At 63.4% G+C, this 56,585-nt stretch carries 53 protein-coding genes, 1 tRNA gene and 1 pseudogene (1 of these 55 running past the window's edge); 22 read left to right on the top strand and 33 right to left on the bottom strand.

Features of this window, described 5'->3' with window-relative positions:
• The 5 genes from corA to glnA all read right to left on the bottom strand — a co-directional run.
• Window positions 1-951, bottom strand: partial view of a magnesium/cobalt transporter CorA gene (corA, locus tag E4O92_RS04645; RefSeq protein WP_135188592.1) — the 5' portion only. It extends 15 nt beyond the left edge of the window; only the first 951 of its 966 coding nucleotides appear in the window; it begins with the start codon at window positions 949-951; its stop codon lies off the left edge, out of view.
• A 62-nt stretch (window positions 952-1,013) separates the two neighbouring features.
• The gene (gene ntrC, locus E4O92_RS04640; RefSeq protein WP_135188580.1) at window positions 1,014-2,477 is read right to left on the bottom strand and encodes a nitrogen regulation protein NR(I); all 1,464 of its coding nucleotides are present in this window, start codon (window positions 2,475-2,477) and stop codon (window positions 1,014-1,016) included.
• A gap of 54 nt (window positions 2,478-2,531) precedes the next feature.
• Window positions 2,532-3,623, bottom strand: a complete 1,092-nt coding sequence (gene glnL / locus E4O92_RS04635) for a nitrogen regulation protein NR(II) (RefSeq protein WP_135188579.1) — start codon at window positions 3,621-3,623, stop codon at window positions 2,532-2,534.
• Window positions 3,620-4,126 (bottom strand): DUF4124 domain-containing protein, encoded by a 507-nt coding sequence (locus E4O92_RS04630; RefSeq protein WP_135188578.1) that lies wholly within the window; start codon window positions 4,124-4,126, stop codon window positions 3,620-3,622. Before E4O92_RS04630 ends, glnL begins: the two co-directional genes overlap by 4 nt.
• Window positions 4,127-4,286: 160 nt before the next feature.
• Complete coding sequence (glnA, locus tag E4O92_RS04625) at window positions 4,287-5,702, bottom strand: type I glutamate--ammonia ligase (protein WP_135188577.1); 1,416 nt, start codon at window positions 5,700-5,702, stop codon at window positions 4,287-4,289.
• A gap of 313 nt (window positions 5,703-6,015) precedes the next feature.
• Between glnA and E4O92_RS04620 the strand changes: the two genes are divergently transcribed.
• Window positions 6,016-6,474 (top strand): rhodanese-like domain-containing protein, encoded by a 459-nt coding sequence (locus tag E4O92_RS04620; RefSeq protein ID WP_135188576.1) that lies wholly within the window; start codon window positions 6,016-6,018, stop codon window positions 6,472-6,474.
• Window positions 6,475-6,754: 280 nt separating this feature from the next.
• Here E4O92_RS04620 and E4O92_RS04615 read toward each other — a convergent pair whose 3' ends face one another.
• A complete protein-coding gene (locus E4O92_RS04615; protein WP_135188575.1) occupies window positions 6,755-8,713 on the bottom strand; it encodes a CocE/NonD family hydrolase in 1,959 nt (652 codons plus the stop codon).
• A gap of 348 nt (window positions 8,714-9,061) precedes the next feature.
• Here E4O92_RS04615 and E4O92_RS04610 point away from each other — a divergent pair, with 348 nt between their 5' ends.
• From E4O92_RS04610 to E4O92_RS04600, 3 genes are read left to right on the top strand one after another with little or no spacing between them, the layout of a single operon-like run.
• A complete protein-coding gene (locus E4O92_RS04610; protein ID WP_135188574.1) occupies window positions 9,062-9,553 on the top strand; it encodes an Hcp family type VI secretion system effector in 492 nt (163 codons plus the stop codon).
• Window positions 9,554-9,585: 32 nt separating this feature from the next.
• Window positions 9,586-10,023 (top strand): hypothetical protein, encoded by a 438-nt coding sequence (locus E4O92_RS04605; RefSeq protein WP_135188573.1) that lies wholly within the window; start codon window positions 9,586-9,588, stop codon window positions 10,021-10,023.
• A complete protein-coding gene (locus E4O92_RS04600) occupies window positions 10,020-10,559 on the top strand; it encodes a hypothetical protein (RefSeq protein ID WP_135188572.1) in 540 nt (179 codons plus the stop codon). Before E4O92_RS04605 ends, E4O92_RS04600 begins: the two co-directional genes overlap by 4 nt.
• Window positions 10,560-11,107: 548 nt before the next feature.
• Here the strand turns inward: E4O92_RS04600 and E4O92_RS04595 are convergent.
• From E4O92_RS04595 to E4O92_RS04565, 7 genes are all read right to left on the bottom strand, one after another.
• Complete coding sequence (locus tag E4O92_RS04595; RefSeq protein WP_229483058.1) at window positions 11,108-12,454, bottom strand: TAXI family TRAP transporter solute-binding subunit; 1,347 nt, start codon at window positions 12,452-12,454, stop codon at window positions 11,108-11,110.
• Between the two features lie 43 nt (window positions 12,455-12,497).
• Window positions 12,498-15,740, bottom strand: a complete 3,243-nt coding sequence (locus E4O92_RS04590) for a transglycosylase domain-containing protein (protein WP_370659991.1) — start codon at window positions 15,738-15,740, stop codon at window positions 12,498-12,500.
• 260 nt (window positions 15,741-16,000) lie between these two features.
• The gene (locus E4O92_RS04585) at window positions 16,001-16,786 is read right to left on the bottom strand and encodes a competence/damage-inducible protein A (protein WP_135188571.1); all 786 of its coding nucleotides are present in this window, start codon (window positions 16,784-16,786) and stop codon (window positions 16,001-16,003) included.
• 54 nt (window positions 16,787-16,840) lie between these two features.
• Window positions 16,841-17,662: an EI24 domain-containing protein gene (locus E4O92_RS04580; protein WP_135188570.1), complete on the bottom strand. Its 822-nt coding sequence runs from the start codon at window positions 17,660-17,662 to the stop codon at window positions 16,841-16,843.
• A complete protein-coding gene (locus tag E4O92_RS04575) occupies window positions 17,662-18,654 on the bottom strand; it encodes a sterol desaturase family protein (protein WP_135188569.1) in 993 nt (330 codons plus the stop codon). The genes E4O92_RS04580 and E4O92_RS04575 overlap by 1 nt, the downstream gene beginning before the upstream one ends.
• Window positions 18,651-19,439, bottom strand: coding sequence for a polysaccharide deacetylase family protein (locus E4O92_RS04570; RefSeq protein ID WP_135188568.1), 789 nt, complete (start codon window positions 19,437-19,439; stop codon window positions 18,651-18,653). The genes E4O92_RS04575 and E4O92_RS04570 overlap by 4 nt, the downstream gene beginning before the upstream one ends.
• A gap of 2 nt (window positions 19,440-19,441) precedes the next feature.
• Window positions 19,442-20,410, bottom strand: coding sequence for a YVTN family beta-propeller repeat protein (locus E4O92_RS04565; RefSeq protein WP_135188567.1), 969 nt, complete (start codon window positions 20,408-20,410; stop codon window positions 19,442-19,444).
• A gap of 174 nt (window positions 20,411-20,584) precedes the next feature.
• Here E4O92_RS04565 and E4O92_RS04560 point away from each other — a divergent pair, with 174 nt between their 5' ends.
• From E4O92_RS04560 to E4O92_RS04550, 3 genes are all read left to right on the top strand, one after another.
• On the top strand, window positions 20,585-20,941 hold the full coding sequence (locus E4O92_RS04560; RefSeq protein ID WP_135188566.1) for an FKBP-type peptidyl-prolyl cis-trans isomerase: 357 nt from the start codon (window positions 20,585-20,587) through the stop codon (window positions 20,939-20,941).
• Between the two features lie 2 nt (window positions 20,942-20,943).
• Window positions 20,944-21,147, top strand: coding sequence for a hypothetical protein (locus E4O92_RS04555; protein ID WP_135188565.1), 204 nt, complete (start codon window positions 20,944-20,946; stop codon window positions 21,145-21,147).
• A gap of 272 nt (window positions 21,148-21,419) precedes the next feature.
• Window positions 21,420-21,674: an acyl-CoA-binding protein gene (locus E4O92_RS04550; protein WP_135188564.1), complete on the top strand. Its 255-nt coding sequence runs from the start codon at window positions 21,420-21,422 to the stop codon at window positions 21,672-21,674.
• Between the two features lies 1 nt (window position 21,675).
• Here E4O92_RS04550 and E4O92_RS04545 read toward each other — a convergent pair whose 3' ends face one another.
• On the bottom strand, window positions 21,676-21,954 hold the full coding sequence (locus E4O92_RS04545) for a polyhydroxyalkanoic acid system family protein (protein ID WP_135188563.1): 279 nt from the start codon (window positions 21,952-21,954) through the stop codon (window positions 21,676-21,678).
• A 179-nt stretch (window positions 21,955-22,133) separates the two neighbouring features.
• Here E4O92_RS04545 and E4O92_RS04540 point away from each other — a divergent pair, with 179 nt between their 5' ends.
• The 7 genes from E4O92_RS04540 to nth all read left to right on the top strand — a co-directional run bounded on the left by E4O92_RS04540 (window position 22,134) and on the right by nth (window position 28,766).
• Window positions 22,134-23,591: a gluzincin family metallopeptidase gene (locus E4O92_RS04540; RefSeq protein ID WP_135188562.1), complete on the top strand. Its 1,458-nt coding sequence runs from the start codon at window positions 22,134-22,136 to the stop codon at window positions 23,589-23,591.
• 143 nt (window positions 23,592-23,734) lie between these two features.
• The gene (locus E4O92_RS04535; RefSeq protein WP_135188561.1) at window positions 23,735-24,016 is read left to right on the top strand and encodes a protealysin inhibitor emfourin; all 282 of its coding nucleotides are present in this window, start codon (window positions 23,735-23,737) and stop codon (window positions 24,014-24,016) included.
• A 187-nt stretch (window positions 24,017-24,203) separates the two neighbouring features.
• Window positions 24,204-24,527 (top strand): ferredoxin FdxA, encoded by a 324-nt coding sequence (fdxA, locus tag E4O92_RS04530; RefSeq protein WP_135188560.1) that lies wholly within the window; start codon window positions 24,204-24,206, stop codon window positions 24,525-24,527.
• A 126-nt stretch (window positions 24,528-24,653) separates the two neighbouring features.
• A complete protein-coding gene (locus E4O92_RS04525; RefSeq protein WP_135188559.1) occupies window positions 24,654-25,745 on the top strand; it encodes an NAD(P)/FAD-dependent oxidoreductase in 1,092 nt (363 codons plus the stop codon).
• A gap of 234 nt (window positions 25,746-25,979) precedes the next feature.
• Complete coding sequence (locus tag E4O92_RS04520) at window positions 25,980-27,215, top strand: polyhydroxyalkanoate depolymerase (protein ID WP_135188558.1); 1,236 nt, start codon at window positions 25,980-25,982, stop codon at window positions 27,213-27,215.
• A 215-nt stretch (window positions 27,216-27,430) separates the two neighbouring features.
• Entirely contained in the window at window positions 27,431-28,117 is a 687-nt protein-coding gene (gene rsxB, locus E4O92_RS04515) for an electron transport complex subunit RsxB (RefSeq protein ID WP_135188557.1), read from the top strand.
• A gap of 1 nt (window position 28,118) precedes the next feature.
• The gene (nth, locus tag E4O92_RS04510; protein WP_135188556.1) at window positions 28,119-28,766 is read left to right on the top strand and encodes an endonuclease III; all 648 of its coding nucleotides are present in this window, start codon (window positions 28,119-28,121) and stop codon (window positions 28,764-28,766) included.
• An 18-nt stretch (window positions 28,767-28,784) separates the two neighbouring features.
• On the opposite strand, the gene E4O92_RS04505 is transcribed toward nth, so the two are convergent.
• The 8 genes from E4O92_RS04505 to rplU all read right to left on the bottom strand — a co-directional run bounded on the left by E4O92_RS04505 (window position 28,785) and on the right by rplU (window position 33,457).
• Window positions 28,785-29,006 (bottom strand): hypothetical protein, encoded by a 222-nt coding sequence (locus tag E4O92_RS04505; RefSeq protein ID WP_135188555.1) that lies wholly within the window; start codon window positions 29,004-29,006, stop codon window positions 28,785-28,787.
• 325 nt (window positions 29,007-29,331) lie between these two features.
• Window positions 29,332-29,574, bottom strand: a complete 243-nt coding sequence (locus E4O92_RS04500) for a hypothetical protein (protein ID WP_135188554.1) — start codon at window positions 29,572-29,574, stop codon at window positions 29,332-29,334.
• A gap of 112 nt (window positions 29,575-29,686) precedes the next feature.
• Window positions 29,687-30,064 (bottom strand): nuclear transport factor 2 family protein, encoded by a 378-nt coding sequence (locus E4O92_RS04495; protein WP_135188553.1) that lies wholly within the window; start codon window positions 30,062-30,064, stop codon window positions 29,687-29,689.
• 27 nt (window positions 30,065-30,091) lie between these two features.
• Complete coding sequence (gene proB, locus E4O92_RS04490; protein ID WP_135188552.1) at window positions 30,092-31,210, bottom strand: glutamate 5-kinase; 1,119 nt, start codon at window positions 31,208-31,210, stop codon at window positions 30,092-30,094.
• On the bottom strand, window positions 31,207-31,614 hold the full coding sequence (locus E4O92_RS04485) for a hypothetical protein (protein WP_135188551.1): 408 nt from the start codon (window positions 31,612-31,614) through the stop codon (window positions 31,207-31,209). Before E4O92_RS04485 ends, proB begins: the two co-directional genes overlap by 4 nt.
• A gap of 4 nt (window positions 31,615-31,618) precedes the next feature.
• Window positions 31,619-32,731 (bottom strand): Obg family GTPase CgtA, encoded by a 1,113-nt coding sequence (cgtA, locus tag E4O92_RS04480; RefSeq protein WP_135188550.1) that lies wholly within the window; start codon window positions 32,729-32,731, stop codon window positions 31,619-31,621.
• Window positions 32,732-32,834: 103 nt separating this feature from the next.
• Window positions 32,835-33,107 (bottom strand): 50S ribosomal protein L27, encoded by a 273-nt coding sequence (gene rpmA, locus E4O92_RS04475; RefSeq protein WP_135188549.1) that lies wholly within the window; start codon window positions 33,105-33,107, stop codon window positions 32,835-32,837.
• Window positions 33,108-33,145: 38 nt separating this feature from the next.
• Window positions 33,146-33,457, bottom strand: a complete 312-nt coding sequence (gene rplU, locus E4O92_RS04470; protein ID WP_135188548.1) for a 50S ribosomal protein L21 — start codon at window positions 33,455-33,457, stop codon at window positions 33,146-33,148.
• A 275-nt stretch (window positions 33,458-33,732) separates the two neighbouring features.
• On the opposite strand from rplU, the gene ispB reads away from it, so the two are divergent.
• Window positions 33,733-34,722 carry an octaprenyl diphosphate synthase gene (gene ispB, locus E4O92_RS04465; RefSeq protein ID WP_135188547.1) on the top strand — a complete coding sequence of 330 codons (990 nt, stop codon included), beginning with the start codon at window positions 33,733-33,735 and terminating at the stop codon, window positions 34,720-34,722.
• A 60-nt stretch (window positions 34,723-34,782) separates the two neighbouring features.
• A tRNA-Pro gene (locus tag E4O92_RS04460) sits at window positions 34,783-34,859 on the top strand.
• Between the two features lie 58 nt (window positions 34,860-34,917).
• Here the strand turns inward: E4O92_RS04460 and E4O92_RS04455 are convergent.
• A complete protein-coding gene (locus E4O92_RS04455; RefSeq protein ID WP_135188546.1) occupies window positions 34,918-36,108 on the bottom strand; it encodes an acyltransferase family protein in 1,191 nt (396 codons plus the stop codon).
• A gap of 186 nt (window positions 36,109-36,294) precedes the next feature.
• Window positions 36,295-37,041, bottom strand: coding sequence for an SDR family oxidoreductase (locus tag E4O92_RS04450; protein ID WP_135188545.1), 747 nt, complete (start codon window positions 37,039-37,041; stop codon window positions 36,295-36,297).
• A 418-nt stretch (window positions 37,042-37,459) separates the two neighbouring features.
• Here E4O92_RS04450 and E4O92_RS04445 point away from each other — a divergent pair, with 418 nt between their 5' ends.
• Window positions 37,460-37,708, top strand: coding sequence for a hypothetical protein (locus tag E4O92_RS04445; protein WP_135188544.1), 249 nt, complete (start codon window positions 37,460-37,462; stop codon window positions 37,706-37,708).
• Window positions 37,709-37,900: 192 nt separating this feature from the next.
• Here the strand turns inward: E4O92_RS04445 and E4O92_RS04440 are convergent.
• Window positions 37,901-38,191 (bottom strand): annotated as a pseudogene (locus E4O92_RS04440) (substrate-binding domain-containing protein); the annotation flags it as partial.
• A gap of 43 nt (window positions 38,192-38,234) precedes the next feature.
• Window positions 38,235-39,764, bottom strand: a complete 1,530-nt coding sequence (locus tag E4O92_RS04435; RefSeq protein ID WP_167759691.1) for an OmpA family protein — start codon at window positions 39,762-39,764, stop codon at window positions 38,235-38,237.
• A 124-nt stretch (window positions 39,765-39,888) separates the two neighbouring features.
• On the opposite strand from E4O92_RS04435, the gene E4O92_RS04430 reads away from it, so the two are divergent.
• Window positions 39,889-42,243: a S9 family peptidase gene (locus E4O92_RS04430; protein ID WP_135188541.1), complete on the top strand. Its 2,355-nt coding sequence runs from the start codon at window positions 39,889-39,891 to the stop codon at window positions 42,241-42,243.
• 260 nt (window positions 42,244-42,503) lie between these two features.
• Window positions 42,504-43,439 (top strand): LysR substrate-binding domain-containing protein, encoded by a 936-nt coding sequence (locus E4O92_RS04425; protein ID WP_135188540.1) that lies wholly within the window; start codon window positions 42,504-42,506, stop codon window positions 43,437-43,439.
• Between the two features lie 171 nt (window positions 43,440-43,610).
• Here the strand turns inward: E4O92_RS04425 and E4O92_RS04420 are convergent, their stop codons facing one another.
• The 7 genes from E4O92_RS04420 to aptA all read right to left on the bottom strand — a co-directional run bounded on the left by E4O92_RS04420 (window position 43,611) and on the right by aptA (window position 53,691).
• Complete coding sequence (locus E4O92_RS04420; protein WP_135188539.1) at window positions 43,611-44,867, bottom strand: Zn-dependent hydrolase; 1,257 nt, start codon at window positions 44,865-44,867, stop codon at window positions 43,611-43,613.
• 115 nt (window positions 44,868-44,982) lie between these two features.
• Window positions 44,983-46,374 (bottom strand): dihydropyrimidinase, encoded by a 1,392-nt coding sequence (hydA, locus tag E4O92_RS04415; RefSeq protein WP_135188538.1) that lies wholly within the window; start codon window positions 46,372-46,374, stop codon window positions 44,983-44,985.
• A gap of 22 nt (window positions 46,375-46,396) precedes the next feature.
• Window positions 46,397-47,887, bottom strand: coding sequence for an NCS1 family nucleobase:cation symporter-1 (locus tag E4O92_RS04410; RefSeq protein ID WP_135188537.1), 1,491 nt, complete (start codon window positions 47,885-47,887; stop codon window positions 46,397-46,399).
• A 189-nt stretch (window positions 47,888-48,076) separates the two neighbouring features.
• A complete protein-coding gene (preA, locus tag E4O92_RS04405) occupies window positions 48,077-49,354 on the bottom strand; it encodes an NAD-dependent dihydropyrimidine dehydrogenase subunit PreA (protein ID WP_135188536.1) in 1,278 nt (425 codons plus the stop codon).
• Window positions 49,342-50,718, bottom strand: coding sequence for an NAD(P)-dependent oxidoreductase (locus E4O92_RS04400; RefSeq protein ID WP_135188535.1), 1,377 nt, complete (start codon window positions 50,716-50,718; stop codon window positions 49,342-49,344). Before E4O92_RS04400 ends, preA begins: the two co-directional genes overlap by 13 nt.
• A gap of 124 nt (window positions 50,719-50,842) precedes the next feature.
• Entirely contained in the window at window positions 50,843-52,348 is a 1,506-nt protein-coding gene (locus E4O92_RS04395; protein WP_135188534.1) for a CoA-acylating methylmalonate-semialdehyde dehydrogenase, read from the bottom strand.
• Window positions 52,349-52,359: 11 nt separating this feature from the next.
• On the bottom strand, window positions 52,360-53,691 hold the full coding sequence (gene aptA / locus E4O92_RS04390) for an omega-aminotransferase AptA (protein WP_135188533.1): 1,332 nt from the start codon (window positions 53,689-53,691) through the stop codon (window positions 52,360-52,362).
• A gap of 174 nt (window positions 53,692-53,865) precedes the next feature.
• Here aptA and E4O92_RS04385 point away from each other — a divergent pair, with 174 nt between their 5' ends.
• From E4O92_RS04385 to E4O92_RS04375, 3 genes are read left to right on the top strand one after another with little or no spacing between them, the layout of a single operon-like run.
• Complete coding sequence (locus tag E4O92_RS04385) at window positions 53,866-55,320, top strand: aminotransferase-like domain-containing protein (RefSeq protein WP_135188532.1); 1,455 nt, start codon at window positions 53,866-53,868, stop codon at window positions 55,318-55,320.
• A gap of 7 nt (window positions 55,321-55,327) precedes the next feature.
• Window positions 55,328-55,987 (top strand): TetR/AcrR family transcriptional regulator, encoded by a 660-nt coding sequence (locus E4O92_RS04380; RefSeq protein WP_135188531.1) that lies wholly within the window; start codon window positions 55,328-55,330, stop codon window positions 55,985-55,987.
• The gene (locus E4O92_RS04375) at window positions 55,975-56,535 is read left to right on the top strand and encodes a GNAT family N-acetyltransferase (RefSeq protein WP_135188530.1); all 561 of its coding nucleotides are present in this window, start codon (window positions 55,975-55,977) and stop codon (window positions 56,533-56,535) included. Before E4O92_RS04380 ends, E4O92_RS04375 begins: the two co-directional genes overlap by 13 nt.
• The last annotated feature ends 50 nt before the right edge of the window (window positions 56,536-56,585 follow it).

Raw genomic sequence — 56,585 nt, 5'->3', positions numbered from 1 at the left:
CTTCTTGAACCGGCGGTACAGGTAATAGCAGACCAGCACCATCAACCCGACCGCGGCCGGGTAGCCATATTTCCACTCCAGTTCCGGCATCCCCTTGAAGTTCATGCCCCACAGGCCGGCAAAGGCCGTGAACACGGCGAAGATGGCGGCCCAGGCGGCCAGGCGCTTGTTCACCTCGCTCTCGTCGATGGCGACCATCGACAGGTTCACCTGGATTGCGGTGTTGATGGTGTCGCGGATGGCGTCCAGCCGTCCCGCGATGCGGTGCAGGTGATCGTGCACGTCGCGGAAGTAGTCCTGGGTCTCGCGTGCAATGGGCGGCGTGCGCCCGCCATGCAGCCGGCCCACCGCCTCCAACAGCGGCATGACCGCGTGGCGCAGCGTCAGCGACTTGCGCTTCAGGTCATACAGCCGCTCGACGTTCTCGCGCTGGGCGCCTTGCGTGAACATGGTCTCCTCGATCTCCTCCAGCGCGGACTCGAGGAAGTCGACCACCGGGAAGTAGCGGTCAACCACTGCGTCCATCAGCGCGTACAGCACAAAGGCCGAGCCTTTCCTGAGCAAGTGCGGCTCGCGCTCGGCGCGCGCACGCACGCCCAGGAAGCCCTGCGCCGCGTCGCGCCGCACCGACAGCACGTAATTGGGGCCGACGAACACGGCCACCTCGCCGGTGCACAAGGCATCGCCCTTCAGTTCAACCGTGTGCATCACGGCGAACAGCGAATCGCCGTATTCCTCGATCTTGGGACGCTGGTGGCCGCGCGCCGCATCCTCCACGGCCAGTTCGTGCAGGCCGAATTCCTGCTGCATCTGGCTGATCTCCGCGGCGCTGGCGTCGCGCAGCGCGACCCAGACGAAGCAGCTTGGCAGCTTGAGATAGTCGCTGATGTTCTCGACGGGGATGTCGGCTAGTTTTCTGCCTTCTTGGTAGGCGACGCAGTTGATCAGCATCTTGATATAGCTCACTCAGGGGCAATGCCAGAGCTTACTATATCGCGCCGCCGAGGGTCACTCTAATCGTCCTTGGCGCCGTCGATGCCCAGCTCCGCGATCTTGCGCGTGATCGTATTGCGCCCGATGCCCAGCCGGACCGCGGCGTCGTTCTTGCGCCCGTGCGTGTGCTTGAGCGCGGTGCGGATCAGCACCGACTCGAACTGCCGGCCCAGCACGTCCATCACCTCGGCCTGCCCGGCAGCGAGCATGCTGGCGGCCTGCTGTTCCAGAAGGCCGGTCCAGCCGTCCGGCGGGGCCAATGCCGTACCCTGCGGCGGTGCCACCGCCGTGTGCGCGACAGCACCCTCACCCGCCGGCGCATCCAGCGGCGCGCCTTGCGTCAGGTCGTGCGGCAGGTCCTTGACCTCGACCGTCTGGCCCGGCGCCATCACCGTGATCCAGTTGCACAGGTTTTCCAGCTGCCGCACGTTGCCCGGCAATTCCAATTCGCTCAGAAAGCGCATCGCCGCCTCGGACAGGCGCTTGGGCTCCACGCCCAGCTGCTGCGCGCTTTGCAGCAGGAAGTGTCGCGCCAGGACGGGAATGTCCTCGCGCCGCTCACGCAGCGGCGGCAGGCGCAGGCGGATCACGTTGAGCCGGTGGTACAGGTCCTCGCGAAACAGCTCGTCGCGCACGCGCTGCTCGAGGTTCTGGTGGGTGGCCGCGATCACGCGCACGTTGGCCTTGACCGGCTGGTGGCCGCCGACACGATAAAAGTGCCCGTCCGAGAGCACGCGCAAGAGCCGCGTCTGCAAATCGAACGGCATGTCGCCGATCTCGTCCAGGAACAGCGTGCCGCCCTCGGCCTGCTCGAAGCGGCCGCGCCGCATCGCCTGGGCGCCGGTGAAGGCGCCGCGCTCGTGACCAAACAGTTCCGATTCGAGCAGGTCCTTCGGGATCGCCGCCGTATTGAGCGCGATGAAAGGCTGCCCGGCCCGCGGGCTGTGCTTGTGCAGCGCGCGCGCCACCAGCTCTTTGCCGGAGCCCGATTCGCCGGTGATCAGGACCGTCACGTTCGACTGCGACAGGCGGCCGATCGCGCGGAACACCTCCTGCATCGCCGGCGCATGGCCGAGGATCTCGGGCGCCTCGCCCGGCGGCGCCTGCTCGCTCGCCTCGCGCAGGCTCTCTTCCAGCGCGCGCCGGATCAGCGCCACCGCCTTGTCGATGTCGAACGGCTTGGCCAGGTAGTCGAACGCGCCGCCCTGGAACGAGGCCACCGCAGAATCCAGGTCGGAGAAGGCGGTGATGATGATGACCGGCAGCCCCGGATGGCGCTCCTTGGCGGCCGCCAGCAGGTCCAGCCCCGATTCGCCCGGCATGCGGATATCGGACACCAGCACCTGCGGCGTCTGTGTCGCCAGCAGGTCAAGCGCCTCGCGCGCATTGGAAAAACTGCGCGTTTCCAGGCCCTCGCGCGCCAGGGCCTTTTCCAGCACCCAGCGGATCGATGCATCGTCGTCGACTATCCAGATCGGTTTCATGTTTGTGTTCGTGCTGTACAAGACGTTAAGGTGGACCGTATCCTGCTCCCGCCCCTAGGGCAGTGGCAGCAGGATGCGGAAGTCCGTCAGTCCAGGCTGGCTTTCGCACTCGATCACCCCCAGGTGCTGCTGCACGAAGGTCTGCGCCAGCGTCAGCCCGAGGCCGCTGCCGCCTTCCCTTCCCGACACCAGCGGATAGAAGATGCGGTCACGAATCTCAGGTGCGATGCCCGGTCCATTGTCGATGATATGCAAGTCCAGTGCCAGCCCATAGCGGACCTTGGCCAGCGTGACCTGGCGCGCCACCCGGGTGCGCAGCACGATCTCGGCATCGCCCTGTCCGATCCTCCCGGCCAGCGCCTGCGCCGCGTTGTGCACGATGTTGAGCACCGCCTGGATCAGTTGCTCCTTGTCGCCCCTGAATTCGGGCAACGAAGCGTCGTAGTCGCGGCGGATCGCAAGCCCGTGCGGGAACTCGGCCAGCACCAGGCTGCGCACCCGCTCGCATACTTCGTGGATGTTGACGTCGCCCACGATGTGCGGCCGGCGGTGCGGCGCCAGCAGGCGGTCAACCAGGGTCTGCAGCCGGTCGGCTTCCTTGATGACGACCTGGGTGTACTCCGACAGCGCCCCCAGGTCGCGCGCCGCCAGTTCCAGTTCGAGCAGTTGGGCCGCGCCGCGAATGCCGCCCAGCGGATTCTTGATCTCGTGCGCCAGGTTGCGGATCAGCTCCTTGTTGGCCTGGCTGTGGTCGAGGATGCGCTCCTCGCGGTCGAGCTTCAACTGCTGCACGTTCTCGCGCAGCTCCAGCAGCACTTCGGCTTCCAGCGTGGCGCTGACCGTCAGGTGCACGTGCAGCGGTTCGCGCCCGGGACGCAGCAGGGTCAGGTCCTGGCGCAGGTCGGCCCACTTGTGGGCCAGCGCCTGGCGGCACAGCGCCGCCAGTTCCTCGCCATTGGCAAACAGCTCGGTCAGCTTCTGGCGTGACAGCGACTTGAGCGAGGCGTCGAGCAGGTTCTCGGCGGCCGGGTTCGCATAGCGCACCCGCGCGTCGGCATCCACCAGCAGCACGCTTGATGCGAGCAGGTCCAGGCCCGCCAGGCGGGCCTCTGCCGCGGGCGCGGCGGGAAGAGGCAAAGGGTTCATCGCGTGTTGGCGAGCTCGCGTTTCAAGGCTTCGACATTGCGTTCGCTGCGGCTGATGTCGTCGCGCATGCGCGCCACGCGCTCCTGGTACTTGGCATAGTTGCGCTCATTGCCCTGGCGTTCCGGCTCGCCGTTGTTGAAGTCGCGCCGCAGGTCGGCCAGCTTCTTTTCCTCGTTACGCAGCTCCTCGTTGAGGATATCGCGACGATCGTCGTCGCGCGCGCGCTGCTGCGCGCTGTCCACGCGCGGAAAGCCGGCCGGGCTGACCACGCTCGCCGCGCTGCCCTGGCGCATCGGCGGCGCCGGCCTGCTGCGCGTCGGCGGCGGCGCGGTGATCGCGCCAGGCAGGTCGATCACCTTGCAGCCACGCTTGTTGGTGTCGGTGTACTCGACCCGGCCCTGGTCGTCGACGCACTTGTACACCGCCGTCTGCGCCCATGCGGCCAAGGCCGGGCAGGCCAGGAGCAGCGCCAGCGCGCAGCGTCCCAGTACACTGGTTGTCATTCGCATCAGTTCGGCTGCGCGGCGGTCCGCGCATGAATATTGATCTGGCCGACTATACCGCAATCCATATACAAACGCGGGGAAAGGCTAGGCCTTTCCCCGCGTTTTTGATCAAAGCGTCAAGGCAAATGATGCATTGCCGCAACGCGATGGCCGCCGATCAGCCCGAGTAGTACATGTCGAATTCGACCGGGTGCGTGGTCATGCGCATGCGCTGGACTTCCTGCATCTTCAGTTCGATGTAGGCGTCGATCATGCTGTCGCTGAACACGCCGCCGCGGGTCAGGAACTCGCGGTCCTTGTTCAGGGCATCGAGCGCTTCTTCCAGCGACGAGCAGACGGTCGGGATCAGCGCGTCCTCTTCCGGCGGCAGGTGGTACAGGTCCTTGGTGGCCGGCTCGCCCGGGTGGATCTTGTTCTGGATGCCGTCCAGGCCCGCCATCAACAGCGCCGCGAAGCACAGGTAGACGTTGGCCAGCGGGTCCGGGAAGCGGGTCTCGATGCGGCGGCCCTTCGGGTTGGCCACGTGCGGGATGCGGATCGAGGCCGAGCGGTTGCGCGCCGAATAGGCCAGCTTGACCGGCGCTTCATAGCCCGGCACCAGGCGCTTGTACGAGTTGGTGCCCGGGTTGGTGATCGCGTTCAGGGCGCGCGCGTGCTTGATGATGCCGCCGATGTAGTACAGCGCGGTTTCCGACAGGCCGGCATAGCCGTCGCCTGCGAACAGGTTCTTGCCATCCTTCCAGATCGACTGGTGCACGTGCATGCCCGAGCCGTTGTCGCCCACCACCGGCTTGGGCATGAAGGTCGCGGTCTTGCCGTAGCTGTGGGCGACGTTCCAGATCACGTACTTCATGGTCTGGGTCCAGTCGGCGCGCTCGACCAGGGTCGAGAACTTGGTGCCCAGCTCGTTCTGGCCGGCGCCGGCCACCTCGTGGTGGTGCACCTCGACCGGAATGCCCATCGACTCGAGGATCAGCGACATTTCCGAGCGCATGTCCTGGAAGCTGTCGACCGGCGGGACCGGGAAGTAGCCGCCCTTGACGGCCGGACGGTGGCCGCTGTTGCCGCCTTCGATTTCCTTGTCGGTGGCCCACGACGACTCGTCCGAGTCGATCTTCACGAAGCAGCCCGACATGTCGATCTTCCAGCGGACCGAGTCGAAGATGAAGAATTCAGGTTCCGGGCCGAAGTAGGCGGTGTCGCCGATGCCCGACGATTTCAGGTAAGCCTCGGCGCGCTTGGCGATCGAGCGCGGGTCGCGGTCGTAGCCCTTGCCGTCCGTCGGTTCGATCACGTCGCACTGCATGAACAGCGTGGTCTCTTCCATGAACGGGTCGACGTTGGCGGTCGACGGATCAGGCAACAGGATCATGTCCGACGCTTCGATGCCCTTCCAGCCGGCCATCGACGAACCGTCGAAGGCGTGGCCGGACTCGAATTTGTCCAGGTCGAAGTGGGACACGGGGACGGTCACGTGCTGCTCCTTGCCGCGGGTGTCCGCGAAGCGCAGGTCCACGAACTTGACTTCGTGTTCCTTAACCATGTCCATTACGTCTGCGGCAGTCTTTGCCATTCGTATCTCCTAAATGAAAAAGGGGTGTCGACCTTTGTGCTATGCCAAGCGGGCGACCATCACACAGGGAATATAGCAGAATCCGTGCCAGCCCTCGACCATGAGCAAATATGCATTCAATCTTTGGAAACCGGTGAGTTTACCCATAAAATTGGCGGGTCTGGCGGCCAATTCAAGCATGCGCGGCTGGCGCACTTCGCACCGCGGCGGTGCGCTCTTCGCAAATGCACCATTTCAGTGCATCCGCTTGCCAGGACGCACCATCACGGTGAACTCAGACCTGTGCATTCAATTCAATAATAGGGGAACTACCATGAGTACAAGCGAGCAAATCCTTGCCGCCGCCCGCACCCGCGCCGCCGGCGAGCCCTATGCTGGCGCCGTGACGCCGGCCGAAGCCTACGCGCTGCTGCAGGCCGACCCGAAGGTCAAGCTGGTTGACGTGCGCACCAATGCCGAACGCGACTGGGTCGGGCGGGTACATATCCCGGAGGGCCAGCACAAGGCGGTGCAGTGGGTGATGTATCCAGGCGGCGCGCCCAACCCGGAATTCGCGCACGAGCTGCAGGGCGTGACGGACAAGGACGACGTGGTGCTGTTCCTGTGCCGCTCGGGCGTGCGCTCGCGCCACGGCGCGCGCGTGGCGACGGAACTGGGCTACAGGAACGCGTTTGACATCCTCGAAGGTTTCGAGGGCGACAAGGACGCGCAGGGACATCGCAAGACGGTGGGCGGCTGGTGCAAGGCCGGCCTGCCGTGGATCGGGGCGTGAGGCAGTACCGGACACCAGCGAACCGTTGCGTACGTGCGTGTGCAATTCGTAGGGTGCGCACCTGTGCGCACGCGGTTCGCGAACGTCGCGTAGTGGCGCTGCAGCCGCAAGTCAGCATGCGATGAAAGGTGCGTAGGGTGGGCAGGTTCTCCTGCCCACGCGTTCAGCGATAAATGGCCATACCCGAACAGGTTCCATGTTCGTTGAACGCGTGGGCGTTCGTTCGGCTGGCCACTGGCCAGCCTCACCCCGCCCACCCTACAAAACCAAGCTCAACCTCTTAGTGCCCTGGCATCACCAGCACCTGCAACCCCGACGGCGTATCACCCCCCAAGTAGACGCGCTGCGTCGCCTTCTTGAAGTCCTCCGGCCTGGCCTTCGGGATCGAGACGAAGGTCTGCGGGTTCAGGTCGACCAGCGGGAACCACGAGCTCTGCACCTGCACCATGATGCGGTGGCCGCGGCGGAAGGTGTGGTTGACGTCGCCGAGCTGATATGAGACCTGCTCCACCTTCCCCGGCGTGAACGGCTCCGGCTTCTCGAAGCTGTTGCGGAACTTGCCGCGCAGCGGATTGCCGCGCACCAGCTGCTGGTAGCCGCCCAGCGTCAGCGTGGGCGGCGGCACGTCCTTGCCGCGCCTTTCCTTTTCCTCCGCCTCCGGGTACTCCTGCGGGTAGACGTCGATCAGCTTGACCACCCAGTCGGCGTCGGTGCCGGTGGTCGAAACGAACAGCCGGGGCGTCACCGGCCCGGCCACCGTCACGTCTTCCTCCAGCACGTCGCTCTGGTACACCAGCACGTCCGGCCGGGTGGCGGCAAAGCGCTGGTCCGACACCATGTACTCCTGCGGCACGTCGGTCGACGGGTAGCCGATGTAGGGCACCGGCTTCTTCGGATCGGACACGTATTCGTCAAAGCCGGCGCCGGCCGCGTTCTGCTGCCAGCTTAGCTTGCCGTTCGGGCCGAAGTACAGCGTGCGCGACTTGGCCTGCTGCGGCGGCCAGGCCGCGTACTGGCGCCACACGTTGGTCCCGGTCTCGAACGCGGTGACCTCGGCGATTGCCTTGGCCGGCTTGACGCCCTTGAGGTGCTGCTCGAAGAACGGGAACTGGATCTGCGTGCGGAAGTATGCCGAGGTCTCGCTGTCGAAACGTACATGGCCCAGGCTCTTGCCTTCGCCGCGCGCCCAGCCTCCGTGCACCCACGGGCCCATCACCAGCCCGTTGAAGGTGGCCGGGTTGTACTTCTTGATCGCGTGGTAGGTCGTGAACGGCCCTTGCGGATCCTCGGCGTCGAACCAGCCGCCCACGGTCAGCACGGCCGCCTTCACGTTCTTCAAATGCGGCGCGAGATTACGCGACTGCCAGAACTCGTCGTAGGTGTCGTGCTCGATCGTCGGCGCCAGCAGCGCGCGCTGCTTGTCGGTCAGGGTCGCGAGGATGTTCGACAGGGTCAGGTGCTTCAGGAAGAAGTCGTAGCCGTCGGCCATTCCGTAATCGAAGCCGGACCATGTCTTGGGCAGCGGTGTCGGGTTGTCCTCCACTGTGAAGGCAGAATAGAAGCCGAAGTTCGCGGCCAGCAAAAAGGCGCCGCCGTGGTAGGAGTCGTCGCCCATGAACAGGTCGGCGATCGGCGCCTGCGGCGAGGCGGCCTTAATCGCCGGGTGCGAATCGATGATGCTGGCCGAGGTGTAGAAGCCCGGGTAGCTGATGCCGTAGATGCCGACCTTGCCGTTGTTGTTGGCCACGTTCTTGAGCAGCCATTCGACGGTGTCGTACATGTCCTGGCTCTCCTGCCCTTCGCCGGCCGCGCGGTTGGCGTTCAGGTGCGGCGTCATCTCCTGCCACTTCCCTTCCGACATGTACCGGCCGCGCACGTCCTGCTTCACGAAGATGTAGCCTGCGTCCTCGAATTCTTTGGACGGGCCGATCGCTTCCGGGAACCAGTCGACGCCGTAGTGCAGTTCGCCCTTGGCGCGGGTACCCACGCTGTACGGGGTGCGCTGCATCAGGAAGGGGTAAGGCTTCGAGCCGTCCTTCGGCACGTAGACGGTGGTGAACAGGCGCACGCCGTCGCGCATCGGAATCCGGAATTCGTACTTGGTATAAGTGGCGCGCAAGTCGCGCTTGGCGGCGGGCGCATCGGCCTGTTGGGTTTCGGCGGTCGCGGCGCGGACCGCGCCGGCGCCAAAAGCCAGCGCCAGGCAAACGGCAAGGATCGGAAGCTGTCGGCTGGTCATGTTTTCCTTTCGATAATGAACCGCCGACAGTGTAAGCCAACTTTTGGGGCTGCGGCCGAATGCGTCCCAAGCTTTTCCGCCGGCCTGACTGGATGCTAACGGTCCGCGCATAACCCCGATACATTCTTTGCTCTGATTCCATCAGCTGTTGATCGCAATCTCTTGCCACCGTTGATCCCCACCAATCCACCTGGTAGCAAGGCAACCAACAATGGCATGCCATCCTTATTCCGTAAGGCATCGTCATACAAGAGCGGGAGCAACCACGTGGCTTGGTCGAGCGCCAGCCGCAGCCGCAGCCGCCGCACAAGCACAACCAAGTAATCCATCCAACGGGAGAAATTCCTCATGGCAGTAGACGCATATTTGCAAATCGAAGGCATTAAAGGCGAATCGACCGACGACAAGCACAAAAACTGGATCGAAGTTTCAAAGGTGATCGGCAACGTTAACCAGCCACGCGCAACCAGCCTATCGACGGCCGGGGGGATGACCAGCGGCAGAGCATCGCTTTCGGACATCATGCTTGAGAAGCTGGCTGACTTGTCGTCTCCGTTACTCAGGCAGCATTGTGCGATGGGTAAGACCATTCCGAAAGCGGTTTTCGAGTTCATGCGTGCTGACGGTGACGGTAAGCCGATCTGCTACGAAAGAATTACTCTGACAAACGTGATGATTTCCAACGTCACATACGACAGTGGCGCGGGTGGAACGATGAAGGAAACCGTTCTCCTTGCTTACTCAAAAATAAACTGGGAACACGTCAAACAGTCCATCCGGGGCGGCACTGAGGGAAGCACCGTCGGGGGCTGGGACTGCGCTGCCAACAAGGTTTGCTAATGCGCGTAGGCGCTACTTAATCGGAGGCGACCATGTCTAGTTGGTTCGATCCCAAAGACTACGACGGCGACGAAATGCATCAATGCCCGATCAAACCGTTCGACTTCCATCATTGTTACGCTGTCGTTGTATCGGGCGACGGTATCAATTTGGGCGGTCATGTGCTACTCCACACTGGCAGCGGCTGGTATTTCCATGTGGCTGGGCGTAAGCACCGCCCCAGGTTTTTGCGCGAGGAAGGCTACATGAACTATTTGAGAAAGAGCGGCAAGCACGAAATTCGGCGCTGGATGATCCAGATTCCCAACCCTGCCGGGGCGCACGCAAAACTGGAAGAACTCCTAACGAAGCAATGGCGCTGGCTTGTCTTGCCGAACAACTGCGTGGCTTTCGTTGAGGAAGTTGTGAAAGCTGGCGGCAGTAGTGCTGGGATGTATTTCAACTGCCCCGCAGCGGAGCCTTTCGCATGAGAATGTTTATTTCGTTTGGGGTCGCGTTTCTTGTGGCCGTGCTTGTCTGGCTAACGGGGGACGTATTCACACCGGACCTGTACGTGGAAACGGCGGGTAACATACTCGTTATGACATTCGTTGGCACGGCGGTCATCACATCGCTAGTTTTAAAATACAAACGTGGCCGCACGGCGATGATTCGACGAATTCTAATTTCATTAGGGGTCGGGGTGGTCGATATCGCATTTCTGTACGGGACCGTCTTTGGATTCGCTCCCCGAAGGAACATAGTGATGGCGAGCATAGATATTGTCGTTTCTGCATTTTTCGCATCGGCAGTCACATTTGTTCTTCTCTCTTTGCCGACACCCCTCTCAGATACATGGCGGAGAGCGATCATTTCGCTTGGCGTCGCCTTCTTTGCAGCTGTGTTTGTCAATGTACAGATAATTTGCTTCCTTAAAGAAGTGCAGAACTTAACGCCGATATTTGCTGGCGTGTTCATCGGTGTGGCGGTCGCCACATCGCTGGTGTTAAACCGCAGACGAGGGTGACGTGCGAGTGTCCTGGCAAAACTGTTAGGCCACCGGCCGCCGCGCTGCCCGCTCCACTCGTTCGCTTGGTAGGCAGGCGGCAGTAAGGGCGGGATGTATTTCAACTGCCCCATAGTCGAACCATCTATTATTATGAACCGTGTATTGTTTTTGCTTTTGGCATTGGTGGCCATCCCGTGTGGTGGAGCCTTAGCCATGTTCGTGACCAGTTTGATGGCCGTATACATTGCAGGCGTCTCGGTCGAAACGGCGTCTGGGATCGGCTTGATTTCGTTTGTCCTCGGTGCACTCGGAACCGCGCTATGGTTGGCGCGGGAGCCGGGATGAAAGAGTCGCTCTTGCTTCTGGCTACCGGGCTGGCACTGTCCGCAAGTGCATGGGCATTCTGGCATTAGCTCGGGAACGATGCGGCTTGCACGTTAACTACCGTCATTCTTGTTGGCGTAGCGGCAGATAACGCGCGGCTTCGCCGTCAGTTGCGTGCGAGGCGCGGCGAATAGTTGGCGCAGATAATTGTGTCCTGCTAAATGGGTGCCAGCGGCAGCCGCTCACGCGCTCGCTGCCGTATCGGGCATCCGCCTGACCCGCTCGCGCACGAAATGGATGTGGCTGCGCAGCTCGTACAAGGCATCGGCGAACGCCAGCGGGACCGAGGTCTGGTTCACGTTCCGTTCGATCTCGTCCAGACGCCGCAGCAGGTCGGCCAGTTGCTCGTCGCGCCGCTCGCCCTGCACCTCTTCGAGCGACTGCTCCACCGCGCGCAACTGGCCATACCAGCGGTACACGCGCGAACGGATGCGCCACACATAGAGCGGCGGCACCACGCGCGACAGCGGGATCAGCAGCGCCAGCAGCGGCACCACCACCACCCACATCCGGTCGAAGAAGTTGGCCAGCCAGAAGCTCATGTAGCGCTGCAGCAGCGGCGCGCCCTGGCGGTAGTAGCGGGCCGCTTCGCGCGCCACCGGTATCTCGGTGTAGCGCGGCGACGGGAACTGGCCCGGCTGCTGGAACCAGCCGGCGCCGCCGTGGATCTCGGTCGCAGCCTGCACGAACTGGTCGATCAGCGCCGGGTGGAAGCCTTCGCGCGCCACCATGGTGGCGGTCGGCGCGATCAGGTGATAGTCCTGGGCCGGAATGTCGCGCCCGAGATCGACGATCCCGCGCGGCAGCACCACGTGCGACAAGAACGGCAGACGCCGGGTATAGGCCTCGGCCTGGGTAAAGTCGAACAGGTGCACGCCCGGCGTTTGCAGCAGCATCTGGATCAGCGGCGCTTCCGGCGCCGACGCGAACACCAGGCCGTCGATGCGCCCGTCCAGCAGTGCCATCGTGGCTGGCGTGTTCTCCAGCGCTGTGATCTGAAGGTCGCCCGGCACGAGGCCGTTCACGCCAAGGATCTGGCGGAACAGCCTGGGCACGCCGGTGCCTTCCGGACCGAGGTTGATACGCAAGCCCTTCAACTGGGTCAGGCTTTTGACTTTCGTTTCGTCGCGCAGGAACAGCCAGACCGGCTCGGTGAACAGGCTGCCCAGCGACACCAGGTCGCGCCGCTCGGCCTGGGCCTCGTTGGTCATGCCGCTCTGGACGAAGGCGATGTCGGCCTTGCCCTCGAGCAGGCGCTGCAGGTTGTCCTGCGAGCCGAGCGACGATTCGAGCCGTACCGCGATGCCGTTTTTGGCCAGCTCGGCCTGGTACTGCTTGCCAAACTGTTCGTAGGCGCTGTTCTCCTGCCCGGTGGCCAGCACCAGCTTGCGCGGCGGCGCCGGATCGACCACCACGTAGGCCACCGCCACCGCGCAAGCGACCAGTACCAGGGTCGGCCCGATCGCCACCAGCAGGTCGCGCAGCGAGATGCGGGTGAACTTGCGCACGTTCGACATCACGCGCCGCATCGGCTGCATCGCGTGATTCCTGCCTTGCTTGCGGCGCACCGGTTCAGCGCCCGCACTGCTGGAGCGCGGCGCGGCTGCCCGGCGGCGGTTCGATCATCGGCATCAGGCTCGGCGCCAGCGTCACCAAGAGCTGCACCGGCAACGCACTGGTGAAGTCGTAATGGGCCGACTCGGGGCCGTGCACGTAGGCCGTCATGCTGCCGTAGAAGCGTTCGCCGATGTTGAACACGAAGGTCGCCGAACGGTTCACGTAGCGCGATTCGATCAGCCGGCCGCCCTTGGCGTAGACGTCGAAGCGCTGGTCGCCGGTGCCGGTCTTGCCGCCGACGGCGATGATGCTGCCGTCCGACTTGACGAAGGCACTCTTGGCGCGCTTGGCGGTGCCTTCCGATACCACGCCGCGGATCGCGTCGGCCACCGCGCGCGCCACCTCGGGCGCGAGCACCTGTTCCTTCGGCCCTGCCCCGGCGCGCTTGACCAGGGTTTCGTACGGCGTGCCTTCAGCGAAGTGCAGCGAGTCGATGCGCTGCACCGGCTTTCTCACGCCGCCGTTGACGATAATGCCCATCAGTTCCGCGAGCGCGGCCGGACGGTCGGCCGAGGCGCCCAGCGTGGTGGCGTACGACGGCACCAGCGAGTCGAACGGGTAGCCCATCTTCTTCCACTGCGCGTGGATCTTGAGGAAGGACTCCACTTCGAGCAGGCCTGCGATGCGCTTGTCCTGCGCGTGCTTGCGGTGGGTCTTGAACAGCCAGGAATAGACCTCCTGGCGCTCCTGCACCGAAGCCTTGGTGACTTCGTCCCAGCCGGCCTTGGGATGGGTGTTCAGGTAGCCCACCAGCCACAGCTCGAGCGGATGGATCGAGGCGATGTAGCCGCGGTCGGCCAGCGACATGTTGGCCGGCGCGTACTGGTCGTACAGCTTGGCGATCCGGTCGTCCTCGAGCTCGTTGTTCGATGCGACAGAGCCGCGCAGGAAGCTCGTGAACTGGGCCAGCGACGCGTCCGGGAACACGGTGCGGTGCGCGGCCGCGAGCTTCGATGCGGTCGGACGCACGCCCGACATCAGCGTCGCCACCGCGTCCTTGGGCGCCTTGCCCTTGTACTTGTTCCAGAATTTGGCGAGGAAGTCGCGGCCTTCCTTGTCCGCGAAGCGCGACAGGTAGTCGGCGCGGCGCGGGTCGTCGGCATCGGCCAGCAGCTGCGCCGACGAGCCGGGCAGCTGGAACATGTAGTAGCGCACCACGTCGCGCATCAGGCGCACGAACACCAGGTTGGTCGAGTTCTGCAGCGCCTGGCGCACGGTCAGGATGCGGTGGTCGTCGAGTTTACTGAAATTGCCGAAGCGGTGCAGGCCGCCGCCGGTGAAAAAGCCTTCGGCCGGGCTGCCCGAGTACTTGCGTTCGAGCGCGGCGTCGAGCATCGGCGGCAGGGTCCGGTCCGCGCCTTCCGGCAGGGTACGGAAATACTCCACCGCCCAGGCCGAGAGCCGGTCCTTGGGATCGGTCGTTTGCTTCGCCAGTTCGGCCTTGCCCATGCCGCCGTAGCGCTTGTGCAGCTGGTCGATGATGTCCAGGTAGGTGACCAGCGTGCGCAGCTTGGCGGTTGAGCCCAAGTCCAGCTTGGCGCCCTCGTTGATGTCGAGCGGCTGGTCGAAGTTATCGGTCTGCACGCGCAGGTAGTTCACGTCCGCGCCGCGCTCCATCAGCGTGAAGCTGTAGACCACCTTGGCCGGGTCGCCGTTGCCCAGCATGCCCTTGCCGGTCAGGCCGGCGGCGGCCGCCGCCTCCTGGTTGTTCAGCTGGCGCAGCGCGGCGGTCACCGCTTCCTGCGCGCCGGCGTCGAGCGTCGAGACCACCGCCAGGTCGAGCCGGTCCAGGTTGTACAGGCGCGGATCGCCCAGCAGGTTGGCCAGGTGGTTGCGCACCGCGTTGGCGGCCTTGCGCGACACGAAGGCGCTGGGCGCCGGCGGCTCGATGCCCGAACCCAGCGCGGGATGCAGCTTGACCGCCAGCGCCGCGTCGCGCATCTGCGGCGTGATCACGCCCGCCTGCGCCAGCACCCGCAGGTGGCTGTTGGTCAGGGTCTCGAGGTCCTCCTCGCCCGCCCCCAGGTAGTACGCCGGGCGGCGCTGCGCGATCATCAAGGAAAGCGCTTCCTTGTACGTGAGCGCCTGTTCGGGCGTGAGCAGCGGCTCGCTCAGGATCTGGTTCATCTGCGCGAAGTCGCGCCCGTACCAGACCCACATGCCGTCGCCAATGCCATTCACTTCGCCGTAGCCGACCTTGGCCGACAGCGGCACCGTGTTCAGGTAATCGAGCACGATCCGGCGCCGGGCGGCGGTGGTGTCCTGCCCGTCCTGGTAGGCGCGCAGCGTGGCCGATGCCATCTGGCGCAGCTTGTCCGACAGCGAAGTGGTGCGCCCTTCCTGCGAATGGCGGTACTTTTCGATCTGGGTCGCCAGCGTGCTGCCGCCGGCCACCCGCCCGCCCCCGCCCAGGCCCACCGAATGCACCGATTTGTCGAACACCGCCTTGGAGAAGCGGTCCCATTCAATCGCCGGGTTGCGCTTGGGGTAGGTCGGATCGAGCAGTTCGCGGTTCTCGATGAACAGCAGGCTTTGCACCAGGATCGGCGGCGCGGCCTCGAACTTGTCGAACGCGCGCTCCGGATAGCGCGCCGAGAACAGGGTCTGGCCGTGGCAGTCGAAAATGTCCAGCCCCACCTTGGTCTTTTCGCGGTAGGTCGCGAACAGGCCCATGTCGGCCAGTTCCATCATCTTGGGCGACATGCGCGCCTGCGCCGCGACCGTGTAATCGCGCCCGGCCAGTTTGGAGAGGTAGTTCGGCAGGTTGGCATAGCCCAGGCGCTCGTCGTACGGGCTGTCGTGCGGAAAGCGGATGGCGTTGCTCTGGCCCTTTTCCATCCGGTAGTGGATCTTGGCTGCCAGTTCGCTGAAGAACCTGGCCTGCATGGCCGAGGTGCGGGACTCGTACACCGCAAACGCCGCGCCGCCGGCCACCAGCACCAGCGTCACCAGCAGCAGGGCCGGCTTGATGCGGCTCTTGCGGCGCCGCGGCGGGCCGCCGGCCGACTGGCGGGGAACCTGTTCATCGGGCGCCTCATCGGCGACTAGCGACAGGTGCGGTTCCTGGCGCGGCATTTCGGGCGCTTCCATGGCCGCTACGGCTGCGTCGTCAAGGTCGTTGGTGGTGGGACGTCCGCGCAACCTGCTCACGGCGCGGGACACGAGACGGGGACGCCGCGAAGGGCGATTACTTTCCATGATGGCTCAACCGGTCTGATTCATTCTGCCCCAATCCCCGAGACACCCGCCCGCCATCCGTGCTGCTGGTATGTTCGAGTGATTGAGGTCGTTAAAACTTACAACTTTGGGCGGCGCAATCTCACTCCGGATCTCACCGCCCGCAGTACACATTCCACCACATCAACTGCACTTGGACGAAGCACTCTTCAACAAATTTGATGCTGGCAGATTATTTTCGCAAAAAAACAACGACCGGGTTCAGCGAGGGGCAAACATGCCTACAAAACGTGGTATTCCGCTCCGCGCCAATCGAGTTCCGAACGCATCATGGCGAACGCCGCCTCGACCTGTTCCGGCGGCCCTTTCACGCCCAGTTCGATGTTGGGCCGCGTGTGCGCATCGCCCACGCAGGGCAGGCTGAACACGCGCACGCCGGCATAGTGCTGCTCGATCGCCTCCATCAGCGGCGTCAGGGCGGCCTCGGCCTGTTCGTACACCAGCAGCGAGCGCTCGGCGCGCGCTTGTGCGTGGAACAGGCCCGCGTAGTGGGTATCGAGCACCCAGGCGATCATGGGCCAGGCCATCACCGGAAAGCCCGGCACGAAATGGTGGTGCTCCACCGAGAAGCCGGCGATGCGGTTGTACGGATTGGGGATCAGGCTTGCGCCTTCCGGAAACTCCGCCATCTTCAGGCGTTGCAGGTTGTCAGGCCTGGTCAGGTCCGCAACCACTCCCGCTTCACGCGCGGTGTCGCGGATGCGCTGTTCGATGATGGCGCGCCCTTCCGGATGCATCACCAGCGGCCGGCCCAGGGCGGCGCTAGCGCACTGGCGCGTCTGGTCGTCCGGCGTGGCGCCGATGCCGCCGCAGGAAAACACGATGTCGTTCGACGCGAACGTGCGCCGCAAGGTGGCGGTGATGCGCGCCGGATCGTCACCGACGATCTCGGCCCAGTCCAGATGCAAAGCGCGCTCGCCCAGCATTTCCACCACCTTGGGAAAATGCTGGTCGCGCCGTTTGCCGGACAGGATCTCGTCGCCGATGATGATGAGGCCGATAGCCATGGCTCTTTTACCGTTCAATGGAGGAGCCAGTTTGCCACGTTTTCAAACAGACCATCAGCGCTGCATCATGGGTTCAATCCTTGCCTGGTCACGCCTTTGGCTGTCGAGCGCCTGCAGGCAGTAGTACTGGAACCACAGGCCGGTAAAGATGAAGATGACGAGGTACAGCCAGATCGACAGCACCGCCAGCACCGGGAACAGCAGGATTGAGACCAGCGCGCCGCCCACCCAGACGATGCCGGGCAGCGCACCGGCAAGTCCCGACACGGTGCCGATCGCCAGCAGGCGCCAGCGGTGATCGCGCGCCAAAGCGCGCCGCTCTTCTGCGCTCGCATACTCGGCCAGCGCGTCGTAGCTCATCACGCGCGCGGTCAGCCAGCCCAGCAGCAGCGCCTGTGCCAGCACCGCCAGCGGCGCAAACGCATACAGCGGCAGCGTCACCAGCCATAGCAGCACGAACACGAGGATGCTTGAAAAACCCACGCCCAGGCTGCCGAGCATGCTGCCGCCGTGCTTCTGCTCGAGATCAGGGAACTGGCGCTGCCCGACGTGGCGCGCGATCGCCGGCATGGCGGCCACGCCCATGAACAGCAGCGAGGTCACGATCATCAAAGGCACCAGCAGCAGGATCGCCGCCAGCGGCACCGCCAGCGCCTTGAGCATGCCAAGGCCAAGCGCGTACAGGATGTTTGAGCTGACCGCGCCATGTTCAGTGAACACGGCCTGCAGCCAGTCGAGCAGCGGCTGCAGCCACAGCCACAAGAGGCCGCCCCACAAGGCCACCGACAAGAGCAGCGGCACGATCGGCAGGAGCAGCATCCGGCTTGAAAACTGGGAGCGCAGCGCGCGCCCGTAGGCCTGGAACACGCCGTTCATCAGCTTGGCTTCCGGCCTGCGAATTCGATCATCCGCGTGAGGCCCAGCCACTGCTGGCGCCAGAACCCGCGTCCGTAGTCGCGCCCGGGCACCGTGTTGCCCCCGGCGTCCACCCGCTCCAGCTGGTCGCGCACTCCGGTCTCGGGAAAGCCGGGGGCGAAGCTGGCGGTGCGGAACAGGATGTCCCAGACCGGCAGCAGCACGCCGAAATTGCAGCCACCCAGCGTGCCCTTGCCCGCCGATTCGTGCCCGACGCCGATCGCATGGTGGCGGCGGTGAAAGCGCGGCGACACCAGCAGCCGTTCGAACCAGCCGAAGTGCAGCCGCACGTTCGCGTGCTGCAGGCTTTGCAGCGCGCGCGAGACCGACACCAGCAGCACGTACTGCGCCGGCGCCACGCCGATCGCCAGTGCGATCGCGGCCATGTAGATGTCGCGCAGCAGGTCGTCGAGCAGGTGGTTGCGGTTGTCGCTCCACAGGTTCATGTCGCGCTGGCTGTGGTGCAGGCTGTGCAGTCCCCACCACCAGTTGAACTGGTGCTGTCCGCGGTGGAACCAGTATTCGAAAAAGTCGAGCACCACCAGGTACAGCACGAAGCTGGCGAGCGGGCTCATCCCGGGCAGCAGCGACTCCAGGTTAAACGGGTGCACGCCCTCCAACCGCAGCAAGCCGGCCACGCGGTCAAGCAGCGGATCGAGCGTGAAAAACACCGCGACCGAGAACAGGCCCAGGCGGTGGATCACGGTGTAAATGAAGTCGTTCAGGCGCGCGTACCTGTTCCCCAGCTTCTGCGCGGGGATCAGCGCCTCGAGCGGGCGCAGGACCAGGTAGAGCGCGGCCAGTTCGCACACGCCGGTGAGGAACCACTCGACGCCTTCGAACGCGTCCTCGATGTATTCGCCCAAGCCGGCGTGATACAGGAACGGCTCGACCAGCGATTCGAACAGCCATCCCTGGGCCCAGCTGAACCAGTCAATAAAGTGCTGCATCATTTTGCTGCGGTTGATGAGTAATCCGGATGCTCACGCAGTGTAGCGAAACAAAAGCCTTTTTGCTGGAGACCGGTGATCAGCGGTTCCAGAACGCTTGGTGCCCACGGGTCTTTGCGCGACCAGATGCCCATGTGCGCCATGAAAATGTCGCCGTCCTTCAGGTTGTCGAGCGCGCGCTTGAGCAGTACCGCGTTCGGATAGACCTCGCTCGAAGTCTCGTCGCCGGAAAAGCCGGCCTTGGCCCAGCCGACATGCGCATAGCCGCAGGACTTGGCCGCCGCCAGCAGGTTGGGCGAGGTATGCCCGCCGGGCGCGCGGAACAACGGATCGAGGTGGTGCCCGGTAAGCTCGGCAAAGCGCGTGTCGACCCGGCGCAGTTCGTCGCAGTACTGTCCCGCGCTCCAGGTCAGCTTCTGCCCGGCGTGCTCGCCAAACTGCGGCTTGACCACCATCGCGCCCTTGGGCAGGTCGCGCTGCCAGTACACGTGGTCGAAGGTGTGGCTGCCGAAGGCGTGGCCTTCCGCCACCCGCGCCTTCCAGTAGCCGGCCCAGGACGGGTCGAGCGACCAGTCGCCGCGCACCGTCTTTTCATTAGCGAGAAAGAAGGTGGCCTTGACGTGATGTTTGTTCAGCGTGTTGGCGATGAGCTCGGCCTGGGACTGGCTGCCGGTATCGAAAGTGAGGTAGATCGTGCCGCGGCAAGCCTGCGGCGCGGCGGCCTGCGCGACCGCCATCGATGCCGCCAAAACCAGCCCCGCGCAGGCGCGCGCACCGGGCAATGCCATGCTTACCTCGGCGCGGCGTTGGCGAAAAATACCCCGTGCGGCGAGCGGCCGACCGGGATCATCTTGATCACCTTGCGGCTCGGGACGTCGATCACGGCGACCTTTTTAATCCAGCGCAGCGTGGCCCACAGGGTCTTGCCGTCGGCGGTCAGCTCCATGCAATCCGGACCGCCCGGCACCGGGATCATACCCACGTTTTCCAGCGTCTGGGTGTCGATGATGTTGATCGAGTTCTGCACCCGGTTCGAGACGAACACGTAGCGCTTGTCGCCGGCCAGGCGGAAGTTGTGCGCGCCTTCGCCGGCCTTGATGCGCTTGACGCTCTGGTGAGTACGCCAGTCGATCACCTCGACGTAGTTGCTGCCCATGATTCCGACCAGGAGGTACTTGTTATCCGAGGTCATCATGATGCCGGCCGGCAGCTTGCCCACCGGGATCGTCCACTTGACCGCGCCGCTCGCCAGGTCGATCGCGCTGACCTGGTCGCTGCCCTGCTGGGTGATGAATGCGAGCGTGCTCTCGGCATTGAACGCGATGTGGCTCGGCATGCGCGCCAGCGGGATGCGGCGCGTCAAATTCAGGTTGCCGCCTTCGTACTTGTAGAGGTCGACCCGGTCCAGCCGCAGCGAGGCCGAGACGAACCATTTCTGGTCCGGCGAAAACCCGATCTGGTACGGGTCGAGCACGTCCGTCAGCTTGCGCTGGATCTTGCCGGTGACCGGATCGAGGAAGATCAATTCGTTGCCGACCGAACTGGCCACGATCAACGACTTGTTGTCGGGGGTGGCCATCAGGTGGTGCGGCTCCTTGCCGACCGCGAAAGTGCCATTGTCGGCACCCGTGGACTGGTCGAGCAATTGGACGGTCGCATCACGCGAATTGAGCACCACGACAACGTTGGCGTGGACCACCGGAACGGCCGCCATCAGGCAGGCACCGGAGAGAAAAAGCTTACGAAAACTGCGCAGCATGGAAGGGGACTCGCCCGAGGACAGAAAACACCTATTCTACGTGGAAATCGTCGTATCCAACTCTGCCCCACCTCAGATTTGCTTCGCCTTCACAACACAGTGGAAAGACCGTCAATAGCGCTTTGACAGCCCATGCACTACAATCGGCGCTTCACCCGATATTCAAGGAAAATCATGTCCATCACCACCACCAATTCCGGCCTGCAGTACGAAGACACCGTCGTCGGCAGCGGCGCTGAAGCGAAAGCCGGCCAGTACGTCACCGTGCACTACACCGGCTGGCTGCGCAATGACGATGGCACGCAGGGCGCCAAGTTCGACTCAAGTAAGGACCGCAACGACCCGTTCGAGTTCCCGCTCGGCGCTGGTCATGTGATCCGCGGCTGGGACGAAGGGGTGCAGGGCATGAAGGTGGGTGGCACGCGCCGCCTGGTCATTCCGAGCGACCTGGGCTACGGCGCGCGCGGCGCCGGCGGCGTGATTCCGCCGAACGCGACCCTGATTTTCGACGTCGAACTGCTGGCGGTCTGATCATGCGCGCGCCTGTCCGGATGCTGTTGGCAGCCGCGCTGCTGGCGGCGCTGTCCGGCTGCACCGCCATGGCGGTCGGCGGGGCGGTGGTCGGCGCCGGCGTGACGGTCGCAACCACCGCGGTGGGCGCGGGCGTTGCGGTCGGCAAGGGCGTGGTCAGCGTCGCGAGTGCGCCGTTCCGCAGCAGCGACGAGAAGGATAAATAACAGAAGGACAAGTAAGCATCACCACGTCGTTCCCGCGGAGGCGGGAACCCATACTGAGCCGCGGTAGCACGCGGCCTATGGCGGGAACGACGTGCTAACAATGGTTTCGCCCGAGGCGCTGTGATCACAGTGCCCTCCCTCCCCACTTCCGAGCATTTCCTCTAAAGTCATTGCCAAACTCCATGTTTCAACGGCGTGGTGCGCTAAGATGCGCGGGCCTTGTTCTTCCCGGCAACGTCTACGCAATCGAGTAACCCCAACCAGGAGCAGCAATGAGTTTGCAGGACCAGTTCATCCAGGCGCAGCTTGAATCCAAGACCTTGCCCGAGCGCCCAGACAACATGACCTTGCTTAAGATCTACGCCCTGTTCAAGCAGGCGTCGAACGGCGACGTCAGCGGCGAACGTCCCGGCTTCAGCGACATGATCGGCCGCGCCAAGTTTGACGCCTGGGAGAGCCTGAAGGGCACCGCGCAGGAAGACGCGATGCAACAGTACATCGACCTGATCGCGGACCTGAAGGGCTGATTCAAGCCCCAAACACCTTCTTCATGCTTTCCGCCACCTTGGCCTTGATGGCCGCGGCGAAAGCGCTCATCGGAAAACCGAGCTGGATGTGCATCGCCGCGTGCGAGCCATCCAGCGTCAACGACCCGTGCACGCCGCTGCGCTCGAAGCGCAGCACGTCGCCAGACCAGCGGCACGCCAATCCATATTCGGCGGCCATCCTGTCGGCCACCTGGCAGGCCGCGGCGCGCGCCGCCTCCGGAGGCAGGTTGTGGTGCTGGACGATACGAATGTCAGCCATTGCGGCGCTTCCTTCCTGAGGCAGAAATACAAAACCTGCAATGATGCCATTTGACTGCGGAGTTCGCCAGCCTCCCTTGCATTCTCCCTCTTAGATCAGGATCAATTGATATTCCTCAATGCCTGATTTACCGCACAGGTGACCATTCCCGCTGAGCCATCGCACAAGGAGGAGTCACCATGGAATCACGAGCCCTAGTGGCGGACGACGCGCCGGACGAGCGCGAACAGTCGCCGGTCAGCTTTGTCCCCACCCCGAGCGCCCCCTACCGCCAGCACCGCAAGGCCGCCCAGCTGCTGGACGAGCCGGGCGCGCCGCGCGCCAGCAACGACTCTCCCACGCCCGGGGTGCCGCTGCCCTACGCCTTCGGGGCCCGGGTGCTGATGTGGAAGCAGGACCCGTCGGTGACCGAACTCGGCATCCGCAAGGTTTTCCTGCCGGGCATCGTGCTGGCCGGCCCGCGCGACGCGCGCATCGTCTCGGGCGACGGCATTGATCCGGTGGCTCCGAACGCGTTCGGCGACTTCGTCACCATGCCGGACACGCCGCAGTTCGACGCGGTGCACACTTTCGCCGTGGTACGCCAGACGCTCACCATGTACCAGCGCGCGCTCTCCTGTGCCGACGCCGACATGCCGCTGCCCTGGCAGTGGAATAGCAGCGTAGACACCTCGCCGCTGCAGGTGTTCCCGTACGGTCTGCCGAACGTCATGAACGCCTTTTACAGCCGCTCGCAAAACTGCCTGAAGTTCGGCGATTTCGTGCCCAACGGCCAGACCAACCGCATCTACACCTGCCGCTCGTTCGACATCGTCTCGCACGAAACCGGGCACGCGGTGCTCGACGGCCTCAAGCCGCAATGGCTGCAGGCCGACAATCCGCCCCAGACCGGCGGCCTGCACGAGTCGTTCGGCGACCTGACCGCGATCTTCCTGGCGCTGTCCCAGCTCGACCAGTGCGAGGCGGTCATCGCCCAGACCAAGGCGCGCCTGCACGACAAGACCTTTCTCTCCGACATAGCCGAACAGTTCGGCCTGGCGCTTGGCAACTCGAACGGCCTGCGTAATGCCGACAACAACGTTACCTTGTCGGACGCCGGCACGGAAGTGCACGCGATCTCGCAGGTCTTCACCGGGGCCGTGTACGATATCCTGGCAGACATGTTCGCGTACGAACGCAATCCCGCGCTGGAGGACGACGCGTTGGTGCTGCACCGGGTCGGCGCCTATCTGCGCTCTCTGGTGCTGCGCGCGCTGATCGCGGCGCCGGACATCGCCGCGACCTTTGCCGACGTGGTCAATGAAATGCTGCGCATCGTGCTTGAAGACGGCAAGCCGGCCGATTACGCCAACTTCATCCGCAACCGGTTCGCGCAGCGCGAGGTGGTCGAGTCGCCGGTGCCACTCACCGAGGACCACGAGCCGCGGATGAGGCTTGCGGCCCTGGTCAAGGACGCGCCGGGCGCCGTGCAGGACCGCCGGGCCTGCTGCGGGACGATGAACTTGGCCGAGTATTACGATATCGAACGCGTACTCGATGGCGAAGCGCAGGCGCTGGCGCGCTGGTGCGCCGAGCACGGGCGCAACGGGCCGGCGGGCCAGGAGGAGCCGGATTCAGGCTCTGGTGCAACGCGTTAAGCATTACATTAAAAGCACCGCTCCCGCCGCCATGTTTTTAATGGCAGGCGCAACACCGTCGTTCCCGGGCTCGCCCGGGAATGGCGTTTTGAAGCTGACGCTTCGAAATTAAACGCAATAACAATCTGGTACGCGGAGGAATCATGAAAATCACCGCAAAAGCCAGCGGCGGTTTTGCCGGCCGCACTGAATGCTACGAGCTCGACACCACATGCCGCGCGGACGGCAAATCGGTCGAGGACTTGCTGCGCAAGCTAGACTTTTTCGACGCCACCCCGCCCTGCAGCATCGGGGCCGACATTCCACGCTGGGAAATCACCGTCGACGACGGCCCGCGCAAGCGCACCCTGCGCGTGACCGAAGACCATGCGGCCGCCGCCACCGAATGGCAATCCCTGATCGAATACCTGCGCCGCACCGCGTGATCGCGGTGTTTTGTGTTGCATTCTGGTTAATACACTGACGCGACAAGGGACATTTGCTTATGTTTATTGTGTATAAGCCTAATTTGTCGGAAAGGCTGAATTGCCCTAAAATACAGTGCTTTGCCACGTTTGGCGAACATCAATCAAACGCCGACGTCGCGGCACCTCCACCATAGATAGGACTGTTATGACCCACGTTGTCACCGAATCGTGCATCCGTTGTCGTTATACCGACTGCGTTGATGTATGCCCGGTAGATTGTTTCCGGGAAGGCCCGAATTTCCTCGCGATCGACCCTGACGAGTGCATCGACTGCGCCGTCTGCGTGGCCGAATGCCCGGTAAATGCGATCTATGCGGAAGAGGACGTGCCATCCGACCAGCAACAGTTCATCAAGATCAACGTCGAACTGGCGCGCGCCTGGCCGTCGATCACCAAAACCAAGCCGGCCCTGCCCGACGCGGACGAGTGGAAAGACGTCAAGAACAAGATCGACCAGCTGGTTCGCTGACCAGCCCAACAGCTGCTCTCACCTGGCGGGGGCAGCGCGTCGGCCTCCTGCCATCCATGGCACACTAGGCGCCATCGCGTCACCGCAGGCCCGGCGCCCCTCATTCAAAATCAACAGGAAGTAAGCATGACAATCAGCCACGAAGCGGGCAGCCTCGCTCCCAACAGTTCGTTTGCCGGCGCCATCGATGCCGACGCCGTGATCATCGGCGCAGGCCCGGTTGGCCTGTTCCAGGTGTTTGAGCTCGGCCTGCTTGAAATCAAGGCCCACGTGATCGATTCGCTGCCGGCCGTCGGCGGCCAGTGCGTGGAACTGTATCCGGACAAGCCGATTTACGACATCCCGGCCGTGCCAGTGTGCACCGGCCAGGAACTGACCGACAACCTGCTCAAGCAGATCGAACCGTTCGATCCGACCTTCCACCTGGGTCAGGAAGTGACGACCGTGCAGCGCCGCGAAGACGGCCGTTTCAATGTCGAAACCTCGGCCGGCACCCGCTTCATCACCAAGACCATCTTCATCGCAGCCGGCGTCGGCTCGTTCCAGGCGCGCACCATCAAGGTCGACGGCATCGACAAGTTCGACAACAGCCAGCTGTTCTACCGCGTCAAGGACCCTGCCCTGTTCGAAGGCAAGAACCTGGTCATCTGCGGCGGCGGCGACTCCGCGCTCGACTGGACCCTGAACTTCGTCGGCAAGGCCGAGTCGGTGGTGCTGGTGCACCGCCGCGAGGACTTCCGCGCCGCCCCGGCCTCGGTCGCCAAGATGAAGCAGCTGTGCGACGAGTACGAGATGCAGCTGATCACCGGCCAGGTCACCGGTTTCGACGAGCGCGACGGCAAGCTGAGCGAGGTGAAGGTCACCGGCGCCGATGGCGTGACCCGCCGCGTGCCGCTGGACATGCTGCTGGTATTCTTCGGCCTGTCGCCCAAGCTCGGCCCGATCGCCGAGTGGGGCCTGGACATCGAAAAGCGCCAGCTCAAGGTCGTGGACACCGAGAAGTTCGAAACCAACGTACCGGGCATCTTTGCCGTGGGTGACATCAACACCTATCCGGGCAAGAAAAAGCTGATCCTGTCGGGCTTCCACGAAGCCGCGCTGGCCGCCTTCGGCGCCGCGCCGTACATCTTCCCTGACAAGAAGATTCACATGCAGTACACGACCACCTCACCCAAGTTGCATAAGATCCTTGGCGTGGAAACACCTGTGTTTGACTAAACGCTACCGTTCCGTAAGTTCTTCACCACGAATGCCCCGGCTCGCCGGGGCATTCGCTTTTCTGTGGCCGCACGTACCGACGGACCGCCACAAATCGTGATACAAATAGTGTCGTGCGGCACCATTATTTTCAGATCGGAGACTGTTTCCACAGCCCAAGCCACATAACCTATAATTGATCGAGTGCCTTGCGCGAACGTTTGCCACGCGCGACCTCATCCAGAAGGATACTTTATGCTTTACCAACTGCACGAGATGCAACGCACGTTTCTGACTCCGCTCATGCAGTGGGCCGATGCGTCCTCGAAGCTATTTTCGAACCCAGTTTCACCGTTTGCACATACCCCCTTCTCGCAGCGTATTGCGGCCGGCTACGAGCTGATGTACCGGCTCGGCAAGGACTATGCCAAGCCGGCATTCGGCATCGACAACGTCACCATTAACGACAAGCCGGTCGGCATCATGGAACGCACCGTCGTCACCAAGCCGTTCTGCAAACTGCTGCATTTCAAGAAAGACCTGAGCGACCGCAAGATCGAAGCGCTGAACCAGCCCAAAGTGCTGCTGGTCGCGCCGCTGTCCGGCCACCACGCCACCCTGCTGCGCGACACCGTGCGCGCGCTGCTGGCGCACCACGACGTCTACATCACCGACTGGACCGATGCCCGCATGGTCCCGCTGTCGGAAGGCCCGTTCCACCTGGACGACTACGTGTTCTACGTCCAGGACTTCATCCGCCTGCTGGGACCGGATCTGCACGTGATCTCGGTATGCCAGCCGACCGTGCCGGTGCTGGCCGCGATCTCGCTGATGGCGACCAACAACGACCCCAAGCTGCCCCGCACCATGACCATGATGGGCGGCCCGATCGATCCCCGCAAGTCGCCCACCGCGGTCAATGACCTGGCCATGGAAAAGCCGTTCTCGTGGTTCGAAAACACCGTGGTTTACTCGGTGCCGGGAAATTACCCGGGCTTCGGCCGCAAGGTCTACCCGGGCTTCCTGCAGCACGCCGGCTTCATCGCCATGAATCCGGGCCGCCACGCGCAGAGCCACCGCGAGTTCTACCAGCACCTGGTGCGCGGCGACGACGACTCCGCCGAGAGCCACCGCCAGTTCTACGACGAATACAACGCCGTGCTCGACATGCCGGCCGAGTACTACCTCGACACCATCAAGACCGTGTTCCAGGAGTTCCGCCTGCCGAAGGGCACATGGGAAGTGGGCGGCCAGCTGGTACGCCCGCAGGACATCAAGACCGTGGCGCTGCTCACGGTGGAAGGCGAACTGGACGACATCTCCGGCGCGGGCCAGACCCAGGCCGCACACGAGCTGTGCAGCGGGATTCCGGAAAACATGCGCTACGACTTCGTGGCGGCCAAAGCCGGACACTACGGCATCTTCTCGGGCCGTCGCTGGCGCGAGATCATTTGTCCGCGCATCGGCGAATTCATCCGCACGCACGCCTGACCGGCGCTTCCGAAACACAAAAATGCCGCAGCACACCCGCTGCGGCATTTTTTTCGTCCGGCTTACAGAGGCGTAGGGGGCGCGCGGCCGGCGAGGACCAGTGCGCACGCGGTACGGCCGCGTCACGTTGGCGTCCGCGTACGCACTGGTGGCCCCGTCTCGCGGCCCCGCCACTTTTATCGGATAATGTCGGCTTTCCTCCCGCACCACCAGCCGTGACCAAGACCCTCGCCGACCAGATCGAAGACCTGCTGCCGCAGACCCAATGCACCAAGTGCGGCTACCCCGCCTGCCGCCCTTATGCTGAGGCAATCGCGCGCGGCGAGGCAGAGATCAACCAGTGCCCGCCCGGCGGTATCGAAGGCGTGCGGCGGCTTTCCGCGCTCACGGGCCGGCCGGTGATTCCGATCAACCCGGCCAACGGTGTCGAGCGCGCGCGCCCGGTCGCGTTCATCGACGAGAGCCTGTGCATCGGCTGCACGCTGTGCATCCAGGCCTGCCCGGTCGACGCGATCATGGGCGCGGCCAAGCAGATGCACACCATATTGCCCAGCCTGTGCACCGGCTGCGACCTGTGCGTCGCACCCTGCCCGGTCGACTGCATCGCCATGATCCCGGTGACGGGCGAGCTGACCGGCTGGGCCGCCTGGTCGCAGGAGCAGGCCGATGCCGCCCGCGCACGCCATGACTTCCGCACAGTGCGGCTGCAGCGCGAGAAGGAGGAAAACGACGCGCGCCTGGCGGCCAAGGCAGTCGAGAAGATGCGTGCGGTAACGGCCGACGCGACCAATACCCCGGAAGAATTGGCGGAGAAGGAGCGCAAACGCGCAATTATCGCCGCCGCGATGGAACGCGCGCGCCTGCGCGCCGCCGGCCAGACCCCGCCGGAGAACAAAGACTGACATGAACCCAGCCAAGCGACTCGAAATCTTTCGCCGCTTCAAGGAAGCCAATCCGCACCCAACCACCGAGCTCGAATACAGCACCCCGTTCGAACTGCTGATCGCGGTCTTGCTGTCAGCACAGGCGACCGACGTCGGCGTGAACAAGTCCACTCGCCGGCTGTACCCGGTCGCCAACACGCCGCAACAGATTCTCGACCTCGGCCTGGACGAACTGAAGACCTACATCTCGACCATCGGCCTGTACAACACCAAGGCCAAGAATGTGATGGCGACCTGCCAGATCCTGGTGGACCAGTACGGCGGCGAAGTGCCCCACTCGCGCGAGGCGCTGGAGGCATTGCCGGGCGTGGGCCGCAAGACGGCCAACGTGGTGCTCAACACGGCCTTCGGTGAACCGACCATGGCGGTGGATACGCACATCTTCCGCGTGGCCAATCGCACCAAGATCGCGCCGGGGAAGAACGTGGACGAGGTCGAGCAAAAGCTGCTCAAGTTTGTGCCGAGGGAATACCTGCACGACGCGCACCACTGGCTGATCCTGCACGGCCGCTACACCTGCGTGGCGCGCAAGCCCAAGTGCTGGAACTGCATCATCAACGACCTGTGCGAGTACAAGCCGAAGACGCCGGCGCCCGCTGGGGCTTAGATGTGGCCATGCGTAATGCTAGAAGCCGATTCGCTTCAGAAGCATAGGCAAAACCTGCGCGAGGACAATGGCGCTGACGATCCAGATGATGATGCCGCTCTTCGCTTCAGCGATCGCAGTCTTTAATTCCGATCTTAGTTTCGCAAGATCGGTCTTCGTAGCACCAGTGGCTTTAATAATCGCAATGTCGCGCTCAAGAGCGAACAGGCGACCCTCGATCATTTTTACCCGATCGTCCATTGCTTCTTCCAGACTCGCTCCCTGCCAGCGCAAGTAGGGTAACCAAGCTGACAGTATAAGAGCGCGACCATCAACAGCGCTTCAACAGGGCGCAAATGAAACCCGGCCACGACGGATTCCAACCTGAGTCGCAATCTTTATGGCAAGATGCAGAACAACGAATCTTGGGAGTTTCCTATGCGTCACCTGATTACACTTGCTTGCCTGGCTGCCGCACTCGGCATGTATTACGTCGGCCTCGATACCGGCGCTGGGGTCGCCTTTGCAGTTGCGGGCGTGTTTGAAATTGTTTTCTGGAAGCGCTTGTTCGCGCGGCGCCGGGCAGCTAGAGTCCGAGTTTCCTCAGCAGCATAGGCCACAGCTGGGTGAGGAAAAATGCGCTGACCACCCAAATGATAATGCTGCTCTTCACTTCGGCGATCCTACCGTTCACTTCGGCGATCGTAACCTTCACTTCGGCAATCTCGGCCTTCAGTTCCGCGATATCGGCCTTCGTCGCCCCGGTGGCTTTGATTATCGCGACGTCACGCTCAAGCGCGGAAAGTCGCTCCTCCATAACATCTGCCAAAGTTTTCTCCTTCCAGGGCAAGGCTACCATTTGACAGCATAAGCTGACCAAGAACGTCGATCAGGATCAAGGGCGGGCAAACTTCCCCTTGCCTGCCCCATGCTGCCAATGTTCAGGCAGCCCGGCCCCTCAGCAACGTCTTGGCCCCCAAAGCGAAACTGGCACGCTGAATCCGCCCATTGACGACTTCGTAGATGCACAGCATTTCGAGCGTGCCTTCACCCTCTGGGAAATTACGGGTGATGAGCTCGAAGTCAGTCACCACATTACCCATCACGATACGCGACAACAACCGGGCGTGCAGCGCCGGCTCCTCAAAGCGTGCAAGGAAGCGCGGGCGCATCTCGTCAATCCCCTTTGCCAGGCGCTCGCCATGAAGCGTGAACTGTTCGGCGTCCGGCGCATACGTATCCAACAGCGCATCGATGTCCTTGGCGTTATAGGCATCGAGCTGAGCCTGGACAACAGCAACAGGCGAAATATTGTTCATCTTGTCGGTCCGATAAAAAGCCGAAGCTTACAGCAGAACCATGTTATCGCGGTGAATCAGCTCCGGCCCTTCGACATAACCGAGGATACCCTCGATCTCGGACGATGAACGGCGCATGATCAGGCGCACCTCGCTCCCCGTGTAATTGGTCAGCCCACGCGCCACCGGATTTCCCTGCTCGTCGACGCAGGTGATCACTTCCCCGCGGCGGAACTGGCCATTCACCGCCGTCACGCCGATCGGCAGCAGCGACTTGCCCTCCTGCGTCAGCTTCTGCACCGCGCCCGCGTCGAGCACCACCTCGCCAGCCGTGTGCAGGTGATCGACCATCCACTGGCGGCGGGCGGTCAGGCGCGCGGTCGGTGCGGTCAGCTGGGTGCCGATCGCTTCGCCGCTGGCCAGCCGCACCAGCACGTTGTCCTCGCGGCCCCAGGCAATGACGGTATGCGCGCCCGAACGCGCCGCGCGCTTGGCCGCCAGCACCTTGGTCAGCATGCCGCCGCGGCCGATGCTGCTGCCGGCGCCGCCGGCCATCTCTTCGAGCCTTTCATCGCCCGCCTGCGCTTCCCCGATCAGCGTGGCCGACGGATCCTTGCGCGGATCGGCGGAAAACAGCCCGCGCTGGTCGGTCAGGATCACCAGCGCGTCGGCCTCGATCAGGTTCGCGACCAGCGCACCCAGCGTGTCGTTGTCGCCGAACTTGATTTCGTCGGTGACCACCGTGTCGTTCTCGTTGATGATCGGGACCACGCCCAGGCGCAGCAGGGTCGTGAGCGTGGAACGTGCGTTCAGGTAGCGTTCGCGGTCCGCAAGGTCCGCATGCGTGAGCAGCACCTGCGCGGTGCCGATGCCGTGCGCGCGAAAACTGGTTTCGTAAATCTGGGCGAGCCCCATCTGGCCGACCGCGGCGCAGGCCTGCAGCTCGTGGATGTCGGTCGGGCGCTCGCCAAAGTGCAGGCGCAGCATGCCTTCGGCGATGGCGCCGGAAGACACCAGCACCACTTCCTTGCCGAGCGCGCGCAGCGAGGCGATTTGCGCGGCCCAGCGCGCGATGGCGTTTTGATCGAGGCCGCGTCCTTCGTTGGTGACGAGCGACGAGCCGACTTTGACGATGATGCGTGAGGCTTGCTGGATGGCTGATTTCATGGCGAGGTGACTTTTCCACGCGGGCGTAGCGCCAGCAGGGAAAAGCCCGCCAACAGTTCGATCCCGCAGACGACTAATAATATCCCCTTCGGCAGTCCGATCGCGAAAGCCGCGACCATGCGGCCGGCCGGCTGCGCCAGGAGGAACAATGCTGTGAGGTCGCCGAGGATGGGCTGGTCGCCCTGCCTTGCTGCGAGCAGAGCCAGTCCCGCGGTGGCGAGACGGACTCCGACATAGATCGCGTAAAACTGGCTGTAGCCGTTTACGCCGACCAGAAACAAACCCATCGAGGCTGCGACCCGGTCAGGGTCGAGCATGGCCGCGAGCGCCGCCAGCGAGCTGACGGTGGCGACCAGCTTGAGGAGCTGCGCGCGCAACGCGGCGCGGTTGATGGGTCCTGCCAACTTGTTATTCTTCGATGATCTTGAAACGCGGATCGTCCGGGTCGATCGACGTGATGGCGCGCGCTTCCTCGTGCATCTGGGTCTCGAGCGCGCGGTGTTCAGCGGTGCGCTTCTCTTCCAGCGAGAGGTAGATCGCGTTGACCAGGTCCTGGCAGCCGTCGCGCGTGAGCGCAGAAATCTCGAACACCGGACCACGCCAGGCCATGCGCTTGATGAAGTCCTTCACGCGCTTCTTGCGCTCTTCTTCCGGCAGCATGTCGAGCTTGTTGAGCACCAGCCAGCGCGGCTTTTCGACCAGCTCGGCGTCGTACTTCTCGAGTTCCTTGACCAGCGCCTTGGCTTCCTTGACCGGATCGACGGTCGGCTCGAACGGGGCCAGGTCGACGATGTGCAGCAGCAGGCCGGTGCGCGACAGGTGGCGCAGGAACTGGTGGCCAAGGCCCGCGCCTTCGGCCGCGCCCTCGATCAGGCCGGGGATGTCGGCGATGACGAAGCTCTTCTCGTGCCCCACGCGCACCACGCCCAGGTTGGGATGCAAAGTGGTGAACGGATAATCGGCGATCTTCGGACGCGCGTTGGACACGGCCGTGATGAAGGTCGACTTGCCGGCGTTGGGCATGCCGAGCAGGCCCACGTCGGCCAGCACCTTCAGTTCCAGGCGCAGCTCGCGGCGTTCGCCCGGCTTGCCGTCGGTCTTCTGGCGCGGCGCGCGGTTGGTCGACGTCTTGAAATGGATGTTGCCCCAGCCGCCCTCGCCGCCCTTGGCCAGCAGTTCGGTCTGGCCATGCTCGGTCAGGTCGGCAATCACCTCGCCGTTGTTGTTATCGACGATCAGCGTGCCAACCGGCATGCGCAGGTACACATCCTCCGCGCCCTTGCCGTAGCAATCGGAACCGCGGCCCGGTTCGCCGTTGCGCGCATGGTGCACCTTGGAGTAACGGAAGTCGACCAGGGTGTTGATGTTGCGGTCAGCGACGACATAGATCGAACCGCCCTTGCCGCCGTCGCCTCCGTCCGGTCCGCCGAACGGACGGAACTTCTCGCGCCGGAACGAGGCGCAGCCGTTCCCGCCGTCCCCGGCAATGACTTCGATTCTTGCTTCGTCGATAAACTTCATTTCAACCGCCAAAAAAACTAAAAGGCTCCACCCACGGCAGAGCCTTTCGATTGGAAGGCTTGCGCCTTACAGAACTGCGCCGCCCACGCGGCGCGTGCGTGCTTTACGCTGCGACTGCCTGGTTCGCCACGACGGTCACGTACTGCTTCGAGCCGACGCCTTGCTTGACGAACTTGACGGTGCCGTCGATCAGCGCGAACAGGGTGTGATCCTTGCCCAGACCGACGTTGGTGCCCGGACGAACCTGGGTGCCGCGCTGGCGCACGATGATGCCGCCTGCGTTGATTGCCTGGCCGCCGTAGACTTTCACGCCGAGGCGTTTGCTTTCTGAGTCACGGCCGTTGCGTGTAGTGCCGCCGCCTTTTTTGTGTGCCATTTAAATGCTCCTTTGACTTACTTTCGGGACCGCGGCAATTAGCCGTTGATCGATACCACTTGGATTTCGGTGTAGTTCTGGCGATGGCCCTGACGCTTCTGGTAGTGCTTACGACGGCGCATCTTGAAGATACGGACCTTGTCGTGACGACCCTGCGAAACAACAGTCACTTTGACCGAAGCACCTTCCACCAGCGGAGCACCAAACTTGATGCTCTCGCCCTCGCCGACTGCGAGAACCTGGTCGATAGTGATTTCGGAACCAATGTCTGCCGGTATCTGTTCTACTTTGAGTTTTTCGCCAGCGACAACTTTGTATTGCTTGCCACCGGTTTTTATGACCGCGTACATGATTGAAACCTCGTTAAATGTTTGGGAATAAATTCCCACGGCGACTTACTGTCGAGCTAGCCTGATGCCGGGGAACAGGGGATTATACATGGATTCGCGGCAGTGCGTCAAAACGCATGCACAAGGCCGAGGCAGCGTGGCAGCAGGGCAACGAGGCTGACGCACCTCCGATTGACCGGCCCGCAAGGCGGGGAAAGGTGGGAGGCGCCCCTTTTGCTTGCTTGTCGTATAATCGCGGCCATTAACGCACTCAACGTCTATATCGCAGGTCAGCCTTGTCAGCCGCTAATCCACACGTCCAACAGAACCCCATCGCTCATTCGATCGCTACCGACATGGAGGCGGTGAACCGGGTGATCCGCCAGCGGCTGCATTCCGAAGTCAGCCTGGTGAACCAGATCGCCGAGTACATCATCAGCGCCGGCGGCAAGCGTATCCGCCCCGTGCTGGTGCTACTGTTGGCCAATGCACACGGCTATCGCGGCACCGCCCACCACGAACTGGCGGCGGTGGTCGAGTTCATCCACACCGCAACGCTGCTGCACGACGATGTGGTCGACGAATCGTCGATGCGGCGCGGGCGCCAGACCGCCAACGCGCTGTTCGGCAACGCGGCCTCGGTGCTGGTGGGCGACTTCCTGTATTCGCGCTCGTTTCAGATGATGGTCAGCCTGGAAAACATGCGTGTGATGCAGATCCTGTCCGATGCGACCAACGTGATCGCGGAAGGCGAAGTGCTGCAGCTGTTGAACATGCACGACCCGGACGTGACCCACGAAAGCTACCTGAAGGTGATCCGCTCCAAGACCGCCAAGCTGTTCGAAGCGGCCGCCGAATTGGGCGCGCTGGTGGCCGGTGCGACCGACGCCCAGATTGCCGCGGCAGGAGAATACGGACGCTCGCTCGGTACCGCCTTCCAGCTGATTGACGACGTGCTGGACTACGCGGGCGACGCCGCCGAAATCGGCAAGAACGTCGGCGACGACCTGCGCGAAGGCAAGCCGACGCTACCGTTGATCTACCTGATGGAACACGGCACGCCTGCCCAGCGCGAACTGGTGCGCAGCTGCATCGAACAGGGTGACGAACAGCATTTTGACGCGGTGCTCGCGGCCGTCTCGTCGAGCGGCGCGCTGGACTACACCCGCCGCGAAGCCGAGATCGCCGCCGCCCGCGCGGCCGATGCGATTGCCGATTTGCCGGAGAGCCCGTACAAGCAAAGCCTCCTCCACTTGTGCAGCTTCGCTGTTGACAGGAACCACTAGGGCCAGTATAGTCATGCCTTCCCGAGATTTCGGTAGTTTTGAAGTCTCAAAAGAAACAGTCGGGGTGTAGCTTAGCCCGGTAGAGCGCTACGTTCGGGACGTAGAGGCCGGAGGTTCGAATCCTCTCACCCCGACCACAGAATTCAAAACCCAGATGACCGCAAGGCATCTGGGTTTTTCGTTTTTGGTCGTCAATCAGGTATTCGCGACCGGCACCGGCATTTGCGTAGCCTTGGGCTCCCGCCGCCCATTCAACAGAACGCCGATCAAGGTGTGGCGAACCAGCAGGTGATAAGTGAGCAGGCACGCCACCGTGGTCGCCAGTATGTTCAGCGCCATTTTGGTGAGTGCTCCGAGCGGCTGACTGTACAAAATGGCGCCAAACCCGATCGTTCCAAGCATGTGCACCAGAAAGACCCAATAAGAGCTTTCGGACACGTATCGCAATACCCGATTCTGCGCCGGCAGATAGCGCAGGAACAATCCGATCAAGGCAAGACTCCACAGCCAACTGATCAGGTTATACAAGAACCCAATCAATGCTTCGAAATAAGGGACGCGATGCGGGTCGGTGGTGTATGGCTTGAAGGTAGCAAGTACGATCACGAACACCACGAAGCCCGCGATCACGTTCCGCCAACACTTTTTCGTATAGAGCGGAAACAAAAAATCCTGATGGCGATACAGGTACAGGCCGAATACGAAAAACAGGCCGTTATGCACCAGTTCGTTCATATTCGGGATGAACGAGCCGCTCGGCGAAAGGATTCCAGCTCGATAGAATGAGCCGACGATCGCCAGTGGGATGGCAAGGACAGGCATGCCCCACCAGTTACTGGCAAGCGTACGGAAACCTGTGGCGACAGCATTGCGCAGTCGTGCTGGAACGCGCTCCACTGACGGCCCGAGCACTGCTGTGAAGACGCAGAACCAGATCAGGTAATAGACAAACCACATGTGCATGGTGTTGAGCGGCGAAGGCGGTTTAGGTTGCTTCGATACCAGCGATGGGTCGATGCCTGCTGTGCCGTACGCCATAATGTGAAGGAAAACCAGCATCAGCACTGACATGCAAACAAGCAGCACCGGCCAAAATATGGCAAAGGGCAAGGCCAGCCTGCGCATCCGGTGCGCTAGCATCCCTTTATAGCCACGATGCGTGGCCAATAGCGCCACAAAATATCCGGCGAGGATAAAAAACACAGGCATGCGGAACGCATGGATGAACACCAGGATTAGATCAGCAGCGGCAGAAGTCTGGGGATCGCGAAATGGCAGCGGCGATGGCCCGTTTATGTGATTTACCGCGACATGAAGAACTATGCCGAGCCACATCATGATGGCTCGCAGGTTATCGAATGAGTGTAATCGCCCTGATTGATCCATTTGCGCTCTTTCTTTTGTTGTCGCGGGAACGGCGGAAGCGGGCCGATTGCGGCCTTAGCCATTCTAATTTGAAGAGTGCATTATTGATATTGATATTGATTTTTGGGTCGGTTTAAGGCGGCTGTCGTCAGCATTGTTTCGCTGCGACCCGGTTCTGGAACCGCGGCCGGACACGGTCACGCAGGGTCATTTACCGCCAGCGATATCGATGAAAGCTCCCGTCACGTAGGACGCTTCCTCCGAAAGTAACCAGGCTATCGCTTGCGCAACCTCTCCCGGTTGTCCTCCTCGTTGCATCGGCAACGTGTTCTTTACCCTTTCGATCCGGTCGGGTTCACCGCCATCAGCGTGCATGCCGGTGTATATGAAGCCCGGCCGTACGGCGTTCACACGGATGCCCTGCGCCGCCACTTCCAGCGATAATCCGATCGTCAACGAGTCAAGCGCGCCTTTCGACGCCGCATAATCGATGTATTCGTGAGGGGAGCCAAGCCGGGAGGCCGCAGAAGACACGTTAACAATGGCGCCACCTTGGCCGCCATGCCGAAAGGCCATACGCTTCACCGCCTCGCGCGCGCAGAGAAAACTGCCGGTGACGTTGGTCGATAATATGTGATTGATCCGATTCGCATCCATCTGCTCGATGCGCGCTTGATGCAGGAGGATCGCAGCATTGTTAACCAAGCCCGTCACCATGCCAAGCGCTTCATCAACGAGGTTAAACAGTCGCACCACTTGCGCCTCATTAGCGATATCGACCTGGACGGCTATCGCCTTGCCCCCGTGCTGATTGATCTCATCCACTACCTCGTGGGCAGCCTGCTCTTGGTTATGAAATCCAATACAGACATCATGTCCCGACTTGGTCAACTGCAAGGCGGTAGCTCGGCCAATGCCACGCGATCCACCGGTAACGATCGTAATTTTTTTCATATTTCAATCCGATATCAGAGAATGCGGGCCGCGATCCGCTTTCGCCATAGGGTGATAGCACGATCTGATCGAAATCAGCCCAGGAACCCAGCAGGACATTACACAAGCCCATCAGTTCCGCCCGCCCGCTGGATCGTTGAGACCGCCCTAACGTGTGGAAACATTCCCCGCCGACGCAAACTGCCGAGCTCGCCAATCGCTAGGATAACAGGTGAACAAAGGAACAATCGACCGAACGAAGGCGCCTGACATCGCAGCCGGCCAGACCAAGTTATTCGCCAAAGGAATCGTTGAGATCGCCACCAATATTCATTTCATTGATAGCCGGCATCATGAACCGAAAGTTCATTTATAGCTCCGAGGCACTTATACTGCAACGCAACATATCGCGAATCAGCATTTTTACTTGGAGGCTACTATGTCTGCAGTAACGTTCACCCAGGCGCAGGACAAGGGACTGCGCCACCAATTCGCAGCCCTGTCGGAGACGGTGCTGGATTTCTGCCACAAACTGTACGCCGCCCACGGCGGCCTGCGCGGTTTGCGTGCTCCTGCCGTTCTCGGCAATAACAAGCGCCCGGAACAGGTGCTGGCCCTGGCCGAGCGCTTCCAAGCGTACGCACCGAGCCTGGCTGCCGAACTGCGTCAGATCGCATCGAGGGGATAAGCATGGAAATCATCGAATACATCTCCATCGGTATCGCCATCGCCGTCGTGGTTTTGCGCGCAGCCATGTTCCTGCCGCGCCAAGCGAAGGCATAAGGCAAACAAGCCGACTGAGCAGTCACCCTCCTTCCCTCCGGCACGCCGCCTCCGCCAATGGAGCCGGCGTCGCCACAAGCGGGAAACAAGCTTCCCGCTAGCCGATCCGCCTCACCGATTCTCTCACCACCAGGCTCAGCTGCGGTATCTCAATGTCCAGCGGTTCCTCCCGAATCATCTTCACGATGACCTGCCCCAGGCGCTGCCCCACGTCGAACAGCGGCTGGCGCACGGTCGTGAGCGGAGGCGTCGTGTACATCGAACTGTGCAGGTCATCGAAGCCGACGATCGAGATATCGTCCGGCACCCGAATGCCGCGCCGGTATAGCGCCAGCCTCGCGCCGTAGGCGGTCAGGTCGTTGGCCGCAAAGATCGCGGAGAAGCGCTCGCCGCTCTCCCCGCGCCCTGATCGTTTTGCCGCCTTTCTGCATTCAGTCTGGATTTACGAAATAGACCTCGACACGTCTGCCGATCTTGAGACAAAGGTCACGCTGACTGCCGCTATTCGTGCAATCCTGTTTAGGGAATTTCGCTTCCGCGCCGACGGCCAGCACTCTATCAGGGGCAAGCCCGAACGTCTTGGCAAGATGGCTCTTTAATGCCTGCGCCTGTTGCAACGTCTCGACAGGTTTGCGTCCCTCCCCGCCATCGGCGTTCGAATGTGCTACTACCTTGATGAACCAGCCCGAAGGTAACTCCTGAAGCCAGCTCAATTGACTCGCCAACTGAGGCAGCGCGCTTGTCCGCAGCTCGCTGCCTTCTTCCTTAAATAAGAGATCTGATAAAAATTCAGCGCATGGCATCCGCGAACTACTGCCGAAAACGTTATGAGATGAATTATTCAATTCGAGGCGAACCGTGCCTGACTCCTCCCCGCCTAGCGGCACAGTCGGGAAGCGCAGCAGCGATTTACTACCGAGATTCTGCCAAAGGATGTCTGCATGATGAAGAACGGTTAAATTTGGAATAATTTGTTCGCACGAATTGACGACGATCCCCTTTCCAGTCGCCTGGTACAGCGCACTGTCAAAGTCCTCTCTCGTCAGGCGGACGCTCACGTCCTGTTTTCGAAAACCGGCAGCCAAAGCGGACGCATCCTGCCAGTAGCCAAAGAATACAAACTGACTGGCGAGCGCAACGACGGTAGCCACAATCCGATTGCGGGTCTTGCTGGGTAGGCCGCCGAACCAAACGCCCAGCGGATGGGCCGACTTCGCTGGCGGCCCGCGATCGTCGTTACGATCGTGATTTTTTATTAGCTCGCCAAAAACAAATATGCTGAGCCACATGCCCGCAGCGAGGATCGCAATCAGAAAGATGCGAAATTGCGCGTTCATCTTGAAGATGAACAGCCCAAACCAGAGCAGGGTGACGGTTCCGGCCACCAGCATCGTTTTTTGCTTTTTTTCCCATTGAAGCCGGTTCGGTGCTCCGTCCTCAAGCCACCGATCGGCCTGTCCTACTCCAACTTGCCTGCGTATCCTTTTAAAGATGGCCAGGCCTGCCACTGCAACTTTATGGAGCAAGCGCATTAGTGGAAAGCCGGCCAGTGTTCCAAAACCCAGGCCAATAAAAAGCGTGATAAGAAATCCCAATATGAACCAGACAAAGCCCAAGGTATCGCCGGCGGAAAATGCACCCGCATTAAAGTTATATCGCAACTGATAAAGAAACATCAGCGCGCCGCCGGCGACTACCGCAATGACGTTGACGACGGCAAAGGCTTTCAAAACAAACTGCGCGATCAGGGCTCCCCCTTCCATCTTTCTGTTCAGCTTATTCTTGCTTGCTTGGATCGCCTCTTCGTCAGCGGGCTGATCATTCCTGCTCATCATCTTCTCCAAATTTTCAGTTGTCGCGGAAACGTCACATTCCGATCGCATGCCGACAAGCGCGATCACGACATTGCAAACGCGAATGTGCATGTTATTACAATCAAGCTTTCCATTAGGAAAAATCATTGTTTTGCTACGACTGGACAGACGCAGGCCTCGACAACTCCCCCCGCAACACAGCTGCTGAGCTAGAATGCATCGTTTTTCTATCCAGAAAGCCATCTTTCGTTCACCCAATACTGGAGTCACGATGCGACTACCTGCACTTACGATCATTGCCACGCTGCTGGCGCTGCCGGCGGCAGCCTCCACCCCGATCACCCTCGACCAAGCAATGTCCAATCCTGACTGGATCGGCAATCCGATCGAAACCTCCTGGTGGAGCTGGGATGGCAAGCAGGTGTTCTACAAGCAGAAGCGCGCCGGCTCGCCGCTGCGCGACACGTTCCAGGTGGCGGGCGGCAATCCGCGCCTGGTCGGCGACGCCGAACTGTCCAAGCTCGACAGCCCGGACGTGGTGTACAACCACGAGCGCACCCGCGCCATCGTGGTGCGCAACGGCGACCTGTTCGAGCGCGACCTGAAGAGCGGCGCGCTGGTCCAGATCACGCGCAGCGCGACCGCAGCGAGCGCGCCCCAGTATTCGGCGGATGGCAAAAGCGTCCAGTTCCGCATGGGGAACGACTGGTATAGCTGGAACCGCGCCGAGCGGCTGGTGTCGCCAGTGGCCCTGCCACGCGCCGAGAAGGATCCATCCGCAAGCGACGACGACGAACTGCGCGCCATGCAGCTGCGCCTGATCGCCACGCTCAAGCGCCAGCACGACGACCGCGAAACGAACCGTGCGCGCGCCGAGGAGCAACGCCGCGCCGACGCAACCCGCGCCCCGGGTCCGATCTACCTCGGCGACAAGGTCGCCATCGCCAGCAGCGCGCTGTCGCCCGATGGCCGCTGGCTGCTGGTCGTCACCGGCCCGAAGGACGGCGACAGGGGCCGCATCGGCAAACTGCCGCGCTACGTGACCGAATCGGGCTACGAGGAGACCCAGGACCAGCGCACCCGCGTCGGCCGCAACATGCCGGCGGCGCAGTCGCTCAAGCTGGTCGACCTGTCGACCAACAAGGTCAGCGACCTGTCGTTTGACGTCCTGCCTGGTATCGCCGACGACCCGCTGGCCGACCTGCGGGCCGCTGCCAAAAAGGCCCCGCTCAAGGGCAACCGCGCAGTGCGCATCGTGGGCGAGGACGGCCGGTCGTTCGCCTGGAGCGACAACGGCGCGAACGTCGCGGTGATGATCCGCTCGGTCGACAACAAGGACCGCTGGATCGCCACCGTCGACCTGGCGGGCGCAAAGCTCAAGCCGGTGCATCGCCTGAGTGATGCCGCCTGGGTCAACTACGATAACGGCGAATTCGGCTGGCTGCCCGATAACAGCACGCTGTGGTTCCTGTCCGAGGAAACCGGCTACTCGCACCTGTACACTCTGGACGCCGCCGGCCGCCAGCGCGCGCTCACCGAGGGCAAGTGGGAAGCGTCGGACGTGCAGTGGTCGAGCGACGGTTTGAGCGCATACGTCCTTTGCAACCGCAAGGCGCCGGGCACCTACGAGGTGTGCGCGGTGTCGGCCAAGGACGCGAACACGCGCGAGGTGACCCTGCTTGAAGGCGTCGAGAAGTTCGCCCTGTCGCCCGACCAGCGCAAGCTGCTGGTGCAGTACTCGTCCGCTTACGTGCCGACCCAGGTCGCGACCGTAGCGACCAGCGGCGGCGCGGCGCAAAAGCTCACCGACACCCGCACCGCCGACTTCAAGGCGCGCGAATGGATCGAGCCTCAGATCGTCCAGGTGCCGTCGACCCATGGCGCCGAGCCGATCTGGGCCAAGCTGTACCGCCCGGCGCAGCTCGAACCGGGCAAGAAGTACCCGATCGTCATGTTCGTGCACGGCGCGGGCTACCTGCAGAACGTGACCAAGCGCTACCCGAACTACTTCCGCGAGCAGATGTTCCACAACCTGCTGGTGCAGAAGGGCTACGTGGTGCTGGACATGGACTATCGCGCATCCAAGGGATACGGTAGCAAGTGGCGCACCGCGATCTACCGCAACATGGGGCACCCGGAGCTGGAGGACTACCTCGACGGCGTGAACTGGATGGTCGCCAACCAGCAGGGCGACGCGAAGAACGTCGGTATCTACGGCGGCAGCTACGGCGGCTTCATGACGCTCATGGGCCTGATGCGCGCGCCGGAAGTGTTCAAGTCGGGCGCGGCACTGCGTCCGGTGACCGACTGGACCAGCTACAACCACGGCTACACCGCCAACATCCTCAATACCCCGGACATCGATCCGCAGGCGTACAAGGTGTCCTCGCCGATCGAATATGCCGAAAACCTGCGCGGCAACCTGTTGATCGCGCATGGCATGGTCGACGACAACGTGTTCTTCCAGGACTCGGTGCGCATGGCCCAGCGCCTGATCGAGCTGAAGAAGGACAACTGGGAACTGGCCGGCTATCCGCTCGAACGCCACGGCTTCGTGCAGCCGGAGGCGTGGTACGACGAGTACCGCCGCATCTACCAGCTGTTCGAGCGCACGCTCAAGCAGTAATGCGAAGGCGCCTGCGGGCGCCTTTTTGATTTGCGCAGGGTTGCACGGACATCTGTGCGCAGGCTACGACCTGCCCAAGCCCCGTAGCTCGTAGGGTGCACACCTGTGCGCACGCGGTCATCGCATGCTGACTTGCGGCTGCCACGTCACTACGCTGCGTTCGCGAACCGCGTGCGCACTGGTGCGCACCCTACGCTGCCCTCTCGGCATCACCAAATTTGGCGTATATTCGACATAACCGAACCGATATACCCATCAGAATGTCCAGCCTGCCCCAGCATCTCGACCTGCACCTGATCCGCATCCTGTACCTGCTGCTGGTCGAAAAAAACGTATCCCGAGTCGCGCTCAAGCTCAACCAGCCGCAGCCGTCGATCTCCGCTTCCCTGCGCAAGCTGCGCGAACTGACCGGCGATCCGCTGCTCGTGCGCGGCGCGCGCGGCATGGTGCCGACCCAGCACGGAGAAAGCCTGCTCAAGCCGGCCAAGCGCATCCTCGACGAGGCGGAGAGCTTGTTCGTCAAAAAGGCGCCATTCGTGCCGGAGCAGGCGTCGCGCACCTTTCACATCGCCGCGCCGGACTATCTGGATACCCAGTTCCTGCCCAGCGTAGTGGCCGCGCTGCGCCGCAATTCGCCCAACAGCAAGATCGCGATTCACAGCCTGGGGCCGGGCCTGGATTACCTGCGCATGCTGTCGGACGGCGACATGGACCTGGTGATCGCCAACTGGGACGAGCCGCCGGCGCACCTGCACATGTCCAAGCTGTTCGAGGACCCGATCGTCTGCACCATGCTCGCCGACAGCGCGTATGCCAAGCGCACCGCGAGCGATGCCATGACGGTCGCTGACTATCTGAGCCTGCCGCACGTGGCGCCTTCGCAGATGGTGCCCGGGTACCACGGCGTAATCGACTCGTTCCTGGAACGCCAGGGGATGCAGCGGCGGGTGGTGGTTGAATCGCCGTACTTCGGGCTGATTCCGTACATGCTGACGCAGACCGACCTGGTGCTGACGACCGGGCGTCAGTTCATGCGGTTCTACGAGAAGACTTTGCCGCTGAAGATATTCACGGTGCCGATCAAGTTTCCTCCGATGCGGTTTTACCAGCTGTGGCACCAGCGCGTGCACCAGTCGCCGGAGCACAAGTGGCTGCGCGATCAGGTTAGCGAAGCCGCGCGGGCGTTGATCCGGTAGAAGTCCGTAGGGGGCGCGGGGCCGCCGAGGACCTGTGCGCACGCGGTTCGCGAACGGGGCGTCGTGGTGGTGGTGCCGCAAGTGTCGTTGGATGCGCAGGCGGTACGAGCGAGTGCAGAGCCAACGGCACGCGAACGTACCGCGTGCGCACAGGTGCGCACCCTACAAATTCTACGCAAGCGCTGCCTCAGGGGCCACGACCTTGGCCCGCTCGAGCATCGCATGCAGCAGCACGTTGCAGCCGGCCTCGAGGTGCGCCGGCTGCGCGTCTTCGATCTCGTTGTGGCTGATACCATCCTTGCACGGCACGAAGATCATCCCGGACGGCGCCACGCGGGCGGTATAGATCGCGTCGTGGCCCGCGCCGGAGACCACGTCCATCGTCGAGTAGCCCAGCCGCGCGGTGGCGGCGCGAACGGCGTTCACGCAGTCCGGATGGAACGGGCACGGCGGGTAGTACGACACCCGCTCGACTGTGATCGAAAGGCCGCTCTGCTCGCCGGTGGCTGCGACAAATGCCAGCATCTCCTCGTGCATCTGGTTGAGCAGTTCGTCGCTCACGTTGCGCAGGTCGATGCTGAACTTGACCTGGCCCGGGATCACGTTGCGGCTGTTCGGGAACACCTGCACCATGCCCACCGTGCCGCGGCCATAGGGCGGATAACGGTTCGCGATGGCGACCACTTCCTGCATGATGCGGGTCGCGACCTGCATCGCGTCGCGCCGCAGGTGCATCGGCGTCGGGCCGGCGTGCGCCTCCATGCCGGTCACCACGCAGTCGTACCAGGACAGGCCCATCACCGCCGGCACCACGCCGATCACCTTGTCGGCGTCTTCCAGCACCGGTCCCTGTTCGATGTGGGTCTCGAAGTAGGCGCCGATCGGGTGGCGGCCCGGGACCTCCGGGCCGAGGTAGCCGATGCGTTCGAGCTCGTCCTTCACGCTCTTGCCCTCGACGTCCTTGGCGGCGTAGGCCGTCTCCAGGCTGAACGCGCCGCAGAACACGCCCGAGCCCATCATCACCGGCACGAAGCGCGAGCCTTCCTCGTTGGTCCAGAACGCGACCTCGATCGGCGCTTCGGTTTCGATGTTCAGGTCGTTCAGGGTGCGCACCACTTCCAGGCCCGCCAGCACTCCGTAATTGCCGTCGAATTTGCCGCCGGTCGGCTGGGTGTCGATGTGGCTGCCGGTGACCACTGGCGGCAGGCTGGGGTTGCGGCCTTCACGCCGCATGAAGACGTTGCCGATCTGGTCGACCGTGACCGAGAGGCCGGCTGCGCGGGCCCAGCCCACGACCAGGTCGCGGCCCTGGCGATCGAGGTCGGTCAGGGCGAGTCGCTTGACGCCGCCCTTGTCGGTAGCGCCGATCTTGGCCAGCTCCATCAGGGAGCTCCACAGGCGGTTGCCGTTGATGCGCAGGTCGTTCATGTTCTTTCCCTCGTGGTGATCGTGTTGTGGCGTAGGGTGCGCACCCCGTGCGCACGCGGACGCTGGCTCTGTGCGAACGGTGACCGCGTGCGCACAGGTGCGCACCCTACGATGTTCATGCTGCCGTGGTCGTGAATGCTGGCCTGTCGATATGGCGGCCGGCGCCCTCCTCCGCGCGCAGCTCGCCCCTGTCGAACACGTGCTTGCCGGCGGCCAGCGTGTGGGTCGGAATGCCCTGCACCGTTCGCCCCTCGAACACGTTAAACCCGCCCTTGGCGAACTGGGTCTTGGCCGAGATGGTGCGCATTCCGTTCGGGTCCCAGACCACGATGTCCGCGTCCGCTCCGACGGCGATGACGCCTTTGCGCGGGTACATGTTGAATATCTGCGCAGCGTTGGTCGAGGTGACGCGCACGAATTCGGATGGCGTGAGCCGTCCCGTGTTCACGCCGGCGTCCCAGATCACCGCCATCCTTTCCTCTACACCGCCGCATCCGTTCGGGATCTTGGTGAAGTCGTCCTTGCCCGCCGCCTTTTGCTCCGCGCAGAAGGTGCAGTGGTCGGTCGCCGTCGTGTGCAGGTTCCCGCCCTGCAGGCCGTGCCACAGCGCCTGCTGGTGGTGGCTGCTCCTGAACGGCGGGCTCATGACGTGCGCACGCGCGAACTCGGGGTCCGGATTGCTGTAGACGCTGTCGTCGATGACCAGGTGTCCGGCCAGTGCCTCGCCGTACACGCGCTGGCCGCGTGAGCGCGCGCGTGTGATCGCGTCCAGCGCCTCCGCGCACGAGACGTGCACGATGTAGACCGGCGTGCCGAGCACGCCCGCGATCGCGATCGCGCGATTCGCCGCCTCCGCTTCCACCTCGGGAGGCCGCGACAGCGGATGCGCCTCAGGTCCGCTCACGCCCTTCTTCAGCAGCTCCTTCTGGAGCTGGAACACCAGCTCGCCATTCTCGGCATGCACGGTCGGGATCGCGCCCAGTTCGAGCGCGCGGCGAAAGCTCTTCACCAGCGTCTCGTCGTCGGCCATGATCGCGTTTTTGTAGGCCATGAAGTGCTTGAAGCTGTTCACGCCATGGTTGCGCACGAGCGTGCCCATCTCCTTGTGGACCGAGTCGTCCCACCACGTCACCGCCACATGGAAGGTGTAGTCGCCCGCCGCCTTGCGCGCCCAACCGCGCCAGGTGTGATAGGCCTCGAGCAGCGATTGCCGCGGGTCCGGAATCACGAAATCCATGATGGTGGTCGTGCCGCCGGCAAGGCCCGCGGCGGTGCCGGTGAAGAAGTCGTCGGCGGTGACAGTGCCCATGAACGGGAGCTGCATGTGGGTATGGGTGTCGATCCCGCCCGGCATCACGTACTGCCCGCCCGCGTCGATCACGGTGGCGTTTGGCGGCGCTTCCAGGCTCTCACCCACCGCCACCACCTTGTCCCCAAAACAAAGCACGTCGGCGCGAAATGCGCGGTCCGCATTGACGACGGTACCGCCACGGATGATCACGGTCATGGGCTTCTCCAATTTGTCTAGTCTAGGAAGGGGTGGCGGGACTCATCGCGGGCAGCGTCTTGCGCTTCATTATCAAGCCATACACCAGCGCCGATATCGCCACGCCGACGAACCAGGCGTAGGTGTAGACGATCTTGAATCCTTCGCCCACCTGCGGGAAGGCGGCTGGGAAGGCCTGGTTCAGGAACCCGGGTATGTTCGGCAGCACGCCAGCAATGAACGCCACGATCGCGGCCAGGTTCCAGCCGCTGCCGTACGAGTAGATGCCGTCGTGCCGGTACAGTTCGTCGACGTTAAGCTCGGTCTTGCGGACGAAGTAGTAATCGATGATCAGCACGCCGGCGATCGGGCCGAGCAGCGCAGAATAGCCGATCAGCCAGGTGAAGATGTAGCCCTGGGTCGACTCGAGTATCTTCCAGGGCATCATCGCGAGCGCGATGCCGGCGGTGATGTAGCCGCCGGTGCGGTAGCTGATCAATTTTGGCGACAGTGCCGAAAAATCGTAGGCGGGGCCGACCATGTTGGCGGCGAGGTTCACGCTGACGGTGTCGATCAGCAGGATGATCAGCGCGATCAGCACCGCCGAGCCGGTCATGCGGCTGGCCAGGTCGACCGGGTCCCACAACGCCTTGCCGTACAAGACCACGGTGGCGGAGGTGACGATCACGGCCAGCGCGGCCAACAGGCCCATCGGCACCGGCAGGCCGATGGTCTGGCCGAGCACCTGGTCGCGCTGGGTCTTGGCGAAGCGCGTGAAGTCCGGGATGTTCAGCGCCAGCGTGGCCCAGAAGCCGACCATGGCCGTGAGCGAAGGCCAGAAGGTGCTCCAGAACTGGCCCGCCTTTTTGCCGCCTTCGACAAACTGCGAGGGCTGGCTTAGCAGCGTGCCAAAGCCGCCGGCCTTGTTGTAGACCCAGCCGAGCAGCACGAAGCAGATCACGATCTTGAGCGGGGCGGTGTAGGTTTCGAGCTTGCGGATCGACTCCATGCCATGCACGATGAAGTAGAACTGGACCGCCCAGAATGCGAGAAAGCACAGTAGCTGGGCGAGGTTGATGCCCAGGCCCGCGAGCTTGTCGCCGCCGATGTCATGGCCGGCCATCACGCCCAGCAGGGTGTAGATCATGCTGCCGCCGAACCAGGTCTGGATGCCGTACCAGCCGCAGGCGACGATCGCGCGCATCAGCGCCGGCAGCCGCGCACCGGTGGTGCCGAACGAGGAGCGGGCCAGAACCGCATAGGGGATGCCGTATTTGGTGCCGGCGTGGCCGATCAGGAGCATCGGCACCAGCACGATGGTGTTTGCGAGGAACACCGTGAACACGGCCTGCCAGCCCGACATGCCGTTTTCGATCAGGCTCGCAGCCAGGGTGTAGGCAGGGATGCACATCACCATCCCGACCCAGAGCGCGGCAAAGTGGTACCAGCGCCAGGTGCGCTGGGCCACGCTGGTGGGCGCAAGGTCTTCGTTCCAGAGTTCAGTACTGCCTGCGGGGGTGGGGCTCACGGTCATACTCTCCTTCTGGTTGAAAGGATGCAAGGCAGTTTAGCGCAAACGTCTGTACGTGGGGCATGATTTGCGTGGGTTTTCGGTAGACGGATACGTTCCAGGCGGTTCACACGTCCGCGTGCGCACGGGTGCGCACCCTACGACGCAATTGCTGTTGTAGGGTGTGCAGCTTTGCTGCGCACGCGGTCGGCGCTAACGGACACCCTCCGCCCGCGGATTACGCGGATCCTGCGTCCAGTTCATGTATTCCTTACCCGTCTCCTGCGGCACCATGGTGATGCATCCCTCGACCGGGCAGGTGATCTCGCACAGGTTGCAGCCCACGCATTCGTCACGGATCACCTCATAGGTCCGGCTGTCCTTCTCGCCGACGATCTGCGCAATCGCCTGGTGCGACGTGTCCTCGCACGCCACGTAGCATTTGCCACACTTGATGCACTTGTCCTGGTCGATCTGCGCGATCACCTGGTAGTTCATGTCCAGGTACTTCCAATCAGTGGTGTTCGGCACCGCCTTGCGCGTGAAGTCGGCTATGCTGCGGTAGCCCTTTTCGTCCATCCAGCGCGACAGCCCGTCCTTCATCTCCTCGACGATCCGGAACCCGTGCAGCATCGCGGCCGTGCACACCTGCACCGAGCCGGCGCCCAGCGCGATGAACTCGGCGGCGTCGCGCCAGTTGCCGATGCCGCCGATGCCGGAGATCGGCAGGTTGCGCGTGGCCGGGTCGCGTGCGATTTCGGCCACCATGTTCAGCGCAATCGGCTTGACCGCCGCGCCGCAGTAGCCGCCGTGGGTGCTGGCGTTGCCGACCGCCGGGAACGCGACCATGCGGTCCAGGTCAAGGTGCGTGATCGAGTTGACGGTGTTGATCAGCGAGACCGCGTCCGCTCCGCCGGCAAGCGCGGCGCGTGCCGGAGCGCGGACGTCGGTGATGTTCGGGGTGAGCTTGACGATCACCGGCAGCCGGGTGTGCTTCTTGCACCAGCGCGTGACCATTTCGACGTAATCGGGCACCTGCCCCACCGCCGCGCCCATGCCGCGTTCGGGCATGCCGTGCGGGCAGCCGAAGTTCAGTTCAATCCCGTCCGCGCCGGTGGCTTCGATCAGCGGCAGGATCGCCGCCCACGGCGCTTCCTCGCACGGCAGCATCAGCGACACGATCAGCGCTCGGTCCGGCCAGTCCTTCTTGACCTGGGTGATCTCGCGCAGGTTTACGTCCAGCAGGCGGTCGGTGATCAGCTCGATGTTGTTAAAGCCGATGACTTCGCGGTTCTTGCCGTAGATCGCGGAGTAGCGCGACGACACGTTGACCGCGGGCGGGTCTTCGCCCAGCGTTTTCCACACCACGCCGCCCCACCCCGCCTCGAACGCGCGCACCACGTTGTAGGCTTTGTCGGTCGGCGGCGCGGAGGCGAGCCAGAACGGGTTGGGCGACTTGATGCCGCAAAATTCGATGCTCAGGTCGGCCATGCTGCCTCCGTCTTGGATTGGATGTCGTTGTGGATCGCGATTGCTGCCAGCTTGCCGTGCTGGACCGCCTGCACCGTCAGGTCCTGGCCGGGCGCCACGCAGTCGCCGCCGGCGTACACGCCGGGCACGGCGGTGCGGAAGTTAGCGTCGACCCAGATCTTTCCGCCCTCGCGCGAGAACTCATGGCCGAGCGGCTCGGACAGCGCGTCGGGCGCCATGCTTTGGCCGATCGCCTTGAACACCGCGTCAGCCGCGATCTCGATGATGCCACCGGTGCGCTCCAGGCGCCCCTCGTTCATCCGGGTCTGCTCAAAGCGCATACCGCGCACGCTGCCGTCAGCGTCCAGCAGCACTTCGAGCGGCGCGGCCCAGGTGCGGATGCGGACGAAATTGCGCTTGGCGATTTCGATCTCGTGATCGGTCGCGCTCATCGAGTCGAAACCTCGGCGGTAGACCAGCGTCACCTCCTCGGCGCCCAGGCGCTTGATCTGCACCGCCATGTCGATCGCCGTATTGCCGGCGCCGATCACCACGGCGCGGCGCGGCACCGGCAGCGCGGACAGGTCGCTGGCCTGGCGCAGCGCAGCGATGTAGTCGATCGCCGCCATCAGGCCAGGTGCGTCCTCGCCCGTCAGGCCGAGCTGGCGGCTGGTGGAAAGGCCGAGGCCCAGGAACACCGCGTCGTACTGGGTGTGCAGGTCCTGCAGTAACAGGTTTTTGCCCAGTTCGTGGCCGTATCGGATCTCGATGCCGCCGATCGACAGCAGGAACTCCACTTCGGCCTGCGCAAAGTCGCCCGGCAGCTTGTACTTGGCAATGCCGTATTCGTTCAGGCCGCCCGCTTTTTCGCGCGCCTCGTAGACCACCACGTCGTTGCCGAGCATGGCCAGCCGGTGTGCGCACGACAGGGCAGCCGGACCGGCGCCGACCACGGCGATGGTCTTGCCGGTGGCGGGAGCGCGTTCGAACGGATGGCCGGCAAAGTGCGCGTTGTCCAGCGCGTGCCGCTGCAGCAGGCCGATCTTGACCGGCTCGCGTTCAGCGTCGTGGTTGCGCACGCAGGCGCTCTCGCACAGGATCTCGGTCGGGCACACGCGCGCGCAGCTGCCGCCGAAGATGTTCTGCTTGAGGATGTTGTAGGCCGCGCCGTTGATGTTCTGGTCGTGGATGTTGCGGATGAAGCTGGCAACGTCAATGCCGGTCGGGCAGGCGCGCATGCATGGCGCGTCGTAGCAGTACAGGCAGCGCGCGGCTTCGACGGCGGCCTGGCGGGCAGACAGCGGCGGCGCAAGGTCGGTGAACTGGCTGGCCAGCGCGTCGTGCGAATCCGCAGCCGGCGGCAGGTGCTTGAGTGATTCGATCATGGACATCCCTTTTGTTCTAACGATGACATCGGGTGCTGCTTTTCGTAGGGTGTGCACGAAGTGCGCACGCGGTTACGTTGCGTGACCGCCAGCGTCCGCGTGCGCACAGGTGCGCACCCTACGTTTATTTCATCTGCGGGAACGCGAATTCCGGCCCCGTGCTGGCAGTGTTCGGCCAGCGCTGCATCACCGCCTTGTGCCGGGTGTAGAACCGCACACCCTCCGGCCCGTAGGCGTGGTGGTCGCCGAACAGGCTGCGCTTCCAGCCGCCAAAGCTGTTGAACGCCATCGGCACCGGCAGCGGCACGTTCACTCCCACCATGCCAACCTGGATCTGGCGCACGAACTCGCGCGCCACGCCACCGTCACGCGTGAACAGCGCCACGCCGTTGCCGTACTCGTTCGCGTTGATCAGCTCCACCGCGCTACCCACGTCCGGCATGCGCATCACGCACAGCACCGGTCCGAAGATCTCTTCCTTGTAGATGCTCATGGAAGGCTGGACATGGTCGAACAGCGTGCCGCCCACGAAGAAGCCGTTCTCGCGCCCCGGCACCGCGTAATCACGGCCGTCGACCACCAGCGTCGCGCCCTGCTCCACGCCCTCGCCGATCAGGCGCTCGATGCGCTGCTTGGCCTCCCTCGTCACCACCGGTCCCATTTCGGCACCATGCGCCATGCCGTCGTCGATCTTCAAGGCGCTGGTGCGCTTGGCCAGCGCCTCCACCAGGGCGTCGCCGGCGTCACCCACCGCCACCGCCACCGAGATCGCCATGCAGCGCTCGCCCGCCGAGCCGTAGGCCGCGCCGATCAGCGCGTCCACCGCCATGTTCATGTCGGCGTCGGGCATCACCACCATGTGGTTCTTGGCGCCGCCCAGCGCCTGCACGCGCTTGCCGGACGCGCTGCCGCGTGCGTAGATGTACTGCGCGATCGGGGTCGAGCCCACGAAGCTGATCGCCTCGACGTGCGGATGGTCGAGCAGCGCGTCGACCACGACCTTGTCGCCCTGGACCACGTTGAATACGCCGTCCGGCAGGCCGGCTTCCTTGAGCAGCCGGGCATGCAGCAGCGACGCGGACGGGTCGCGTTCGGAGGGCTTGAGGATGAAGGTGTTCCCGCACGCGAGCGCGATCGGGAACATCCACATCGGCACCATCACCGGGAAGTTGAACGGCGTGATGCCGGCCACCACGCCCAGCGGCTGGCGCATCGCCCAGGCGTCGATGCCGCGGGCGATCTGGTCGGTGAATTCGCCCTTGAGCAGTTGCGGAATGCCACAGGCGAATTCGACCACCTCGATGCCGCGCGCGACCTCGCCCTGTGCGTCGGAGAACGTCTTGCCGTGCTCGCGCGTGACCATCGCCGCGAATTCGTCCACGTGCCGCTGGCACAGCTGCAGGTACTTGAAGAGGACGCGGGCGCGCGCCAGCGGCGGCGTGGCGGCCCAGGCGGGAAAGGCGGCGCGTGCCGCGGCCACGGCCGCATCGACCTCGCCAGGTGTGCCAAGCGCCACCTTCGCGCACGGCTCGCCGATCGCCGGGTTGAACACGGGGGCATGGCGCCCGCTGGCCGTGTCCACCTGGCGGCCATTGATGTAATGGCTGATGATGGTATCCAGTTCAGTCATGAGATGCTTTCTTAATCCAGGTTCTTGAGTACGGCGGCGAGCTTGCCGAACATTTCGTCGATGTGCTGCTTTTCGAGCACCAGCGGCGGCGAGAGCGCGATGATGTCGCCGGTGACGCGAGTCAGGAGACCATCGGCGAACGCCTTCTTGAACGCGTTGTAGGCGCGGGCGCCCGGCTTGCCCGGGATCGACTGGAGCTCGATGCCGGCAACCAGGCCAATCGAACGCAGGTCGATCACGTGCGGCAGGCCCTTGAGCGAATGGATCGCGTCTTCCCAGTATGGTTGCAGGCGCCGGGCGTTCTCGAGGACCTGCTGCTCCTTGAAGACCTGGAGCGTGGCCAGCGAGGCCGCGCAGGCCAGCGGGTGGCCGGAATAGGTATAGCCGTGGAACAGTTCGATGCCCGGCGGCGCTTCCATGAACGTGTCGTGGATGAACTTTTTGGAGAACACGGCGCCCATCGGCACGGTGCCGTTGGTGATGCCCTTGGCGGTCGTCATCATGTCCGGCTCGACGCCGAAGTAATCGGTCGCGAACGGCGCGCCCAGGCGGCCGAAGCCGGTGATGACCTCGTCGAAAATCAGCAGGATGCCGTGTTTGGTGCAGATCTCGCGCAGGCGATTGAGGTATCCCTTGGGCGGAATCAGCACGCCGGTGGAACCGGCCACCGGCTCGACGATCACGGCCGCGATGGTCGAAGCGTCGTGCAGCGCGACCAGCCGTTCGAGCTCGTCGGCCAGCTCCATGCCGTGCTCCGGCTCGCCGCGGGAGAACGCATTCTTCGCCAGGTTGTGCGTGTGCGGCAGGTGATCCGTGCCCGGCAGCAGCGGGCCGAAGCTCTTGCGGTTCGGGCCGATGCCGCCCACCGACAGTCCGCCGAAGCCAACCCCGTGGTAACCGCGCTCGCGCCCGATCAGCCGCGTGCGGCCGCCCTCGCCGCGCGCCTTGTGGTAGGCCAGCGCCATCTTGAGCGCCGTGTCGACCGCCTCCGATCCCGAGTTGGTGTAGAACACGTGGCCGAATTTGTGGCCGGTGTACTCCATCAGCTGCTCGGCCAGCTCGAACGCCACCGGGTGCCCCATCTGGAAAGTCGGCGCAAAGTCGAGCGTGCCGACCATCTCGCTGACCGCGGCAACGATCTTCGGCTGGGCGTGGCCGCAGTTCACGCACCACAGGCCGGCGGTGCCGTCGAGCACCTGGTTGCCGTCCACATCCTTGTAGTACATCCCCTCGGCTGACACCAGCAGCCGCGGCTGCGTCTTGAAGTCGCGGTTGTTGGTAAAGGGCATCCAAAACGACGACATCGACGCGGGCCTCGCGCGACCCAGTCCGGATTCGTTCATGCGACTCTCCCAGGCATTTTTGCAGCCTTAAAAAAATTTACCAATTGGCAAAATGATGATCAATAATAGACAGCAGGACAACGCCGGCACAGATACACAACCGGCAAATCTGGCCAACCGTACTGGAAACATAACCTATACAGTTTTCAAGCAACGCGACACACGGAGCGGTGGATGGACGAGATGACGGCATCGGCGGAAAGTGCTTCACGCGGCGATTTGCAATGGCCGGTGCTGGCGATCGACCGCAGCAAGCGTGGCGGCCTGGTCGACCAGATCGTGGCGGCCATTTCGGCGATGGTAAACCGGCGCGAACTGCGCGTCGGAACAAAGATGCCGTCGGTTCGACAATTCGCAAAATGTAATGGCGTTTCGACCTTCACGGTGGTCGAATCGTACGAACGGCTGTTGCAATCAGGATTGCTGTCGTCGCGCCGCGGGTCCGGTTTCTTTGTCGCACGCAGCGAGCCGCTGGCCCGGCGCCATGCGCCATTGCCGGCCCCGCATGCGGCGGTGGACGCGCTCACGCCGGACCTGTACTCCGGGCAATCCGACGCGCTGCCTGTCGGCGCCGGCTGGCTGCCGCCGGAGTGGTACGGCGAATCCACGATCCTGGACGCCGTGCGCCATGCGATGAAGATCCCTGCCAGCCGGCTGCGCGGCTACGGCCATCCGCTCGGCTATCCGACGCTGCGCCAGCACCTGGCGGCCACCCTGTCCGACGAGCTGTTCCAGGTCGCGCCGGACCAGGTGCTGCTCACCCACGGCGCCACCCACGCGTTCGACCTGATCCTGCGCACCCTCACCCGCCCCGGCGACACGGTGCTGGTCGAGGACCCCGGCTACAGCAACCTGATCGCGCTGATCCGGCACCACGGCTGCACCGCGGTCGGCATCCCGCGTGGCGGCGCCGGCCTGGACTTCGACGCGCTCGCCTTTCATGTGGCCGCCACCCAGCCCAAGCTCATGTTCGTCAACACGGTGCTGCAAAACCCGCTCGGCACCTCGCTCACCCAGGCGCAGGCGCACCGGCTGCTGGCAATGGCCGAGCAGTTCGACTTCTGGCTGGTGGAGGACGACATCTACCGCGAGTTGTCCGCACGCGGCGAGGCCTCGCTGGCCGCGATGGATGGGCTGCGCCGCGTGATTCGGGTCGGCAGCTTTTCCAAGACCCTGTCGCCCGTGCTGCGCGTGGGCTCGCTGTGCGCATCGAACTCCTTGATGCCGGAACTGCTGCGGGTGAAGATGCTGGCCGGGCTGACCACGTCCGAGGTCAACGAGCGCGCGGTGTACCACGCGATCTCGGCACGGCCCTACCGGCGCATGATCGAGCGCCTCGCCGGCCGGCTGGCGGACGCCAGCGAGCGCACGATCGAACAGCTGGCCAGGGCCGGCCTGGTGCCGATCGCCACGCCGCGCGGCGGCATGTTCGTCAGCGCCGGCTGGCCGGGTGCGCCCAACCCCGACAAGAGCGGCCGCGCGATCGCGGAACTGGCGCTCAAGGCCGGCATCCTGCTGGCGCCCAACGAGTTTTTCATGCTGCACGAGCCGAAATCGACCTGGTTTCGCTTCAACGTCGCGTATGCGGCCGAGGCGCCGCTGGTCGCGTTCCTGCAATCGATCAACTAGGGGGGACATGGATACCATCATCTCAAGGCGCCGCGACAGGATCGAAGCGGCCATCGTGACCGAAGCGGTGCGCGTATTCGCCGAATGCGGCTACGAAGGGGCCTCGATCGCCACGGTGGCCGAAAACGCCGGACTGTCGAAACAGAACCTGATGTACTACTTCCCGACCAAGCAGGCGCTCTACCAGCGCGTGCTCGACGGCGTGCTCGACGACTGGCTCGATCGCATGGCCAGCCTGGCCGATTCCGCGCGCGAGCCGGCCGACGTGCTGCGCGATTACGTGCGCGCCAAGCTGCGCTTCTCGCGCGAGCAGCCGTTCGCATCGCGCGTCTACGCGATGGAAGTGCTGGGCGGCGCGCAGCTCTACGGAGAGCAGATCAGCAAGCGCGTGGTGCCGCTGGTGCGCAAGGACATCGACGTGTTCGAACGCTGGATCGCCGAAGGGAAGATCGCGGCGGTCGACGCCACCCACCTGCTGTTCGCGATCTGGGCCATGACCCAATCGTACGCCGACTTCGCGGCCCAGATGCGGCTCGTGCTCGGCCGCGAACAGCTCACCGCACAGGACTTCGACGCCGCCGAAGAACTGATCATCAACATGGTACTGCGGGCGGTCATGCTGCCGGCCGACGTACCGTCACATCCTGAACACCCATGCCTGTCCTGACACCGACCCTGCTCAATACCGAACGCCTGGCGCTGCGCTGGCCGGAGGAACGCGACCGCGATGCCATCTTCGCCATCTATTCCGATCCCGCAGTGGTGCGCTACTGGAGCAACGAAGCATGGAGCACGCTGGCGCAGGCCGACGAATGGATTGCCAGCCGGCGCGCCGGCAATGCCGACGGCAGCGGCGTGTGCCTGGTGGTCACCCTGGCTGGTAGTGGCGAATTGATAGGCACCCTCAGCCTGTATCACTTTTTTGAGCAGAGCCGGCGCTGCGACATCGGCTACGCGTTCGGGAGCCGTCATTGGGGCAAGGGATATGCGTACGAGAGCCTGCACGTGCTGCTCGAATACGGCTTCCGGCACCTGGACCTGAACCGGATCGAGGCCGACATCGACCCGGGCAATGCGCCTTCCGGCCGGGTTCTGGAACGGCTCGGTTTTCGCAAGGAAGGCTACATGCCGGAGCGTTGGATCGTCCACGGCGAGACTGCCGATACGGTTTTCTACGGCTTGCTAAAAAGCTACTGGGACACAAAGCCTTCGTAGGGTGCGCACCTGTGCGCACGCGGTTCGCGAAGGCAGCGTAGAGAAGCAGC

Source organism: Massilia horti (assembly GCF_004614195.1).
Lineage (GTDB): Bacteria > Pseudomonadota > Gammaproteobacteria > Burkholderiales > Burkholderiaceae_D > Telluria > Telluria horti.
This window is presented reverse-complemented; position numbering and strand designations above follow the sequence as displayed.

Coding starts and splice junctions, on each gene's coding strand:
- E4O92_RS04565 (WP_135188567.1), bottom strand. CDS start 20,410: ATGCTGCGCAGTTTTCGTAAGCTTTTTCTCTCCGGTGCCTGCCTGATG.
- proB (WP_135188552.1), bottom strand. CDS start 31,210: ATGAAATCAGCCATCCAGCAAGCCTCACGCATCATCGTCAAAGTCGGC.
- ntrC (WP_135188580.1), bottom strand. CDS start 2,477: ATGAAACCGATCTGGATAGTCGACGACGATGCATCGATCCGCTGGGTG.
- E4O92_RS04545 (WP_135188563.1), bottom strand. CDS start 21,954: ATGGCTGACATTCGTATCGTCCAGCACCACAACCTGCCTCCGGAGGCG.
- E4O92_RS04450 (WP_135188545.1), bottom strand. CDS start 37,041: ATGAAAAAAATTACGATCGTTACCGGTGGATCGCGTGGCATTGGCCGA.
- E4O92_RS04570 (WP_135188568.1), bottom strand. CDS start 19,439: ATGGCATTGCCCGGTGCGCGCGCCTGCGCGGGGCTGGTTTTGGCGGCA.
- E4O92_RS04600 (WP_135188572.1), top strand. CDS start 10,020: ATGAGAATGTTTATTTCGTTTGGGGTCGCGTTTCTTGTGGCCGTGCTT.
- E4O92_RS04385 (WP_135188532.1), top strand. CDS start 53,866: ATGGACGAGATGACGGCATCGGCGGAAAGTGCTTCACGCGGCGATTTG.
- aptA (WP_135188533.1), bottom strand. CDS start 53,691: ATGAACGAATCCGGACTGGGTCGCGCGAGGCCCGCGTCGATGTCGTCG.
- E4O92_RS04445 (WP_135188544.1), top strand. CDS start 37,460: ATGTCTGCAGTAACGTTCACCCAGGCGCAGGACAAGGGACTGCGCCAC.
- E4O92_RS04540 (WP_135188562.1), top strand. CDS start 22,134: ATGGAATCACGAGCCCTAGTGGCGGACGACGCGCCGGACGAGCGCGAA.
- E4O92_RS04430 (WP_135188541.1), top strand. CDS start 39,889: ATGCGACTACCTGCACTTACGATCATTGCCACGCTGCTGGCGCTGCCG.
- E4O92_RS04590 (WP_370659991.1), bottom strand. CDS start 15,740: ATGGAAAGTAATCGCCCTTCGCGGCGTCCCCGTCTCGTGTCCCGCGCC.
- rplU (WP_135188548.1), bottom strand. CDS start 33,457: ATGTACGCGGTCATAAAAACCGGTGGCAAGCAATACAAAGTTGTCGCT.
- E4O92_RS04420 (WP_135188539.1), bottom strand. CDS start 44,867: ATGAACGACCTGCGCATCAACGGCAACCGCCTGTGGAGCTCCCTGATG.
- E4O92_RS04455 (WP_135188546.1), bottom strand. CDS start 36,108: ATGGATCAATCAGGGCGATTACACTCATTCGATAACCTGCGAGCCATC.
- E4O92_RS04555 (WP_135188565.1), top strand. CDS start 20,944: ATGCGCGCGCCTGTCCGGATGCTGTTGGCAGCCGCGCTGCTGGCGGCG.
- E4O92_RS04615 (WP_135188575.1), bottom strand. CDS start 8,713: ATGACCAGCCGACAGCTTCCGATCCTTGCCGTTTGCCTGGCGCTGGCT.
- E4O92_RS04595 (WP_229483058.1), bottom strand. CDS start 12,454: ATGCGGCGCGTGATGTCGAACGTGCGCAAGTTCACCCGCATCTCGCTG.
- cgtA (WP_135188550.1), bottom strand. CDS start 32,731: ATGAAGTTTATCGACGAAGCAAGAATCGAAGTCATTGCCGGGGACGGC.
- E4O92_RS04630 (WP_135188578.1), bottom strand. CDS start 4,126: ATGACAACCAGTGTACTGGGACGCTGCGCGCTGGCGCTGCTCCTGGCC.
- E4O92_RS04580 (WP_135188570.1), bottom strand. CDS start 17,662: ATGAACGGCGTGTTCCAGGCCTACGGGCGCGCGCTGCGCTCCCAGTTT.
- E4O92_RS04550 (WP_135188564.1), top strand. CDS start 21,420: ATGAGTTTGCAGGACCAGTTCATCCAGGCGCAGCTTGAATCCAAGACC.
- glnA (WP_135188577.1), bottom strand. CDS start 5,702: ATGGCAAAGACTGCCGCAGACGTAATGGACATGGTTAAGGAACACGAA.
- E4O92_RS04505 (WP_135188555.1), bottom strand. CDS start 29,006: ATGGACGATCGGGTAAAAATGATCGAGGGTCGCCTGTTCGCTCTTGAG.
- E4O92_RS04425 (WP_135188540.1), top strand. CDS start 42,504: ATGTCCAGCCTGCCCCAGCATCTCGACCTGCACCTGATCCGCATCCTG.
- E4O92_RS04400 (WP_135188535.1), bottom strand. CDS start 50,718: ATGATCGAATCACTCAAGCACCTGCCGCCGGCTGCGGATTCGCACGAC.
- hydA (WP_135188538.1), bottom strand. CDS start 46,374: ATGACCGTGATCATCCGTGGCGGTACCGTCGTCAATGCGGACCGCGCA.
- E4O92_RS04610 (WP_135188574.1), top strand. CDS start 9,062: ATGGCAGTAGACGCATATTTGCAAATCGAAGGCATTAAAGGCGAATCG.
- rpmA (WP_135188549.1), bottom strand. CDS start 33,107: ATGGCACACAAAAAAGGCGGCGGCACTACACGCAACGGCCGTGACTCA.
- fdxA (WP_135188560.1), top strand. CDS start 24,204: ATGACCCACGTTGTCACCGAATCGTGCATCCGTTGTCGTTATACCGAC.
- glnL (WP_135188579.1), bottom strand. CDS start 3,623: ATGAACCCTTTGCCTCTTCCCGCCGCGCCCGCGGCAGAGGCCCGCCTG.
- E4O92_RS04560 (WP_135188566.1), top strand. CDS start 20,585: ATGTCCATCACCACCACCAATTCCGGCCTGCAGTACGAAGACACCGTC.
- E4O92_RS04535 (WP_135188561.1), top strand. CDS start 23,735: ATGAAAATCACCGCAAAAGCCAGCGGCGGTTTTGCCGGCCGCACTGAA.
- nth (WP_135188556.1), top strand. CDS start 28,119: ATGAACCCAGCCAAGCGACTCGAAATCTTTCGCCGCTTCAAGGAAGCC.
- E4O92_RS04620 (WP_135188576.1), top strand. CDS start 6,016: ATGAGTACAAGCGAGCAAATCCTTGCCGCCGCCCGCACCCGCGCCGCC.
- E4O92_RS04605 (WP_135188573.1), top strand. CDS start 9,586: ATGTCTAGTTGGTTCGATCCCAAAGACTACGACGGCGACGAAATGCAT.
- E4O92_RS04380 (WP_135188531.1), top strand. CDS start 55,328: ATGGATACCATCATCTCAAGGCGCCGCGACAGGATCGAAGCGGCCATC.
- E4O92_RS04395 (WP_135188534.1), bottom strand. CDS start 52,348: ATGACTGAACTGGATACCATCATCAGCCATTACATCAATGGCCGCCAG.
- preA (WP_135188536.1), bottom strand. CDS start 49,354: ATGGCCGACCTGAGCATCGAATTTTGCGGCATCAAGTCGCCCAACCCG.
- E4O92_RS04525 (WP_135188559.1), top strand. CDS start 24,654: ATGACAATCAGCCACGAAGCGGGCAGCCTCGCTCCCAACAGTTCGTTT.
- E4O92_RS04495 (WP_135188553.1), bottom strand. CDS start 30,064: ATGAACAATATTTCGCCTGTTGCTGTTGTCCAGGCTCAGCTCGATGCC.
- E4O92_RS04575 (WP_135188569.1), bottom strand. CDS start 18,654: ATGATGCAGCACTTTATTGACTGGTTCAGCTGGGCCCAGGGATGGCTG.
- E4O92_RS04585 (WP_135188571.1), bottom strand. CDS start 16,786: ATGGCTATCGGCCTCATCATCATCGGCGACGAGATCCTGTCCGGCAAA.
- E4O92_RS04435 (WP_167759691.1), bottom strand. CDS start 39,764: ATGATTTTTCCTAATGGAAAGCTTGATTGTAATAACATGCACATTCGC.
- E4O92_RS04520 (WP_135188558.1), top strand. CDS start 25,980: ATGCTTTACCAACTGCACGAGATGCAACGCACGTTTCTGACTCCGCTC.
- E4O92_RS04410 (WP_135188537.1), bottom strand. CDS start 47,887: ATGACCGTGAGCCCCACCCCCGCAGGCAGTACTGAACTCTGGAACGAA.
- E4O92_RS04375 (WP_135188530.1), top strand. CDS start 55,975: ATGCCTGTCCTGACACCGACCCTGCTCAATACCGAACGCCTGGCGCTG.